Raw genomic sequence first — 41595 nt, forward strand, 5'->3', positions numbered from 1 at the left:
GCAGCCACACCCGCTCCTGATGCTCGCCAGCATCCGAGTGCAGCTCCACCCGGATGGCGGTCGCGACGAGCCGGGACGCCATGAGGCGCTCCACGAAGGCCTCGGCGCTCGTGCGCACCGCGAACGCGACCTGATCGACGCGCTCCAGGGCGGGCTCGAAGTCCAGCACGACATCGAGTTCGGGCGGGGGAGTGCGCGGGGTCACCGGCAGGCTGTCGCTGCCGCCGGCGAGCGCGTGCAGGCGTGCGCCGTGCTCCCCGAACCGGGTGCGCACGTCCGTGGCGGCGAGCCCGGCGAATCCGCCGAGATCGTGGATGCCCAACCGACGCAACAGCGTGACGATGCCGGTCGACGCCGTGTCGTCGTCGAGCAGCCCGATCGGCAGCGGGGCCAGGAACGCGGCCGACTCGCCGGGGGGCACGATCCGCACCCGGGCGGTGCCCGTCATCCTCGCGGCACGGTCGGCGGTGAAGATGCCGTCGGCGATGCCCGCCCGCGCCGCCACCGCCCCGAGCTCGTCCGCGCGGGCCGCGAGTGCGATGCCCGCGGCCTGCTCGCCGCCGTAGTACCGAGCGGGTCCGCGAGCGCGCACGGTGAACACACCGGGACGCAGCACCTGCACCCCGGGGGTGAGCTGCTCGATGCCCGCGATCACGGGTTCGAAGGCACGCGAATCGAGCGCCTGATCGTAGTCGAGCACGTGCAGCGCGGGATGCCGCGCCTGCGCCTCACGCAGCCGCAGGCCGCGCTGCACCCCCTCCGCGCGCGCGGCGGCGGAGGAGGCGAACACGAGGTTCTTCTCGATGAGTGCGACCGCGGCATCCGGCCCGAGATCCGCTTGCCGCATCGCCGCGACGACCGGCCAGTCGGGGCACCACACCACGATCACGCGCGGTGGCGCGACGGGGATCACCCTGCCGCCTCCCGCAGCGGGCGCACCTCTTCCCGGCTGCGGCGGACGATCTCGGACGCGTCGGGCAGCCACAGCCGGGCGCTGCGGGGACGCCCGGCGGCACGATGCGTCACGGTGATCGTCGCCTCGCGCGCTGCCAGGTGTCCGTGGCCCTGGCCGATGCCATGCCAGCGACTCGCCGAGAGCGAGAGCATGGCCTCGGTCTGCGGCCACGGACCGAGCACGAGCAGCGTCGCACCGCGCTGACGCAACCTGGCGGCCAGTCGTGCCACGCTGGAATCGCTCGCCCGCTTCGGTGGCCGCGTGACGACCACGCCCATGATGTCGGCGATGGCCGCCGTCACCGTGAGCCAGTGCTCGCCGGGGTGCGGCACGAGCACGAGTCGTTCGAGGTCGACGCCGAAGTGCGCCGCGGCCTCAACGCCGAACTCCGGCACGCCGACGATGCCGCACCAGGTGCCGGCCGCCGACGGCGCCGCGAGCAGGGTCATGAGCAGCATCGCCGACTGCTCGACCGAATAGGCGGCTCCCTGCTGCAGTCCGCCTCCCGGCAGCAGCTCCGCGATCGCCGGATGCGTCGGCAGCAGTCGTGTCGGGGCCGCGGTCGCCTGCATGGAACGGATGCGCGCACGCAGCGTCTCGATCTCCTCGACGGGAGAACTCAGCACGGTGGCGGCGGACACCTGTTCATATTCGAACATATGTTCGAGTGTGTCAATCGCCCACGACATCCGTTCGGCGTGTCGTGAACACACGCGTCGATCGAATGCAACCCCTGACGAAGCCCACCACGATCCGCCTACGGTCGAAGCATCACATGAAGGAGACACAGCATATGCCTCCCGACGGCAGTACCGGCGGCGCGCAGCCGCTCCTGCGCAATCGGTATCGCATCGGCGCCGTCCTGGGCCAGGGCGGACTCGCGACCGTCTACGGCGCGACCGACGAGTTCCTGGGTCGTCTGGTGGCGGTGAAACTGTTCCACGCGAGCGCGTCGGCCGAGGAGGATCTCCGACGGCAGGAGGACGAGGTCAACACCCTCGCGATGCTCAATCACCCCGACCTCGTGACCCTCCTCGATGTGGGAGTGCATCGCGCCGACGATCAGAGCCGCATCTTCTCCGTGATGGAGTTGGTCCACGGCACCGACCTGCGGCGCCGGTTGGCCGAGGGGCCGATGTCACCGCGCCAGATCGCGCAACTGGGGTACCACGTGGCATCCGGCCTGGAGCATGTGCACGGTCTGGGGATCGTGCATCGCGACGTGAAACCGGCCAACATCCTGCTGCAGCACCTGCAGGACAGCACGCGCGTGAGCGCGAAGCTCGGCGATTTCGGCCTGGCCTCCCGCGGGATCGGACCGGCGACCAGCGCGGGGCAGACGATCACCGGGACGGTGGCCTACGTCAGCCCCGAGCAGGCGCGCGGCGATGTGGTCACGACCGCGAGCGACGTCTACTCCCTGGGCCTGGTGCTGCTCGAGTGCTTCACCCGCCGACTCGCCTTCCCGGGCGATCCGCAGGAGTCCCTGGCCGCACGGCTCGTGTACGCACCGGTGATGGACGAGCGCGTGCCCGAGGAGTGGGTTCCGCTCCTGCGGGCGATGACGGCACTCGACCCCGCAGACCGTCCACCGATCGGCGAGATCACGAAGGCGCTGCGTGATGCCTTCGCGTCGGAGACCGGACGGCATCGCGCCGTCACCATGGAGGACCTCGCGCGGTTCGCGGCGATGCTCTCGCAACAGCAGTTGGTCGAGCAGCCGCCCGGTCCGTAGAATGGGGGACACAGGCTTGTGAACGAAGACGTTCCGGAGGGGAAGCCGGTTTGTTGCACTACATCCGCCATGCGGTCGCTGTGGCAGTGGCGCAGGTCTGGCTCAACACGTCGTCCCAGTCTTGGCGGGCGCTGCCCAGGCCCGACGGCTCGGCGTCGGTGGCGGTTGCGGGTCCACGAACGCTTCGGATCCTGCTGATCGGTTCCGGCATCGCCGTGGGCTACGGGGTGATGACGCACGACCTCGGTCTGGCCGGCCATCTCGCCCGCGGCGTCTCGCAGCTGACCGAGCGCGGCGTGCGGATCGATGTCGCCGCCAGTCCGCACCTGAATCATCGCCGGGCGGTCACCATCGTGCGCGGCGCCGACCTCACCCGGTACGACGCGATCGTGCTCACCATGGGCGGACTCGAAGCCTTCACCTTCCTGCCGGTGCGAGCGTGGCGACGCCGGTTGCGCTCCGTGCTCGACGAGATCGAGGCGCTCGCGCCGCCGACCCTGAGCGTGTTCCCGATCGGCATCCTGTCCGCGCCGGCGATCGCCCCGATCCCGAGGGCGTTGCGCACCTCGATGCAGCGTCATGTCTCGCGGCTCGATCGCGCGACGAGCGAACTGTGCGATCGGCGCAGCCGCGCGGTGTTCGTGAGCTTCGATCCGCAACCCCTCGGCCCGGTCGCCGCGCTGTTGTCGCGCGCGACCTACGCGGACTGGAGCTCGTTGATCGCCCCGGCGATCGCGTCCGCGAACCGGGCGGCCGCCGCATCCGAGGTGCGCAGGAACAACGAGGGCTCGGTCAGCTCGAGCTCGATCAGCACGGGGGAGCCTTCCGGACCCCGGATGAGATCGACGCGCGCGTAGAGCAGGCCGGGCGGCGCCGCCGCCACTGCCAGCGCTCCGACCTCGAGCTCGGCCTCCGAGGGCACGCGTGCGGAGATCTGCTCCTCGACGTACAGGCCCTCCACGCCGCGATCGGGACCGGTGAGCATCGGACCCTTGCGCGCGGCGTGGCTGAACCGCAGACCCTGCGGGCCGGCGAAGTAGAGCAGCGCGGTCTCACCCGCGTCTTCGACCGCCTCGAGATAGGGCTGCACCATCACGGTGCGGCCGTCGGCGAGCAGCCGCTCGACGTGGGCCCTGGCCAGGGTCGCCTCTTCGGGCGTGTAGAGCCCGGTGTCCTTGCTGCCGGCACTGATCGCCGGCTTGATCACGAACGCCCCTGCGGGCATCACGAAGGCGTCCCCGGGTTCGAGCCATTGGGTCGTGACGACCGGCACGCCCGCGGCCGCCAACTCGCGCAGGTAACCCTTGTGCGTGTTCCATTCGACGACGGATGCCGCGTTCAGCAGACGAGGCACCGAGCCCGCCCAGGCCACGAACTCGTCGCGGCGGGCGACGTAGTCCCAGGGGTCGCGCAGCACGACGATGTCGAAGCCCGCCCAGTCGACCGTCGGATCATCCCAGACCGCAGGCTCGGCCTCGATACCGCGGGCCGCCAACGGGGCGATGACGAGGCGGTCGTCGGGGTCGAGGTCGGGCAGTTCTGCGCACGTGACGAGGGCGATGCGGGGCTGTGGCACCCCGCGATCGTAGCAAGCTCAACGCCGCGAGCTGTTGGCCGTGCGGCCGCGCACGATGCCGATGAACAGCTCGACCTCCTCGGTCGTGCGCGCGCTCGGCCAGACCAGCGCGACGCGAGTCGAGGGGGCGTCGGCGACCGGTCGTGCGATGAGGTCGCGACGGCTGTGGGCGCGCGCCACCGACTGCGGCACGATCGCGAGGCCCACGTTCGCCGCCGCGAGCGCGATGACCTCGTCCCACTCGCCCTCGAGGATCGTCTCACCCGCGAGGTCCGCGAGCTCGAGCGACTCGAAGGCGGCCACGGGGTGGTCCTTCGGCGCGACCACCACGGCCTGCTCCTCGTAGAGCGGAATGGCGCTGAAGGCGTCGTCCTCGACGGGTAGGCGCAGGAACGCGGCATCCAGCTCACCGCTCGCGAGGGCCGCGAGCGCGTCCTGCTGCGGGAGCGGCCGCAGCTCGAGGGGATGCCACCGCCGACGCTCGCCCCACACCCGCGCCCACTTGCCGGGCGTGACGCCGGGCACGAAACCGACGACGAAGGGGGAGGGCGCACTCACGCGTTCAGGCTACCCTTGCGGTGTGCAGGACCAGTCGATGAAGCCCGCGACCGCGGCCAAGAAGCTCGGTATCTACCTTCCAGCCACGCCCGAGGAGTTCCAATCGGGAACGGTGTCGCGCGCCGAGTTCGCGCGACTTCAGGCGGACCCACCCGAATGGCTGGTCGCGCTGCGACGCGACGGGCCGCATCCGCGCCTGGTCGTGGCCCAGAAGCTCGGGGTCTCGACCTCGGGGCTCGCCCGGGCGGGGGCACCCGACGTGATGACGTCGGCGGAGATCAAGGCCCTGCTCGAGGAGAAGCCGCCGTGGCTGGTGGCCGAACGTGCCACGCACGCGGCGGTGCAGGAGGAGAACGCTCGTGTGAAGGCCGAGCGCGCGGCCAAGCGCAACAGCGCAAGGGTGGCAGCGGGGCATGACCTCGTACGAGTTCGCGCGTCCCCACCAGGCGTTCAGCGCCGGATTCTTCAAGGATGCGGGGTTCGACTTCGAGGTGCGCGGGCTGCTGGGCCGGGCACCCGCCGGCGCGAGCGAGCCCGGTGAAGTGCTCGCGACGATCGCCGGCATCAAAGACGGCGATGCCACCGCCTGGCACGCGGCCTGGCTCGCACTGGGCCGACGGTTGCGGTCACTCGGCGATGCGCTGCGCGAGGCGGAGCATTTCGACAGCGCCGCCGGCGCCTACCTGCGTGCGGCGTCGTACCTCGCCATCGCCGTCAACTCGGGCGACGACGATCGGGTGAGCGGTCTGTTCGGCGAGTACAGCGACGCGTGGGAGGGGTTCATCGACACGACCGTGTACCTCGCCGAGCGGGTCGAGATCCCCTACGAGGGCACCGTGTTGCCCGGGTACCTGGTGAAGCCGGCCGACGACGACGAGCTGCGTCCGACGATCGTGCTGGTCAACGGCAGCGACGGCTCCCACGCCTCGATCTGGGGCGAGGCCGCGTTCGGGGCGCTGGGCCGCGGCTACAACGTGCTGCTCTTCGACGGACCGGGGCAGCAGTCGATGCTCTTCGAACGCGGCGTCGGCTTCCGTCCGGACTGGGAGACGGTGCTCACCCCCGTCGTCGACTTCCTGCTGGCGCGTTCGGACATCGACGGGTCGCGCCTCGCCGTCTACGGCATCAGCCAGGGCGGGTTCTGGGTCTCGCGCGCCCTGGCGTTCGAGCCGCGTTTCGCGGCGGCGATCGTCGACCCCGGGGTCACGGATGTCTCGGCCTCATGGCTGCCGAACCTTCCGGCACCGCTCGCCAAGCTCTTCGCCGAGGGCAAGCGGGAGGCCTTCGATCGCGACATGGCGCTGGGGATGCGGTTCAGTCCGGCCATCGCCCGCGGCTGGGCGTTCCGATCCCGGCCGTATCGGCAGTCGAGCCCGTTCGACACGCTCACCGCGGTGCGCGGCTATGTGCTCGGCGATCTCGCGGCCAAGATCACGACGCCGCTGTTCATCACCTCGCCGGAGCACGAGCAGTTCTGGCCGGGACAGTCCCAAGAACTGGCCGACGCGGTGAGCGGCGAGCACGTCGTGCAGCCGTTCACCGCGTCGGAGGGTGCGAACTTCCACTGCCAGCCGTTGGCCCGCACACTCACGCAGCAGCGGATGTACGACTGGCTGGACGCGCAGTTCGCCGGTTGACCTGCTAGTCGGCCGCGGTCACGAGGGTGCGACCGAGGCGACGCACGTGGATCGCGGTGACGATGAGCATGATGCCGAAGACGATCGCGTAGATGCCGACGGCCCAGATGAGGCCGAGCAGGGTCACGCCCGGAGTCACCAGCACCGCGATCGCGAGGATCACCGCGAAGACGAGGCTCACGACACCGGCGACGATCATCCAGGTCTTGGCGCTGCCGGCCTCCGACTTCGTGGCGGCCTGGATGCTCGCGATGCCCGTCATGATGTTCCAGAACACGATCGTCCAGAGCACGACGAGGCCGCCGAGCGCACCCACGAGACCGGGCAGGATCAGCGCGGCGAGACCCACGAGCACCGACAGGATGCCCTGGGCGAGCACCCAGCCCCAGCCCTTCGTGGTCTTGCGGGTCTGGATCGCCGCGATCGTGAGCATGATGCCGTCGACGAGCGTGTAGGCGCCGAAGACGATCGCGATCGCGGTGAGCGCGACCGCGGGGGAGATGAGCGCGACGATGCCGAAGGCGATGGCGAGGATGCCGCGAATGAGCACCCACCACCAGACGCCCTTGACGAGGCCGGCGAGTGGGTCGAGCGAAGCAGTCGTATCGGTCATGGCCCCCACGCTAGCGCCAATTCCGGCGCGCGCCGATGATCGATTCGCGGTGTCATCGACGAATTCCGGCGGTACGGTGCGCCCGCGCGCGACGGCCCCGGAGCAAAAGCGGCGTACGATCGAGAGAACATGTCTTCCCAGAACCACACCATCGTGCCGGCGTGAGCACGGCCGAGTGCATCCACGGCTTCGAGCCCGGTCTCTGCGACACCTGCTACCCCAAGGTGCAGGTCGAGCGTCCCAAGGCGGTTCGTCCGCCGCGCACCGCCGCCCCGAAGCGCACGGCTCCCGTCGCGGCCGCGAAGCCGGTGATCACGACCGCGAATCAGCGCGCCTATCACCTCACGCACGTCGACAACCTCGAGCGCATCCTCGCCGAAGGAGCGCTCGTCGCCGACGCGCGGCCGCCGGTCGACCTCAGCAGCGAACTGGCGCGGGAGCTTCGCGCCACCGCCGAGGCGGCGCCCTCGAAGCCGGTCAGCGGCTACGTGCCCTTCTTCCTGGAACCCCTGTCGACGCTGTGGCTCGAGCTGCGCGAGGGCGGCGCCGATCCGCGCTGGTCCGCTGCGGCGCTGGCGGCGGCATCCACCGATTTCGTGTTCCTCGTGACGACCGTCTCGGCGCTCGGCCCTGAAGTGGTCATCGCCGACGGGGATGCCGCCAGCACCTACACCCGGTTCGCCGGCGGTGACGACGTGGTGCGCATGCTCGAGCGTCTGTACGACACCGACGTGCGCCCGGACGCCGAGGTGCTGGCACCCGGGCGGGTGCCGTGGCAGGCCATCCAACTGATCGGCGTCGCCAACGAGAAGGTTCGCGATCGGGTGCGGGCGCTCACGACCACCAAGGTCGCGGTCTACCCGCCGTGGTTCGTGGCCTGAGACCTCAGCGGGTCAGCAACCCGGCACGCTCGGGGTGGGCGTCGAACCACTCCGCCACGTACCAGCACATCGGCACGACGCGCAGGTCGGTGTACCGCTCGACGTCGTCGATGGCGAAGGCGACGACCTCACCGGCATAGCCGTGTCCGCGCATCGCCGGCTGCGTGTAGGTGTGGTTGAACGAGATGGAGTGCCCGTTGATGCGGTAGTCGGCCACCGCGACCAGGTTGCCGTCGATCACCAGCGTGTAGCGGTTGGCGTCCGGCTCGTGGGCGAGAACCTTCGCCATCAGGGCAGCGGGCCCGTGCCCTCCGTCGGCACAGGCTGGCCGGCGAACCGTTCGAAAGCGGCGAGATCGCGCTCGCCCTCCGCCTGCTCGTCCGCCTGCTGATCGGCGTCGGGGGTCGGATCGGTTTCGGGCGTCACGAGGTCCGGATCCGGCGTGGAGTCGCGATTGGTGTCCATGGTGCAAGCCTATGCGGACTCGGCGTCGGCGAGGCTCTCGCCCGTCGGATCCTCGGCGTTGCGGTCGGCGAACTCCTCGCCGCCGACGGGCATGCCATGCCAGGAGAGCAGGCGCCAGCCCTCGGCCATCGAGCCTTCGAGTTCGACCACGCCGGTGTTGTCGAGCTCGCGCCGTCCGGCGAACTGCGGGGGCACGTTGATCGCACGGCCGGCGACCCAGACCCGGATGGCGGCACCGTGACTGACGACGACCGCCGTGCCGTGGCCGGCGGACTCGACCTCGGCGATGTCGGCGTCGAATCGGCCGAAGAACTCGGTGCCGTCGGATCCGCCCGGCATGCGCGGGCTGAGATCCCCGGCGCCCCACGCGAAGGCCGTCTTCACGTAGGTGACGACCGCGTCGTGATCCGAACGCAACTCCAGATCGCCCGCCTCGATCTCATGGATGCCCGCCAACTGCACCGGCGAGATCCCGCGCTCGAGCGCCAACGGCGCCGCCGTGAGCGCCGTGCGCTGCAGCGTGGACACGTAGATGCCGTGCACCTCGCGCCCGGCGAGCGCCACGGGCACCTCCGCGGCCTGTTGCAGGCCGAGCTCGGTCAGGCCGGGACCGGGACGCGCGGTGTCGAGCAGCCCGAGCACGTTGGACGGCGTCTGGCCATGGCGGATCAGCAGGAGGTGCACGGCACCAGCCTAGGCAGGCCCGCTGACCGTCGGGTGAACTACTTGGGCAGGTTCGCTTCGATCGCGGCGATGATCGCCGGGTCGTCGGGCTGGGTCTGCGGCCGGAAGCGGCGCACCGTGCCGTCGGGGGTCACCAGGAACTTCTCGAAGTTCCACTGCACCTTGCCGGCCTTGCCGTTGTCGTCTTCGGCCTGGGTGAGCTCCTGGTAGAGCGGATGCGCCTTCTTGCCGTTGAGCCTGACCTTCTCGAACATCGGGAAGCTCACGCCCCACGTCGTCGAGCAGTACTCCTTGATCGCGTCCTCGGTCGAGAGCTCCTGCAGGAACTGGTTGCTCGGGAACCCCAGCACCGTGAATCCACGGTCGCCGTAGGTGCGCTGCAGCTTCTCGAGCGTCTCGTACTGCGGCGCGAGGCCGCAGCGGGAGGCGACATTGACGATGAGCAGCACCTTGTCGCGGTATTCGGCGAGCGAGGTCGTCGCGCCGTCGATAGTGGTGAGCGGAATGTCGGTGAGCGCGGTCATGCGCCGAATCTATCCAAGTATTCTGTGCGAGTGCCCGAGAGTCCGCTGTCCGCGAGCCCGTACGAGGTGCTCGGGGTCGCGGCATCCGCGACCGAGGAGGAGCTGAAGCGCGCGTTCCGCAGGGCGCTGCGCGAGACGCATCCCGATACCGGCGGCGATCACGCCCGGTTCGTCGCGGTGCAGCTGGCCTGGGAGCGGGTGGGCACCGCCGAGCGGCGAGCGGCGTATGACGCCGGGCGGGGCATCCGGGATGACCACCCGACGTACACCGCGCGGGCCGCGCGACCCCGGCAGGACACCCGCCCGAGGGCGCGTTCCTACGGGCACCCCGGTGGATGGCGCCGGGAGCGCTATCTCGAGCAGGTGCGGGAATGGGTGGGGCGTGGCGCGAGTCTGGACGACCCGTACGACCCGGCACTCGTGCGCAGCGCGCCTCGCGAGATCCGCCACACGCTCGCCGATGCGCTGGCCGAGGAGTCCACGGCCCGCACCCTGAGCGGCTTGGGCATCGGGTTCACCGTGTGGCACGACGTCGCGACGGGGGACCCGGAGCGCAAGCTCGACCACGTGGTGCTCGGCCCCACGGGGCTGTACGCGATGCTCTCCGAGGACTTCGGCGGCGCGGTGCGAGTGCGACGCGGCGAGCTGATCGGCGAGGCGCTGGCGGGGGAGCGGCCGATGCACGATCTCGCGACGCGGGCGAAGGCGGCGTCGCGCCAGTTGCGGGTGCGATTCACGGCCCTGGTCATCGTGCTGCCGGATGACGCGCTCAGCGATCCGCTGGAGAGCCTCGGCCAGGTGCGCGGTGCCGCCGCGATCGCGGTGCGGCAGGAGCATCTGGCCGCGCTGCTGCGCAGCGGCCCGGCGGGGGCGGCCCCGATCGGCGGCAACGAATTGTTCGACGTGCGCACGAAGCTCGCGGCGGGCATCCGGTTCGTCTGATGGGCCTAGGCTTGGAGTTCTTCGTCGGGAGAGGGTTCGCAGTTCAGTGATCCGAGTCATCAGCTACAACCTGCGCAAGCATCGCGCCGTCGGCGAACTCGCGGCCCTGGCCGCGACGCCCGGACTTGATGCCCTGTGCCTGCAGGAGTGCATCGTGTCCGAGCTCCCCGCCGAGATCGGCGACCTGCACCTGGCCGACGCCACCAAGCGCAACCGGCTGGGCCTGGCGGTCTACTATCGCCGGGAGCGCTACGAGCAGATCGCGAGCCAATCCTTCGAACTCAAGAAGTCCCTGCACGACCTGATCTTCTCGCCGACGCCCGAGCGGCTGGTCGGGTCTCGGCTGGTCGATCGCGAGTCCGGGCATGAGATCGTGCTCGCCTCCTTCCACGCGGCCCCACTCACGGCGCTCAACTCGTTGCGGCGCAACCAGATCAAGGCATCCCACCAGTTGCTGCGGGCGCTCGGCAACGGCGCGCCCATCCTCATGGTCGGCGACTACAACTACCCGATCTTCAAGGACTCGCTCAGCGACAAGGTGAAGAAGTCCGGATACGATCTCACGCTCAGCGACCGGCGCACCTACACCGCCTACAAGTTCTTCCACGGGCACTTCGACTTCGTGACCTCGCAGGGCATCACGATCGAGGGGGTCGAGACGCTGCCGCGCGGGTCGAGCGACCACATCCCGATCCTCGTCACGGCACGGTACGGGGTCGCGGGGGAGCAGGCCGCCTAAGTGGCGACGGGCCGGGCGCTTCTGTCCCCGTGGCGGGTGGTCGTCGGCTTCGGCGTCGTGAGCCTCGCCGTCGACCTCGTCGCCGATGGGGCGAAGTCGCTCGCTGGCCCGCTGCTGGGCGAGCTCGGTGCCTCGGCGCTCGTCGTCGGGCTCGTCACGGGCGGCGCGGAGGCCCTCGGCTTCGGGTTGCGCCTGGTCTCCGGGCCCGCCGTGGATCGCACCAAACGGTACTGGGGGTTCGCGATCGTCGGGTACGTGCTCACCGCGGTGAGCGTGCCGCTGATGGCGCTGACCCCGTTCCTCGGCTCGATGGGACTCGCGGCAGCGGCGACGCTCATCATCGTCGAGCGCACGGGCAAGGCCATCCGCAGTCCCGCCAAGACCGTGCTGTTGGCCTATCCGGCCGCCGCGGTCGGGCGTGGTCGCGGCTTCGCGGTGCACAAGCTGTTCGACCAGGTCGGCGCCTTCAGCGGTCCGCTGATCGTCGCCGCGATCATCGCGATCACGGGGGCGTTATGGCCCGCGTTCGCGGCGCTCGCCCTCCCGGCCCTCATCGCGATGGTCGCGCTGCTCTGGCTGCGCGCGCGGGTGCCCGACCCGAGCGTCTACGAGCCCGCGGCGGCGGCTCCGCCGGACGGGGCGAACGGGCGGCAGCAGCGCGGGGGCATCCCGTTGACGTTCCTGCTGTTCTCCTTCTCGACGGCGCTCACGACGTTCGGGCTCGTGGGCTTCGGCCTGATCTCCTTCCACCTCACCGAGGACGGCCTCGTGCCGCTGGCCGCTGTGCCGCTCGTGTACGCGCTCGGCATGGTCGTCGCCGCGGTCGCGGCCCTCGCCAGCGGCCGGGCCTACGACCGCGCCGGGGCCGCCGTGCTGCTCGTCGTTCCGGTGCTCGCGGCCGCGGTTCCCGCGCTCTCCTTTGCGCCCTCACTCGCGGCCGTGTTCGTCGGGGTCGGCCTCTGGGGCGCGGCGACCGGCATCCAGGACTCCACCGTCAAGGCGCTCGTGGCCGACCTCGTGCCGGCGCCGCGGCGCGGCACCGCGTACGGGGTGTTCGCCGTGTTCCAGGGGGCGGGCACCTTCGCGGGCGCGGCCCTCGCGGGCGCCCTGTACCCGGATGCCGCGCTGCTGAGCCTCGCGACGGTGCCCGCGCAGGTGGTCGCCTTCGTGCTCCTGGCCGTCGTCGTGCTGCGACAGCGCGCGGCCGCGGCGGAGACGGGCGACTCCGCGCCATAGTTCGCCCGGTAAGAACAGAAGACCCGATAGCTAGCCGCTATCGGGTCTTCCGATCGAGCAGTGCTACTTGGACTGAGCAGCCTTCTCGATGAGGTCGGTGATCTTCTCAGGAACCTCGAGCATCGAGAGGTGATCGGCCGTGGCCTTCACCACGACGCCGTTCGCTCGGTTGGCCATCTCGAGCTGCTGGGCCGGGGGGATCACCTTGTCGTTGGTGCCGATGAAGAAGTAGCTCTTGATCGTCTTCCAGGCCGGTGCGCCGGACGGGGTCCCGAGTGCGAGGGTCGAGAGCGGGTTCTGGCCGGTCGCCAGGACCTGAGCCTGCTTGGTCGGGAGATCCGCCGCGAAGATCTTCTGAAAGACCTCCGGCTTGACGTAGGCGGCATCGTACGTCGCCTGCTTGGTGTCGTCCTGATACTGGACGAAGTTGAACACCGTCGTGGGGTCTGCCGCCAGCAGGGAACCGGGCTTGGCTCCGGTGAGCTGGATGACGGTCTCACCTTCGTCGGGGGCATAGGCGTCGATGTACACGAGCGCCGTCACGCTCGGGGTCTGGGTCGCGGCGTTGGTGATGACCGTGCCGCCGTAGGAGTGACCGACGAGCACGACCGGGCCGGTCGTCGCCTGGTTGACGAAGGCGGCGACACTCGCCGCATCGATGTCGATCCCACGAAGGGGATTGGGTGCGTTGAGGACGGTGTACCCATCCTTCAACAGCGCTGCGGTGACCGGGGCGAAGCTGGATGCGTCGGCCCACGCGCCGTGGACGAGCACGATCGTGGGCTTGGCCGGAGCCGTCTTCGCGGCCGGCTCAGTGGTGGCGGCAGCCGATGCAGCGAAACCCAGGGCGAGCACGGCAGCAACCGCGCCGGCCGCGGCCAGCTTGTGGGGGAGACTACGGATGGACATGGTGTGTTCCTTTCGTGGCGCCACAGCGCCGATTCGGGGGATGGTGATGGTGAATGGTGAGGGGAGGGGCGCGCTTCGTCAGCGGGCGAGGAACTCCAGCAGCGCGGCATTGAACTGATCGGCGTGGGAGACGGTGATGCCGTGTGGTCCGCCCTCGATGACGACGAGTTCGCTGCCGGGGATCGAGGCAGCCGATCGGCGCCCACTGATCGCGAACGGAACGACCTGATCGGCGTCGCCGTGGATCACCAGGGTCGGCATCGTGAAACTCGTCAGATCCCCCCGGAAGTCCGTGCGACCGAAGGCAGCGACTCCTGCCAGGGTGCCCCGAGGGGATGCGGCGTTGGCCAGATCGCGACCGTACATCCGCTGCGCCTCGCTGACCGTGAGCCCCTCCGCTGTCGAATAGAACAGGGAGAGGAAGTGGTCAACGAAGTCGGCGCGATCGGTTGCGATCCCGCCTTCGAAGTGCCCGATGGTCGCGTCGTCGAGGCCGCCCTCGGGGTTGCCGTCTGTCACGTAGAGGAACGGGGTGACCGCGCTGGCGAGCACCGCCTTGATGACCCTGCCCGCCCCGTAGGTCCCGATGTAGCGGGCGACCGCCCCGCCGCCCGCCGAGAAGCCCACGAGGGTTACTCCGGTGAGGTCAAGGTGATTGAGGAGGGCCTCAAGATCCGCTGCGATCGTGTCGAAGTCGTGTCCACCCCAGGTCGGGGTCGATCGGCCGAAACCGCGGCGGTCGTAGGTGATGGCCATGTAGCCAGCGTCGACGAGCGCCCCGACCTGCCTCTCCCACGAGCGGCCATCCAGCGGCCAGCCGTGGATCAAAAGCACCGGGGCTCCGCTTCCCTGTACCTCGTAGTAGAGATCGACCGGTGAGCCGCTCTCGGTGCCAACAGTGACTGTGGGCATGTCCTGTACTCGATTCCGCCCCTGTGGTGATGGGCTGACTGCGGCGAGGGACATCCGCCGCGACCCATTCGAATGAACCTGCGGTCCACACGATCTGGGTTGAGATTATCCGGATTCGGATGATATTGCAACAGGTATAGTTGGCGCATGAACGAATCCAGCGGCGCCGCGACGTCGGACTACGCTTCGGATCCGAGTCAAGACCTCTCTTGGCTCGTTCACCGGGCTGCAGAGTCTCTGGCCGATTCCTTCAACGCGATCACCCGCGAGGCAGGGCTGACAGACCTGCGGGACTGGCTGGTGCTCGCATTGATCAGCGATGGGGCGGGACGTACGCAGGGTGAGATCGCTGCCGAACTGAGCATCGACAAGACCACCTTGGTAGCCGTGCTCGACCGACTTCAAGCGAGCGGCCTGATCACACGCAGCGTCTCCCCGCACGACCGCCGGGCCCGGATCCCCAGCATCACCGCCAAAGGGCTCGAGGCCAAGACGATGGTCGCGGTGGCGAAGGAGGCTGCGATCGACCAGCGCCTCGCTGCGATCCCAAGCAACGAACGGGCATGGTTCCACTCGATGCTCTGGCGCATCGTGCGAGATGACTCGACGCCCGAAGGCGACCGCCAGTCGCGTTCGTAGCGGGGACTCCCAGGCGGTTCGGGCGCGCATCGCGTTCATGCGCGCCAACGGCTGACAGGGCGTCAGCCAAGCCATCCTCGCCGACCCACAGTGCAGAAACGAAGGGGGACTTGACGCCCCCACTGAGCCGCCGGTCTATCGCTGCGCGCTCGTCCGGACTGCTCGGCGGGGGCCCCGAGCGGTTCGCGCGGCATCTTCGTCCAGAAACGACTGAAGGCGCCCCTGTCGGGACGCCTTCAGTCGTTTCGTGCGCGAAGGGGGACTTGACGCCCAAACGGTGCCGCCGCCACGTCGCTTCGCGACGCGCCGGACTGCGCCGTTCGGGGCCCCGGGCGTTCTCGCCGACCCTCCGTCCAGAAACGAGTAAAGGCGCCCCTGACGGGACGCCTTTACTCGTTTCGTGCGCGAAGGGGGACTTGAACCCCCACGCCCTATACGGGCACTAGCACCTCAAGCTAGCGCGTCTGCCATTTCCGCCATCCGCGCGCACGGCAGTCCATTCGCAGAACCACCGAGGTATGAGAATAGCACTCCCAGCCGCGCGTCTCGACACGCTCGACCACCGGTAGCGTGGAGGCATGGCCAGCGGCGAGCAACTCGAGAGCACAGCGGCGATCGCGCGGAACCTCATCCGCTTCGACACCACCAATTGGGGCGAGGGCCGCGCGAACAGCGAGACCGAGGCGGCCGAGTACCTGGGCGGCCTGCTGAGCGAACTCGGGCTGACCCCGGAGTACGTGGATGCCGCCCCCGGCCGCACGAGCGTGATCGCCCGAGTCGCCGGCGCCGATCCCGACCTCCCGGCGCTCGTCGTACACGGTCACACCGATGTCGTGCCCGCGGACCCCGCCAACTGGAGCGTCGACCCCTTCGAAGGCGTCGTCAAAGACGGCATGCTCTGGGGCCGCGGCGCCGTCGACATGAAGAACATGGACGCCATGATCGTCGGCGCCCTGCAGGACATCCTCGGCAGCGGCAGACGCCCGGCCCGGGATCTCGTGGTGGCCTTCTTCTCGGACGAGGAGAACGGCGGCGTCTTCGGTTCACACCACATCGTGGACCACCGGCCCGACCTGTTCGCCGGTGCGACCGAGGCGATCAGCGAGGTCGGCGGCTACTCGGTGACGCTCGGCGGTACGCGCGCCTACCTGCTGCAGTCGGGTGAGAAGGCGCTCGTCTGGATCAAGCTCGTCGCGCGCGGCACCGCCGCACACGGCTCGCGCATCATCCGCGACAATGCGGTCACCAAGCTCGCCGCGGCGGTCGCCACGCTGGGGCAGCAGGAGTGGCCGGTGCGGCTGACCGATACGACCGAATTGCTGCTGGCCGAGCTCGCCCGCCTGATGGGCGTCGACCCGCGGCAGGTGGGTCCGGACGAGCTCGTGCTGTCGACGGGAACGGCGGCGGGGTTCATCCATGCTTCCCTGCACACCACCTCGAACCCGACGGTGCTGCAGGCCGGGTACAAGCACAACGTGATCCCGGATACGGCCGAGGCCCTCATCGACATCCGCACCTTTCCCGGCGAGGAGCAGGCGGTGCTGGCCCGGGTGCAAGAGCTCGTCGGACCCGAGATCGAGATCGTCACCCTGCACTCCGACATCGGGCTCGAGAACGCGTTCGAGGGCCCGCTCGTGGAGGCCATGGTCTCCACGCTGCAGGCGCACGATCCGGGCGCGCCGGTGCTGCCGTACCTGCTCTCCGGCGGCACCGACAACAAGGCGCTCGCGAAGCTCGGGATCGCCGGCTACGGTTTCGCCCCGCTGCGACTGCCGGCCGACCTCGACTTTCCGGGGATGTTCCACGGTGTCGACGAGCGCGTGCCGCTCGACGCACTAGTGTTCGGTAGGCGGGTGCTGACCGACCTGCTGCTCAACTACTAGGAGTCGACGCCGTGGGTTTCATCGAGGCCATCATCCTGGGCCTCCTGCAGGGCCTCACCGAGTTCCTCCCGATCTCCTCCAGCGCGCACCTGCGCATCGCGGGGGAGTTCCTGCCGTCCGCGCAGGATCCGGGAGCGACGTTCACGGCGATCACGCAGATCGGCACCGAGCTCGCGGTGATCATCTATTTCCGCAAGGACATCGCCCGCATCCTCAGCAAGTGGTTCCAGCAGTTCCGCCGCCCCAAGGGCGCCCATTCGGTGCGGGTCGACCGGCACGATCCCGACGTGCGCCTCGGTTGGCTCGTGATCATCGGCACCATCCCGATCGTGATCGTCGGCTACCTGTTCCAGGACTCCATCCGCTCGGTGTTCCGTTCGCTGTGGCTCGTGGCGATCGTGCTGATCGTGTTCGGCATCATCCTGGGGGTCGCCGATCTGCTCGGCAAGAAGGTGCGCTCGCTCGACCAGCTCACCTACCGTGACGGCCTCATCATCGGATTCGCCGAGATGCTGGCGCTCGTCCCCGGCGTCTCGCGTTCCGGAGCGACCATGACCGCCGGACGCATCCTGGGCTACGAGCGCCCGGCGGCCGCCAGATACGGATTCCTGCTGGCCGTGCCCGCCGTGTTCGGCAGCGGCCTGTACGAGCTCTACACCGCGCTCACCTGTGATCCGGTGACGGATGCCGCGGAGGGCTGCGGCGTCGGCTACGGGCTCGCAGAGACCGCGGTCGCCACCGTCGTGGCATTCGGCGTCGGCTTCGCCGTCATCGCGTTCCTGATGCGGTACATCGAGAAGCGCTCGTTCCTGCCGTTCGTGATCTATCGCATTCTGCTCGGCGCGGTGCTGCTCGTGCTGCTCTCGCTCGGCATCATCAACGCCTAGGCAGCAACGCCCAGTCATCGACAACGCCCGCGGGACGAGCCGCGCTTGGCGTCTCGCCGCGCAGCCCGGCACTCCCGGTACGTTCCCGAGACGCCCGGCTCCGTACCCGACACGCCTGGTTCGTCACCACACGCTCGCGGTTCGTCACCAGACGCTCGCGGTTCGTCACCACACGCTCGCGAGCTCCGCCCAGACGCTCCAGGTTCTGTGGCCGGCACACTCCCGTTCTGAAGGAAGTCCTTCACAATGGGAGTCTCCGCGCGGTCTCGCTGGCGCTCTCGGCGGCGTCCTTCACAATGGCAATCTCCGAACGGCTGCAATCTCTGAACGGCTGCAATCTCGGAACGACGGCAGCGCCATCGACTCCTCAACAGCATCCCGTCGGCCGGATCGTGCACGAGAACCACGATCGCCGACCATGACGCACTGGGTGCTCCTGCACCATCGACGCATGAAGCTCTACACCGACGTTCGCTCGCTCGGCGGACTCGCCTCGCTCGGTGAGTTGCTCGATCGCGGGCACTGGCGTGAACGGATCGAGATCGCGGTCATGCACCGCAAGCTCATCCGGGTGCGAAAGGGCTGGTACGCGCTGGGCGATGAGCCGGAGGCCGTGATTCGCGCCTGGCGGGTGGGTGGTCGGCTCGCGCGCCGCAGCGCCGTGGCGTTTCACACCGACATCGGTACCAGCACCGCGGGTGCGCGACCCGGGCGACGGCGACCGAAGGGCTGCTCCGCTCGAGCGCGCCCTCGAACAGGTGCAACGGTGCCGCGCGCCCTGACCTCTCAGTCGGCCTTGGGGCGCCAGGGCTCGTCGCCGGCCGCGCCGCCCTCGGGCTTGTCGCCCCCGCGGCGCAGGTAGCGCTCGAACTCCTGGGCGATCGCCTCCCCGCTGGCCTCGGGGGAGTCGACGGTGTCGCGCGCCTGCTCCAGCTGCTCGATGTAGCTGGCCATGTCGTCGTCGTCCCCGGCGAGCGCGTCGATGCCGCTCTCCCACGCCGCCGACTCGGTCACGAGATCGCCGCGCGGAATGACCACGTCGATGATCTCCTCGAGCTTGTCGATGATCGCCAGAGTCGCCTTCGGGCTCGGCGCGTTGTGCACGTAGTGCGGCACGGATGCCCAGATCGACACCGTGCGGATGCCGGCCTTCTCCGCGGCATCGCCGAGCACCGAGAGGATGCCGACCGGCCCCTCGTACGAGCTCCGCTCCATGCCGAACTGCTGCCGAACCTCACGGTTCTCGCTGCTGGTGAAGACCGAGATGGGGCGCGAGTGCGGCACGTCGGCGAGCAGGGCCCCGAGGAAGACGATCGCCTCGATCTCATTGGCTTGCACGACCTCGAGGATCTCGCTCACGAAGGTCTTCCAGCCGCGCGACGGCTCGGTGCCCAGCAGCAGATACACGTTCGACCCGGGTTCCCCGCTGTTCGGCCGGGTTGGACCGTAGATCGTCACCCCGGGCCAGACGAGCCGGCGGTTGCCCTCCTCGTCGACGGCGACGGATGGGCGATTGAACTGGTAGTCGAAGTAGTCCTCGGGATCGACCTCGGCGATCGGATAGACGTCGAGTTGCTCCTTGAGCGTGCGCACGGCACCGCTGGCCGCCTCGCCCGCGTCATTCCAGCCCTCGAACGCGACAACGAGGAGCCGTCCATCCGCGAACCGATTCTCTGGCACTGCACTCCTGACCGTCCCGACTCGCGCCGGAACCTCATCCAAGGATAGAACTACGATGGACGGTTGTGACCCATCCCCACCCGCACGGCCAGCGGCCTGCTCCGCAGCGCATCTCGACTGGCGGGCCCAACCTCCCCGCCGCCGTTCTCTGGGACATGGACGGCACGCTCGTGAACACGGAGCCGTACTGGGTCACCGCCGAGACCGATCTGATCCACGAGCACGGCGGCGACTGGACGCACGAGGAGGCGATGGAGCTCGTCGGCTCCGGACTGTGGCACTCGGCGCGCGTCATCCAGGCCAAGGGCGTCACCCTGAGCGAGGACGAGATCATCGACCATCTCACCGACCGGGTGATGGAGCAGCTCGTCGAGTTCGGCATCCCGTGGCGACCGGGCGCGCGCGAACTGCTCACCGAGCTTCGCGACTCCGGCGTGCCGACCGCGCTCGTGACGATGTCCATCAATCGCATGGCACACCATGTTGCCGACCGTCTCGGGTTCCTCGGGTTCGACGTCGTCGTCGCCGGTGACGAGGTGACCCACGCCAAGCCGCATCCCGAGCCCTATCTGCGCGGAGCCGAACTGCTGGGCGTCGACATCTCCGAGTCACTGGCGATCGAGGACTCGCCGACCGGCATCGCCTCCGCCGCCGCCGCGGGCGCTCTCGTGGTCGGTGTGCCGTTCATGCTGCCGCTCGAGGATGCCGGGGCCCACGTGGTGTGGCCGACCCTCGAGGGGCGCACCCTCGCCGACCTCGGCGGCCTGTTCGAGACCGCGAGGCTGCGATGACGTCGCGCCGCCGATCGGGACCGTTCCGCGCCGGCGACCGCGTGCAACTGACCGGGCCGAAGGGCCGTCTCAACACCATCACCCTCGAGGTCGGCGGCGAGTTCCACACGCACCGCGGCGTGCTCGGCCACGATGAGATCATCGGTCGGCCGGATGCCTCGGTCGTCGTCTCGAGCAACGGCATCGAGTACCTCGCCATGCGACCGCTGCTCACGGACTTCGTGATGTCGATGCCGCGCGGTGCCGCCATCATCTACCCGAAGGATGCCGCGCAGATCCTCGGCCAGGCCGACATCTTTCCCGGCGCCACCGTCGTCGAGGCCGGGGTCGGCTCCGGGGCGCTCTCGCTCTGGCTACTGCGGGCCCTCGGCGCCGACGGCCGCCTGATCAGCTTCGAGCGCCGCGCGGAGTTCGCCGACGTCGCCCGTGCCAACGTCACGGCGTTCCTCGGCGAGGTGCCGCCGAACTGGTCGGTGATCGTGGGCGACCTGCAGGAGGCGCTGCCGGCATCCGTCGAACCGGGCTCCGTCGACCGAGTCGTGCTCGACATGCTCGCCCCCTGGGAGTGTCTCGATGTCGTGGCCGGTGCGCTCGCGCCCGGGGGCGTGCTGCTGTGCTACATCGCGACGGTCACCCAGCTGTCGCGCGTGGCCGAGGCGATTCGCGCAACGGGGCAGTTCACCGAACCCGAGCCGACCGAGACGCTCATCCGCGGCTGGCACGTGGAGGGACTGGCCGTGCGACCCGATCACCGCATGGTGGGGCACACCGGGTTCCTCATGACCGCTCGCCGGCTCGCGCCGGGGACCGTGCTGCCCCCGTTGAAGCGTCGGGCCTCGAAGTCCGACTACAGCGACGAGGACGTCGAACTGTGGACGCCGGGCGCGCTCGGTGAGCGCACCTCCAGCGACAAGCGGCTGCGGCGCACGGTGCGCGACGCCCGAGCCGCTGCGGATGCCGCCTCCGACGACCGGTAGAGTGATCCGGTAATTCACCGGCTCCCTCAGGAAGAGTGTTCGTGCGCAAGCTCGCCAGCATCGCCGTGACCGCAGGACTGCTGGTCACCCTTTCCGCCTGCTCCGCCGCCCCGGGCGTGTTCGCCGGGTGCGCCTCGACCGGCAACGCCGCCCTGGTCAGTGCGGATGCCGCATTCGGCAAAGACCCGCAGGCCGCCTTCCCGACCCCGCTCGTGGCGACCGACCCGGAGCTCGCGGTGCTCGAGCCCGGCGACGGCGACCGCATCGACGACGGCGCCGCGGTCGATCTTCTGATCAGCATCTACGACGGCGAGACGGGCGATGCCCTGCAGTCGCAGAGCGGCCCGCTCACCGCCGTGAGCGTGCGCACCTTCGTGGATGGCCGGTTCCCGTTCGCCGCCGCGCTCCAGTGCGCCAATGTCGGCGCCCGCGTGGTGACCACCGGCACGCAGACAGAGCTCTTCGGTCCCGATGGCCTGGGACTGCCGGACGACCCCACGATCGTGGTCGTCACCGACGTCGAGGCGAGCTATCTCGGTCGCGCCAACGGCGTCGACCAGCTGCCTCAGGCGGGCTTCCCGTCGATCGTGCTGGCTCCGGACGGTCGCCCCGGCTTCACCTTCTCGTCGAAGACGCCGCCGACCGAGCTCATGATCGCGACGCTCAAGGCCGGCAATGGAGCCGTGGTCGAGGAGGGCGATTCGGTCGTCGTCAACTACGCGGGCATCCTGTGGGGTGAGAAGACCACCTTCGACTCCTCCTGGGACGGCGGCGCTCCGGCCACCCTCGTGGCCGCCGACTTCACCACCACGGACGATCAGTCCGGCGTGGTTCCGGGCTTCGCGAAGGCGCTCATCGGCCAGAAGGTCGGTTCCCAGGTGCTCGTGGTCATTCCGCCGGAGTTCGGTTACCCTGCAGGAAGCGCTCCCGCGAGCATCGGGGAAGACGCCACCTTGGTGTTCGTGATCGATGTGCTGGGCATCCAGTAACACGTCGAGAGCAGCACACTTCATTCCACGACACGGCCGGGTGTCCTGACCTGAAACGTTAGGATTTTTCTCGTGCCAGCAGCAGGTTCGGCTCCCAGGATCCCCGTCGAGGAGAGGCTCTTCAGCCTCGTGCTCGCGCTGCTGGCGACGGATGCCGGACTCACCAAGGCCGAGATCCTCTCGACGGTGCAGGGCTATCGGCAGCGCTACTCGCGCGCCGGCGACAACGCCAATCTGGAACGGCAGTTCGAGCGCGACAAAGACGACATCCGCGAGCTCGGCGTGCCGCTGGAGACCATCGAGAGCCCCGGGCAGGCCGGGAACAATCAGAACCTGCGCTACCGCATCCCGCGCGGCAGCTACGAGCTGCCGAGCGACATCCGCTTCTCGCCGGAGGAGACCACGCTGCTGAACCTGGCCGCGATGGTCTGGCGGGAGGGCTCGCTGTCGGGGGAGTCGCGACGGGCCGTGCTGAAACTGCGGTCGCTCGGCGTGGCTACCACCGAGCCGGTGCTCGGCTACGCCCCGAAGGTGCGCGTGCGAGAACCCGCGTTCGAGCCGCTCAACGCCGCGCTCGAGAAGCGGCTGCTGGTGCGCTTCTCGTACCTGAAGCCGGGGGACTCCGAGGCCCGGGTGCGCACGGTCGCGCCGCTCGCCCTCGTGCAGCACCAGGGGCGCTGGCACCTCTACGCGCAGGAGCCCGCCTCGCAGTCGACCAAGACGTTCCTGCTGCGTCGCATCGTGAGTCCGGTGACGACCACGGCGGAGACGTTCCCCGCTCCGGAGGGCGATCCCGTCACGGAGGCGCTCGAAGGACTCGAGTCGGTGTGGAACCGGCACACCGCGATCGTGGAGGCGACCCCGGGCACGGATGCCGCATCCCGCCTGTCCAAGCGGCGCGGCACCGCCGTCGAGCCGTCCGGGGCCCTGCGCCTGCACTACTCGGACGCGAACATCTTCGCGGACGAGCTCGCGGGCTTCGGACCCGAGGTGCTCGTGCTCTCGCCACCGGAACTGCGGGATGCCGTGCGCACGCGGCTGGAACGAACGGCGGCCGATCATGGCTGAGCGTCGCATCCCGAAGCCGCCCGCGCTGCGCGCGCAGGACAAGCTCGCCTTCCTGCTCTCGCTCGTGCCCTACCTGATGGACCACGACCGCGTGAAGGTGGCCGACGCCGCGGCCCACTTCGGCGTGCCGGAGGAGCAGATCCGCGAGGCGGTGCGCCTGATCGGCGTCTCCGGCATCCCCGGCGAGACCGCCATGTACCAGCACGGCGACCTGTTCGACATCGCCTGGGACTCCTTCGAGGACGAGGACGAGATCGTGCTCACCAACCTCGTCGCCATCGACGACTCGCCCCGGTTCTCGGCGCGGGAGGCCGCGGCGCTCATCGCCGGCCTGCAGTACCTGTCGGCGCTGCCCGAGAACGCCGACCGAGCGGCGATCGCGAGCCTGATGTCCAAGCTGTCGCGCGGTGCCTCGTCGGAGCCCGTGCCGTTCGCCGTCGAGGCGAGCGAGACGGATGAGACGCTCGCGCTGCTGCGCACCTCGGTCGAGCAGGGCGTGCAGATCGAGTTCGACTACGTCAATTCCACGGGCAACGCCGAGCGCCGCCGGGTCGACCCGCTGCGAGTGGAGTCGATAGATGCCGACTGGTACGTGCGTGGATGGTGCCACCTGCGCGAGGCGGTGCGCACGTTCCGGCTCGACCGCATCTCGAATCCGGTGGTCACCACCGAGCCCATCACCCGCGGCCCCCGGGATGTGCGCCTGCCGGACGTGCTCTTCGAAGACACCCCGGACGACCTGCTCGTCACCATCGATGTCGCGACCGCCGCAGCGCCGCTATTGGCCGACTACGTGCCCGACGGCGCGACGACCCGGGAGAGCGAGGGCCGGATCCGCACCACCATCCGGGTCTCGCATTACCACGGCCTCAAACGCCTGATCGCGAGCATGCCCGGCGTCGCCACGGTGGTCGCACCGCCGGAGGCGCGGGCCGTGATCGCCGACTGGGCGAGCGCCGGTGCCGCGAGGTACTCGCCGTGAGCGAGCCCGTCGCGATCCAGTGGTGGGGCTGGGTACTGATCTGGGTGAGCCTCGTGCTGGCCCTGCTCGTGGTGCTCGCGGCCGGCGCCTGGCGACTCTTCCGCAAGGGCATGGGGGTGCTCGACGCCGTCGCCGAGCTCGCGGAGACCACCGCGGTGCTCGAGCTGGACGACTCGCCGCTGCCGAGACAGCAACGGGCGATGCTGGCCGATCTGCGCGACATCCATCGCCGCGAGGATGCCCGCCGCGCCCACCGCGCGGAGCGTCGCCGCCTGCGGCACGAACGCCGGATGGCGCGCGCACGCCGCATCACCCGGCTGGATGCGAGCCGGGTCCGCTGGCCGGACGCCTGGTACCGCAGGAACACGTAGACTGAATCGACCCCGAGAAGAAGGAGTGCGCCATGTTCGGTAACGCATTCGGATGGCCGCATCTGCTCATCATCCTCGCGGTCGTGCTCTTGCTGTTCGGAGCGCCGAAGCTCCCCGGTCTCGCCCGCAGCATCGGTCAGTCCATGCGCATCTTCCGCAGTGAAGTGAAGACCATGAAAGACGAGAACGGCAACGATGTTCCCGCCGCCGACGGCGACGGTGACGATTCGGCGGCGTCCGGCAGCACCACGAGCCCGACGAAGCCCAAGCCGAAGTCCTAGGCGCCATGGCCACCCAGAGCGGGCGGTGGCGCGCCAAAGACAGTGAGCGGCGCATGTCGCTCGCTGAGCACCTCATCGAGCTGCGCAAACGGCTCGTGATCTCCGCCATCGCGATCGTCGCCGCCGCGGTGATCACCTTCATTGATTGGGGATGGGTCGCGAGCCTGTTCGGGCTGACGCTGCCGCTGGGCAGCCTCACCGACTTCGTCAAGAACGGCATGCAGGTGCCGATCGACCGCATCGCCGAACAGCACGCGGCATTGATCAGCTACACGACCGTCTCACAGGCCTTCGACCTGCACCTGCAGATCGGCCTGACGATCGCGATCCTGATCGCGAGCCCGATCTGGCTGTACCAGATCTTCGCCTTTCTGGTGCCGGGACTCACAAGCCGCGAGAAGCGCTACACCTTCGGGTTCTTCTTCACCGCGGTGCCGCTCTTCCTCGCCGGCGGCGTGGTCGGCTGGATTCTGTTCCCGCACATGGTCGAACTGCTCGCGTCGTTCACCCCGCCGCAGGCTGCGACCTTCCTCGACGCGCGCTACTACTACGACTTCATCATCAAGCTCGTGCTGGCCGTCGGCGTCGGATTCGTGCTGCCGGTCTTCCTCGTGCTGCTGAACTTCGTCGGCGTGCTCACCGGCAAGGCGATCCTGAAGGGCTGGCGCGTAGCCGTGCTCGTGATCACGCTGTTCTGCGCCATCGCGACGCCCTCCGTGGACGTGGTCTCGATGTTCCTCCTGGCGATCCCGATGGTCGCGCTCTACTTCGCCGCGGTCGGGGTCGCGCTGATCCACGACCGGCTGGTCGCCCGGCGCCAGGCCGCGATCGACACCGACGCGGTCGTGCCGCTCCGCGAACTGTGAGCGACCAGCTGAGCCCCGCGGAGCGGTTCGCGGCGTCGAAGCGTCGAAGCGGGCATCCCGTGCTCGAGGCGTTCCGGGCGGCGCAGCGCTTCGATCTCGACCCGTTCCAGATCGCCGCGTGCGAGGTGGTCGAGGACGGCAAGAGCGTGCTCGTCGCCGCACCCACGGGTGCCGGCAAGACGGTCGTCGCCGAGTTCGCGATCTACCGAGCCATGCAGCAGCACTCGGACAAGGTGTTCTACACCGCGCCGATGAAGGCGCTCAGCAACCAGAAGTTCAACGAACTCGTCGCCGAGTACGGCGCCGATCAGGTGGGCCTGCTCACCGGCGACACGAACATCAATTCGCACGCGCGCGTGGTGGTGATGACCACCGAGGTGCTGCGCAACATGCTCTACGCCGACTCCGACCTGCTGAAGAACCTGTCGTGCGTGGTGATGGACGAGGTGCACTTCCTGGCCGACCGGTTCCGCGGGGCCGTGTGGGAGGAGGTCATCATCCACCTCCCGCCGCACGTGACGATGGTCTCGCTCAGCGCGACGGTCTCCAATGCGGAGGAGTTCGGCGACTGGCTGCAGGCGGTGCGGGGCGACACCGAGGTGATCGTCTCGGAGGAGCGTCCCGTGCCGCTCGACCAGCACATCCTGATGCGCACCAAGCTCATCGACCTCTTCGACTCCTCGGGGCTCGCCGCCACCCACAGGGTGAATCCCGAGCTGGTGCAGATGGCGCGCTACGGCGGGCGCACGCTCAGCTCGCGACAGATGAAGGACGTGGGCCGCTACCACTCGCGCGGTGGCCGTCCCGAGAATCAGCGGATGCTGCGTGGCGACGTCGTGAAGCTCCTGGACTCCAAGAACCTGCTGCCGGCGATCTTCTTCGTGTTCTCCCGCGCCGGTTGCGACCAGGCGGTGCAGCAGGTGCTGCGTTCGGGTGTGAAGCTCACCACGCAGCCGGAACGGGACGAGATCCGGGCCATCGTGGAGGAGCGCTGCCGCACGCTGCTCGACGAGGACCTCGCCGTGCTGGGGTACTGGGACTGGCTCTCCGGGCTCGAGCGGGGCGTGGCATCCCACCACGCGGGCCTACTGCCCGCGTTCAAGGAGGTCGTCGAGGAGCTCTTCCAGAAAAAGCTGGTCAAGGTCGTGTTCGCGACCGAGACGCTCGCGCTCGGGATCAACATGCCGGCACGCACCGTGGTGCTCGAGAAGCTCGAGAAGTTCAACGGCGAGGCGCGGGTGCCGATCACGCCGGGGGAGTACACGCAGCTCACCGGCCGCGCCGGACGCCGGGGGATCGACGTGGAGGGGCACTCCGTGATCCAGTGGGTCGACGGGCTCGATCCGCAGGCGGTGGCATCCCTGGCCTCCCGCCGCACCTATCCGCTGAACTCGAGCTTCAAGCCGACGTACAACATGGCGGTCAACCTCATCGCGCAGTTCGGTCGGGAACGCACGCGCGAGATCCTCGAGTCGAGCTTCGCGCAGTTCCAGGCCGACCGGGCCGTGGTCGACCTCGCGCGCAAGGTTCGATCGCAGGAAGACTCGCTCGCCGGCTACCGAAAGTCGATGACGTGCCACCTCGGCGACTTCGTGGAGTACTCGACGATCCGTCGCGAGCTCACGGACCTCGAGCGCAAGGGCCTCTCGAACACGGCGAGCCGCGCCGAGCGCGACAAGCGGCAGCGGCAGCTGCAAGAGCTGCGCAGACGGATGAAGCAGCATCCCTGTCACGCCTGCCCCGAGCGCGAGCAGCACGCCCGCTGGGCCGAGCGCTACTGGAAGCTCAAGCGCGAGACCAACCAACTCTCGCAGCAGATCCGCAGCAGAACCGGTGCCGTCGCCAAGATCTTCGACCGGGTCACCGACGTGCTCGTCGAGCTGGGCTACGTCACGACGGGCGCGACCGACCTCGAGCTCACGGCGCCGGGCCGGATGCTGCGCCGCATCTACGGCGAGCGAGACCTGCTCGTCGCCGAGTCGCTGCGCCGCGGCTTCTGGGACGAGCTGGACGCGGCATCCCTCGCCGCCATGGCCACCACCCTGGTGTACGAGCCCCGCCGCGAGGAGGGGCAGCTCGGCGACCGTCACCTGCCACGCGGACGGTTCCGCGAGGCCTTCGACCGCACCGGCTCGCTCTGGTCGGACCTCGACGATCTCGAGCGCCGCAACAAACTCCCCGGGAGTCAGCCCCTGTCCACCGGCCTGGCGCTCGCGATGTATCGCTGGGCCAGTGGCACGTCGCTCGATGCGGTGCTGCGCGAGGCGGACATGGCGGCGGGAGACTTCGTGCGCTGGAGCAAGCAGACCATCGACCTGCTGGACCAGCTCTCCGTGGTCGCGGACGGCGAGGTCGGTCGAACCGCCCGTCGAGCGCTCGATCAGATTCGGCGCGGCATCGTCGCGTACAGTTCTGTCGCGTGAGCGCGCATGCACCGGTGATCGAGCCGGCCCCGGAGGTGGTCGAGCCCGCTTCGATGGCCGCACCCACCTCGGTGATCGAGCCCCTCGAGACCCGCCCGATCCTGCCACTGGGGGCCGCGCTCATCGTGGCGCTCGCCTCCGGTCCCGTGCTCGATGCCGGCTTCCCTGACAAGGGCATCTGGCCGCTGACCTTCGTGGGGATCGGCCTGGTGCTGATCACCCTCATCGGCCGCACCGTCGCATCCGCGGCGCTCGTGGGTTTCACGGCCGGCGCGAGCTTCTATTTCACTCACATTTTCTGGGCATCGCTCTTCCTCGGCCCCGTGCCCATGTCGGCGCTCTCGGTGCTCGAGTCGCTGTTCTTCGCGGCCGGGGCGGTGGCGATCGCACTGGCCTACCGCTGGCTCCCGCGCGCGTTTCCCACCCCGCTCGGGCGCCTCGGGCTGCTGCCGGTGGCGATCGCCGGCCTCTGGACGGCGCGGGAGGCCTGGGCGAGCGTGTGGCCGTACGGCGGCTTCGCGTGGGGCCGGGTCGCGCTGTCGCAATCCGAGTCGCCGCTCGCACCGCTGTTCGCGTGGCTCGGCATCTCGGGCGTCAGCTTCGTGATGGTGCTCCTGGTCGCGGCGACGATCGAGGCGATCCGTTTCGTCGGCGTCTCGGGGCTCACCCGCGCGCTCGCACCGGCCGCCCTCGCCTTCGTGCTGCTCGCCGCGCCGGCCTTCCCGGTGGCCACCGACGGCACATTGCGCGTCGCCGCGGTGCAGGGCAACGCGAAAGCCGGCTATTTCGATCAGCGCGAGCCCGGCGACCTGCTCCAGGCCCAAGTGGATGCCACGGCCCCGCTCTTCGGCCAGAAGGACATCGACGTGGTGCTCTGGCCCGAGGGCGCCACCGACCGCAGTCCGCTCAGCGACCCCTACACCGCGAGTGTCTTCGACCTGATCACCGAGGAGTTCGATGCGCCGCTCGTGGGCTGGGCGGTCACTGAGCGTGATGGCAGGTTCTACAACACGGAGATCCTCTGGGAGCCGGGCAAGGGCGCGACCGACCTCTACGACAAGCGCCATCCGGTGCCGTTCGGCGAGTACGTGCCCGACCGGGCGTTCTGGGAGCCGTTCGCGCCCGACCTGATCGGACTCATCCAGCGCGAGTACACGCCGGGGAGTACCGACACGGTGTTCGAGATCGGCGACGTGCTCGTCGGCATCAACATCTGCTTCGACATCGTCGACGACCAGGTGCTGCGGGAGTCCGTGCAGGAGGGCGCCCAACTGATCTTCGCCTCGACCAACAACGCGGACTTCGGCATGACCGACGAGAGCGCCCAGCAGCTCGCCGTCGCCCGCATCCGCGCCATCGAGCTCGGCCGCAGCGTCGTGAACATCTCCACCGTGGGCATCAGCGCGGTCATCGCCCCGGACGGCTCGATCCAGAGTCGGCTCCCGTGGTTCGAGCCGGGCAGCATGGTGGAGGATGTCGCGTTGAGCGACACGGTCACGCCCGCGATCCTCATCGGGCGGCAGCTCGAGTGGTTCGTCGCCGGCCTCGGTCTCGGCGCGCTGCTCGCGGGCGGGGCGTATGCCCTCGGACGGCGGCGGCGTGGCTGAGACGCTGATCATCGTGCCGACCTACAACGAGGCGGGGGGCATCCGGGAGATTCTCGAGCGCATCCGCACGGCCGTGCCCGATGCCGACGTCCTCGTCGTCGACGATGCCAGCCCCGATGGCACGGGCGCGCTGGTCGACCGGGTCGCCGCGACCGACGATCGCGTGCGTGCGCTGCACAGGGCCGGGAAGGACGGCCTCGGCAAGGCCTACCTCGCCGGCTTCGCGATCGCCCTCGATGAGGGCTACCGCTACGTGGTGGAGATCGACGCGGACGGATCGCACGATCCCGTCGAACTGCCCGGGATGATCGCGGCGGCTCGCGCGGGCGCGGACCTCGTGATCGGCTCGCGCTGGGTCTCCGGCGGGGCCGTGCGCAACTGGCCAGCGCATCGCAGGGCGATCTCGCGTGCCGGCAACGCCTACGCGCGCACCGTGCTGCGCTCGCACATCCACGACATCACGGCCGGCTACCGCGTCTTCCGGGCGGATGCGCTGCGAGGGCTCGGACTCGAGACGGTCGCCTCGCAGGGATATTGCTTTCAGGTGGAACTCGCCTGGCGCCTCGAGCGGTCCGGAGGCGTCGTCATCGAGCACCCCATCACGTTCGTCGAACGCGCCACCGGCCGTTCGAAGATGCACACCGGCATCGTGGCGGAGGCGCTGATCAGGGTCACGGCCTGGGGGATCGCCGCGACCCTGAAGCGCTAAGCGCCGATCTTGTCCTGGCCGCGACGGGCGCGCAGGAAGTCGAGACGCTCCTGGAGCAGCTCCTCCAGTTCGGCACGTGTGCGGCGCTCGAGCAGCATGTCCCAGTGGCTGCGGGGGACCTTGACGTCCGCTTCGTCCAACACCACGGGCTTGCCGTCGTCGTCGAGCAGGATGCCCTCTTGCCCCGTCTTGGGGGACTCCCACTGCTGGGGCACTTCGGCATCCGCCGCGAAGGTCACCTCGAACTCGGTGCCGTCCGCCGTGCGGTAGACGCTCTTCTTTCGGGGGGAGAATTCGACGCCGACTTCGCTCTGTAGGCTCTGCGTGCCGAGTCTCATGCCCCGCAAACTCCGGTCTGCCATTGTGTGGCCTCCTCAATCGCGATCGCTACCAGGTATAAACCCACAAGCTGGGCATAACCTTCCAGGCGAGCGAGGGGATCCGGCACTCCCAGGTGACTGTCAGGTTCGGGAGGCGACGACCTCGAGTGCCAGGTCGACGCGATCGGTCACGATGCCGTCGACGCCGAGGTCGAGCAGGTGCCCCATACGCTGCGGATCATTCACTGTCCAGACATGGATCTCGACGCCCGCGGCATGCAGCCGATCGATGAAGCCGCGGGTCGTGACCCGCATGCCGAGCGCCTTCTCCGGCACCTGCACCGCGACGAGCCCGCGCAGCGATCCGCGCACCGCGGGGGAGACGCCCAGCTTGCCCGCCACGAGCGCGGTCGCAAAACGGCGGGCGGATGCCGAACTCACGACCCCGGGCAGCTGCCGCAGTGCCGCGGCACGCCGTCCCTCGTCGAAGGAGGACACGAGCACACGGTTGCTGGCCCCTGCGGCGAGGATCGCGCGCACGGTGGGTTCCACGGCATCCTTCGCCTTGATGTCGATGTTGAATCGGGTCTCGGGAAAGGCGTCGAGCGCCTCGGCGAGGGTGGGAAACGACTGCCCGTGCCCCAGGTCGACGCGCCGCAGTTCCGGCGCGGTCAGCTGAGACACCCGCACCGGCCGGCCGGCGACACGTTTGAGGTCGGAATCGTGCGCGATGATCGCGACCCCGTCGTGGCTGGCGTGGACGTCGGTCTCCACGTACTCGGCACCGGCCGAGACCGCGTAGGCGAACGAGAGCAGCGTGTTCTCCGGCGCCTCGAGCGCGAGCCCGCGATGGGCGAACAGGCGCGGCAGCGCGGGGGAGAGGTAGTGCTGCTCGTCGCTACTTGGCCGGCGTGCCCTTGCCACCGAAGAATCCCTGACTGACGCCCTTCAGCGCCTCCGTGAGCTCCGAGGGGATGATCCACATCTTGTTGGAGTCGCCCTCGGCGAGCTTGGGCAGCGTCTGCAGGTACTGGTACGCCAGCAGGTCTGCGGAAGGCCCGCCGGCGTGGATGGCGCCGAACACGGTCGTGATCGCCTCGGCCTCGCCCTGCGCCCGGAGTACCTGGGCCTTCGCGGCACCCTCTGCCTCGAGGATCGCCGCCTGACGAGCACCCTCGGCGGTGAGGATCGCGGACTGCTTCGTCCCCTCGGCCGTCAGGATCAGCGCACGACGGTCGCGCTCGGCGCGCATCTGCTTCTCCATCGAGTCCTGGATGGAGACGGGCGGGTCGATCGCCTTGAGCTCGACCCGTCCCACGCGGATGCCCCACTTGCCGGTCGACTCGTCGAGCACGGCCCGCAGTTGGTTGTTGATGTTGTCGCGGGAGGTGAGCGCCTCTTCCAGGTTGAGCCCGCCGACGACGTTGCGCAACGTGGTGGTGGTCAGCTGCTCGACGGCGCCGAGGTAGTTTGCGATCTCGTAGGTGGCGGCACGGGCATCCGTCACCTGGAAGAAGACCACCGTGTCGATCGAGACGACGAGGTTGTCCTCGGTGATCACCGGCTGCGGCGGGAACGAGACGACCTGCTCGCGCATGTCGATGAGGGGCCGCAAGCGGTCGATGAACGGCACCAGGATGTTCAGCCCAGGACTCAACGTCTTGTGATATCGACCGAGCCGCTCCACGATGCCCGCGCTGGCCTGCGGGATGATGCGGATCGCACGGAACAGCACGACCAGCACGAAGATCGCCAGGACGGCGAGCAGGATGACGACGAAGATCTGTCCGATGAACGCTCCGGGATCAAGCATCTGATGTCCTCTCGGTTGTGGTCGGGCCGCTCGCCGCGGGTGCGACCTCGGCGATGGAACCATGGATGCGGGTGACGACCACCCGCTCGGTCTCGCGCACGACGGCGTCGGCGGCGGCCGGCGCCAGTCGCGCCGTCCAGGTCTCGCCGTTGTCGAGCTTCACCGTGCCGGAGCCTTCGACGAAGTCGCGCATCACGCGACCGCCGAGCCCGTACAGCGCGTCGACGTTGCTGGGCGTGGGATCCCCGCCCTTGCGCAGGGTCTTCAGCAGCAGCGGACGGATGGTGAACAGCAGCAGCGCGGACAGGATCGCGGCGAGCCCGATCTGCACCCACCACGGCCAGCCCAGCAGGTTGGCGCCAAGGCCGCCGATCAGGCTGCCCGCGGCGATCATGAGGAATGTGAACTCGAGGGTGAGCAGTTCGATCACCACGAACAGCACCACGAGGGCCAGCCAGAGAATCCAGAGATAGTCGGTCAGGTCCGGGAACATCGCACCTCTCCTGCTGCGGTGTCAGTCGTCACCGTCGGCATCTCGACGCTACCATCCGACGGTGGCCGGTAGGGTCGGATGCGTGAACAGTCTCAACCCTCTCGCTCCCGGCTCCCTGGCCGGCAAGCGCGCCCTCGTGACCGGATCCTCGCGCGGCATCGGCGCCGACACCGCGAGCTACTTCGCGGCCGCCGGCGCACGGGTCGCCATCAACTACCGCAATAAGGAGGCACGAGCGTTGAAGCTCGTCTCACAGATCGCGGATGCCGGGGGAGAGGCCATCGCGATCGGCGCCGACCTCACCGAACCCCAGTCCGTCGCTGGGCTGGTCGAGGCGGTGAAGGAGGAGTTCGGCGGTCTCGACTTCCTCGTGCTCAACGCCTCCGGCGGCATGGAGTCCGGCATGGCCGAGGACTACGCGATGCAGCTGAACCGGGATGCGCAGGTCGCGTTCCTGAACGCCGCCCGCCCGCTGCTCTCGGCCGGCTCGCGCGTCGTGTTCGTCACGAGCCACCAGGCGCACTTCATCCGCACCGTGCCGACCATGCCCGAGTATCTGCCGGTCGCGCTCTCGAAGCGCGCGGGGGAGGACGCGCTGCGCGAGATGATCCCGTCACTCGAGGCCGACGGCATCGAGTTCGTCGTGGTCACCGGCGACATGATCGAGGGCACGATCACCGCGACGCTGCTGCAGCGCGCGAACCCGGATGCGATCGAGTCGCGTCGGCAGGCGGCGGGTCGGCTCTACAACGTCGGCGAGTTCGCGGCCGAGGTCGCCCTCGCCGCGGTGGAACCGATCCCGGCCGACCACACACGCTACGTCGGCGACGTCTCCGGCTTCCAGCAGGCCTGAGGATCGCGCGGTGAGCTTCCGCGCCACCAGCCGCGTGCTGCTCTTCGACGAGACCGGCCGGGTGCTGCTCTTTCTGCAGTACGGCAAGTCGCACGACGTGCCGCCGCGATGGATGACCCCAGGGGGCGGCGTGGACCCGGGGGAGGATCACGACCAGGCCGCCATCCGCGAGCTGTTCGAGGAGACGGGGCTCGTGCTCGACGCCATCGAGCCGCCGTTTCTGACGGAGGATTTCGCGCCGGACCAGCGTTGGCATCCCTACGACACCGGTCGCTGGTCCTGGTACATCGTGCGCACGACGCGGTTCGAACCCGACCGCGCCGCGTGGACCGACGAAGAGCAGGCGGATGTCGTGCGCTGGCGCTGGCTGTCGGCCGACGAGCTCGAGGCCGAGGGTTTCGACTACGAGCCGGCGAACCTGCCGGAGCTGATCGCCGAGTGGAGCAGACATGAGTGAACTTCCCGTATTCGAGCTCGATGACCTCGAGGCGGCGGCGCCGTTCGCCGTGGCATCCTTCGACGTCGACGATGCCGCACGACTGGGCACCATCGCGCTCGAGGTGATCCGCGAGCACGGCTGGAGCCTGGCGATCGACATCGTGCTGGGGGAGACCCTCGTCTTTCGCGCCATGACCGGCGAGACCGGTGAGGGCAACGTGCGATGGCTGGCCGGCAAGGCCGCGGTGGCCCGGCACTACGGCGTGCCGTCGCTGCTGGCCAAGCGCCGCCTGGAGGCCGCCGGACGCACGGTCACCGACGACGGGCTGGATGCCGACAGCCATCCCGCCTACGGGGGTGCGATCCCGATCCTCGTGGGCGGCGACGTGATCGGCACGGTCACGGCGTCGGGGGAGCCGGATGTCATCGACCACGCCGCGGCCGCAGAGGCGGTTCGGCGGTTCCTCGCGACGACGTGAGCGCTCGAGACGGCGCTCCCACGCCGAAGTCGACGATCAGCGGCGAGGACTGGTACGGCCACGAGTTCATCGGGGTGCGTCTTCGCGAGGCCGATCTCTCGAAGGCGCAGTGTGCACGTTCGACCTTCGGTGGCTGCGATCTCTCCGGCGCCGTCCTGCAGGGCGCCGACTTCACCGACGCCGATCTACGTGGGAGCGCCCTCGGCGACATCGACCCGCAGACCGTGACGCTCCAGGGCGCCAGCGTGACGAGCGCTCAGGCCGTCGAGATCGCCCGTGGACTCGGACTCATCGTGGATGAAGGCTGACGAGCCGCTTCTCCGGCGGTGCCGCTGCATCCGATAATGCCTGTTTTGTCGCCCAGGCGAGGCAAACCTCCGCACCAGCGGAGTGCATCCCTCCGGGGTGGCCGCGCCTGGCTGTCTGGGGCGCGGATAGATGCGCGCTCGAACCGCGTTCCGTGGGCTGCAAACCCTACGAGCGCCAAGCTCAGATCGACGCTGGAGCCACTCTGCCCGAGAGAACTCCGAGAGGGTCGAAGCTGGTGCGGCGAGTCGCGGGATGCGCCCACCCTTGCGGGTGCTGAGCGGCGCATCCCGCGCCGCCTCACCAGCGTACCGGGTCACCACCGGGGATGCCCTCGATTCGAGGCAGTGTCGCGCCTACGCTCACGGCCCCTCAAGGGCGCTTCGCGTCGCTGCGCGATCGCGCTCCGCGCGCCCCTTGACCGGCCTCCGCTTCGCCGCTTCGATCCCGGATCGAGGGCATCCCCTCCGAGCAGGGTTCCACGCGCGCGCGAGGCGCACGGCCCCGTGCCCCTCCGGAGATATGTAACTAAGGATCAAGAGAGGAGGCCCCGGCTCGGATCGGAGCGGGGGCCTCGTGCAAACGGCTTGCCCATAGTCGCACGAAACGCCGTTCGCGGCCACCAGGGGCGCGCTCAGGCCCGCGCGCAGCACCGGGCAGGCCCGGCGCCGCACGCAGCCCTGTACGTGCCGCAGGAGGGGGCGGGCGGTCGATACGGGCTACGGGCACAGCGCAGCTGTGCGAGAGTGGCGCGTGGCGGCCGAGCGACCCCACGCGAGATCTCCGCTCGAGGTGACCGACGCCGCCGGCACTATTGGCCGGCGGGCCGCGCAGCGGCTCCGACTTCAGGTCTCCCAGCCCCGCCTCACGAGCTGATCGCTCGCCGCACACCACCGCGGACCCTCGTCTATCGCCTGCGCGGCGAGCTCGCGGTGTAGACCGTCGAGCACGCGCGCCGATAATGCACATTATGTCAACTAGAAATCACTCTATGTGCAGGAATCGCACATAGAGTGAAAATGGATAACACCTGCGGCACTCTCCCATTCAGCCTCTGATCAGGGATTTTTCGATTTGCCGTTCCCACGCGGGCATGGATTCTGACGAGCCGATCACGTCGAATCCGGCGCGAGCCACCGGCCATCTGATCAGGCATTTCGTGGAAGGTAGTTGCAGGTTTCGCACACTGTGTGCGATTCTTGCTACCACGCTCGAGGGTCGGAGGCGTGGTGGAACGCGACGACAACGTCATCCTGTTCGCCCCGTTCGGCGGTGCTGCTCCCGACCCTGAGCTGTTTCTCGCCGGGGTGCTCGACGGCTGGGAGAGGCAGCAGCGGTCGAAGGACTTCTCGGCCGGCACGATCCGCACCAGGAGGGCTCTGGTGCTGAATCTGGTCGATTTCAGCGGTCGCTACCCGTGGGAGTGGACCTTCGCCGACGTCGATGACTTCTTCGCCCACGCTCGTGGTGTCCGCAACCTCTCGCATTCGACGGTGCGGTCGTATCAGACGTCGATCAAGCTGTTCTGCGACTACGCGTGCGATCCGCGCTACGACTGGAACGAGCAGAGCGGTCGGCTGTTCGGGCAGCTGTTCTCTCAGGTCGTCACGGAGTTCAACCGGGTCACTCATTCGCAGCCGTCCGAGGCTCGGCCCGCGAAGCGCCCGTTCACGCCCCGCGAGCTGCAGGAGCTGTTCGATCTGGCGGATCTCGAGGTAACCCGGATCCTGGACTCCGGCCGCCGCTCCCCCGTCGCCGCATGGCGCGACGCGGTCGCGTTCAAGACCGCCTACGGCTGGGGACTGCGATCCAACGAGTTGCGACATCTGCAGCTCGTCGATCTGTCCAGCAATCATCGGGCCCCGTACTTCGGCGAGTACGGGGTGCTGCGAGTGCGGTGGGGCAAGCCCCATCGCGGCTCGGCGAAGAAGGTCCGCTCCGTCCTCACGGTGTGGGAATGGAGCGCCCAGGTGCTGCGCGACTGGGTCGAGAACGGGCTCCCGATCTTCGGACAACCGATCAACGACCTGTTCCCGACCAGCGGCGGAGCCGTGGTCGGCGAATCCCACCTCCTCGACCGGCTACGCGGCTACATCGACGAGCTCGGGTTCCCCCCGGGCCTGGACCTGCACTCGTTCCGCCGCGCCTATGCGACCAACCTCATCACCGGCGAGGGCTTCGACGTGTCGTTCGTGCAGATGCAGCTCGGCCACGAGCACGCCTCGACCACCTCGATCTACTCGATCCCCTCCCCCGACTATCAGACCCGTGCCCTGCAGCAGGCGCACGAGCGCACCCTCGCCGCCGCGAAACAGCTACCGAGAAGGAGAGAACCGTGACTCGTCGAGAGATCGAATACACCTGGCGGGCACGGGAGGTCATGGCCCGCCGCCACGTCTTCCTCGCCAAGGACCTCGCTCCCCTGCTCCACGAGCGCGGGATCACCCTGACCGCGAATGCGATCTGGCGGATCGTGAAGGACGACCCCGAGCGCATCTCGCTCAAGCTGCTCGTAGCCCTCGCGGACGCGCTGGACGTGGGCATTGACGAGCTGGTCACCTTCACCGCGCACGACGCGAAGACGATCCGCACCCGCCGTGCCGCCGGCGACGGCCTGCCCGACATCCGCGACTACCGTCCCGTCCGGGCCCGGATCGTCGACGACGATGACCAGTAGCGGAGGCCGGCCGGCAGTCGGCGGCAACGGCTCAGCCCGTCCGGCGACCATCCGCAGCCTCACCGAGCCCCGGCGTCGCGGCCGTCCCAGGTCGGTCGGGAGCCATCGTTGCGACCGATGCTGCAACGATGTTCCCAAGATCCGGGTCCGCTGGCCGGACGGCTCTATCTGCGGGGCGTGCTTCACCGCCGCGACCCACAGCTACGGCATCTGTGCCGCCTGCGGGGTCCACCGGATGGTGCCCGGCCGCTCCCGCCTCGGGGAGGCGATCTGCCGCGACTGCGCCGGGATCAGCACGGAGCTGTCGTGCGCCCGCTGCGGCAGCGAAGCCGAACGGGTCCGCGGCGGCCTGTGCGCCCGGTGCGTCTTGCGAGACGAGCTCGAACACCTCCTGCAGCCAGCTGAGGACCGTCGTCTGCAGGCTCTCATTGCGGCGCTCGTCGATGCTGAGCGCCCGGAAAGCCTCATCACCTACACCCGTGGCGCGAAGGCGCGAGACCTACTCACCCGGATCGGCAGCCGTGAACTCGATCTCACCCACACCGCGTTCGACGCCCTCCCCCGCTCGACCGCCGCGGAGCACCTGCGTGCGCTGCTGACCCACCACGGCGTGCTCCCGGACCGCGGCAGCGACCCCGTCGCCGTCTTCAAGACCTGGCTCGCCGGCCGGCTCTCCACTCTTCCCGACGACGGCACCCGCTCGAGTATCGAGCAGTTCGCAACCTGGCGGCATCTGCGCCGCATCCGGGAGCGCGAGCACGACGACTCGCGCAATCTCACCACCGTCACGCATGCCGCAAAGCAGGAGATCACCGAAGCCGGAAAGTTCCTGACCTGGCTGCGCGACGCTCACGACGTCGGACCGAACGGCATCCAGCAGGCCCACGTCGACGAGTACCTCAGCGCCGGCACTACCACGCGTCGCCACATCCGCAACTACCTGCACTGGCTTGATCCGAGTCCGACCCGGCGTTTCCGGAAGATCGACGCTCCGTACCGGATCGCGAACTCCACGCCGATCGTCACCCAGGAGCAGCGACTGCAGATGGTGCGCAACTGCCTCGAGTTCGACCAGGTGGTCCTCTCCACCCGGATCGCGGGACTAATCCTGCTGCTGTGGGCGCAGCCCCTGAACCGGATCGTCATGCTCCGGCGTCGCGACATATCGCCCCGCATCGACGGGCTCTACCTGACCTTCGGGACGGTGCCCAGCATCGTGCCACCCGAGCTCGCCGACACCTTCGGCGACTACTTCGCCCATCCCTCCAACCAGCAGACCGGGAACACCGGAACAGACTGGCTGTTCCCCGGCACCCGCGCGGGCCGGCACCTGCACGAGAACACGCTCAGCGAGCGGCTCAAGATTCTCGGCATCGACGCCCAACGCGTCCGCAACGCGACCCTGCAGGATCTGACGCAGCAAGTAGACGCCCGGTCTTTGATCGACCTGCTCGGCTACAGCGGGACCGTCATCACCCTGCATGCGGCGCGAGCAGGCACACCCATGTCCGACTACGTCGACCTCCGGCAGCCAAGATGAGCGCGCAAGCAACCGTAGCGGCGTGACTTCGGGCTAGGACGAGGGCTCCTTCCCGGCGTGCTCAGCAAGGATTCGAGCATGACGCCGGACCACTTCGCTTTCGAGTGCTCGACGCGCCGCGGACTCGCCGATCTGACCGGACGCAGACTCACCGAAACCGGGAACGACTTCGGTCAGCTCTCGATAGTCAGCGGCAGAGAGCACTACTGCGACGACCCGCCCGCGGGAAGTGATGCCGACCACTGAGTTGGTGGCCTCGACGTCCGCGACAATCGCAGAGAATTGGCGCTTGGCCTGCGCGACCGTGAACGTCTCCACAGTCATCACTCTAGATGTGCTGGAGATGCCGAGAGCTTAGCCCGCAGGATCATCCAGAGCGTCAGCATGCGAGCCGAGGGCCTTTCGCAAAGCATCCTCACTGCCGTACTCCTGCAGCAAGAACGCGCGACCAGCGGCTGCGGCCGCATCGCCGGTGAGCACAACGGTCGGCTTTCCCAGCGGAACGTGCGAATCCGTCAGCAGGGCAGCCAACTCCTCGTAGTCAACTTCCTGCGCCACTATTGCCCTCTCCCCTCTTTTGGCACCCTGAGCCTACGGCTGAAAAGTTGACGGTTCGGTGAGATGAAACCAGCAAATATCTCGATGAGCCAGAAACGGTTCCCCAACGGACTTCCGCCGAGATGCACGGCGCCGGCGGAGCCCCTGCGCTTCCCGAAACAGTCGCTAAGTCGTAGCGTCGATGTAATGACCGGAAACTCCCGACAGCCAGCCGCGGATGTCGCTGCACGGCGACGCATCGTGGAAGAGGCGGTCCACAGCAGTGAGATGGAGGGCTTGGCGGTCAGTTCCGAGACACTTCAAGATGCCGAGGAATACATCAATGGAGAGATCGACGCTCACGAGCTGGTGACGCGCACTCGCGCCCGGCACGGCCTCGACTAGTCCGAGCTTCGAGTCGGACAGCAACGCCCACGGGCTCCTCACCGCAGCCCTCGGACGCGGACTCGTCGCGCTCCGCGAATCGACCGGTCCACCCTCCAAGCGCCAGGCCGCGGAGACCTTCGAACTCCGGCTGCTATCAACCGCATACACTCGATGCCTCACAGTCAGGAGCGCAATGGCCATCGACTCATCGGGCTGGCTAGACGAGACGAAGGCGAAGCTGCGACGCGGCAACAAGGTGCTCTTCGATCTGAAGAGCCCGCTGTTCTCGGATCTGGCGAACGTCATCAGTCACGAGGGCCACAAGGTGATGGTGCTCTGGGCGCTGGAGTGCGCGTCGACAGCCGTCGAGACCCTGCGGGAGCGATACCCGGACGAGCTGCGCCCGCAGGTCGCGCTGGACAAGGCGCGGGCTTGGGCTGCTGGTGAGGTGAAGATGCGGGTCGCTCAGCGGGCGATCCTGGACTGCCACGCCGTTGCCAAGGAACTGGATTCGTCGGTCGACGTCGCGCTCTGCCATGCCATTGGTCAAGCATGCGGCGTCGTCCACGCGAACGGTCATGCCCTCGGGTTCCCCGTCTACGAGCTGACCGCGATCGTGCTGACCGAGGGCGTGGAGAACTGCCAGGAACCGGTCCAGCGCCGCGTCGCCGAGTACCTCGAACGCATCGACTACTGGCGCAAGCATCTCGTGGACTACAGCGGCACCTGGGCCGACTTCATGGAACGGTCGGGCCGATCGTGAGCGAGCGACCGATCCATGACGCCCTAGCCAGCCAGCCCTGAGACCGTTCATCCGCCGTGTCGGAACACCATCCATTGACCCTCTTACCTGCTCGGTTTGTCGGGAGATCGCAGCTTGGTGATGACTCCTGCGATGGAGACGATGGCCCAGACGCCTTCCAGGAGGAGGAATCCCCATTGCTTTTCTTGGAGTGCCAGGACTGCGAGCGTCGCGGAGCCAACCAGGTTCAGTACGAGGTAGGTCCAGGAATCATGCTGCAATCGACGCGTTTGGGCGGCGACGAATGCGCCGAGGATCAGCAGGGATCCAGCGATCTGGACGATTTGTTCGAGCATGACAATGCGCCTTTTTCGGAGCGTCGTCTTGTCGTTCCGGGTGACGTCCCGCTGAGTGGTGGAGTTTCTGGACACCGTGCGAGATCTAGCTGAGTTGATTATGCCGCGGTCAGTTCCGGGATCGCCACCTCCTCG

General features: G+C 68.8%; 48 protein-coding genes, 1 tRNA gene and 1 pseudogene (1 of these 50 only partly in view). 30 read left to right on the plus strand and 20 right to left on the minus strand.

What is annotated here, in order from left to right:
- Positions 1–913 carry the 5' portion of a DNA polymerase Y family protein gene (locus tag PYV02_RS12590; RefSeq protein WP_420833634.1) on the minus strand. Its footprint begins 629 nt before the window's first position, so 913 of the gene's 1542 nt are visible here — the first part of the coding sequence; it begins with the start codon at positions 911–913; the stop codon falls past the left edge of the window.
- Positions 910–1614, minus strand: coding sequence for a hypothetical protein (locus tag PYV02_RS12595; RefSeq protein WP_275759392.1), 705 nt, complete (start codon positions 1612–1614; stop codon positions 910–912). The genes PYV02_RS12590 and PYV02_RS12595 overlap by 4 nt, the downstream gene beginning before the upstream one ends.
- Before the next feature lie 134 nt (positions 1615–1748).
- Between PYV02_RS12595 and PYV02_RS12600 the strand changes: the two genes are divergently transcribed.
- Positions 1749–2690, plus strand: coding sequence for a serine/threonine-protein kinase (locus tag PYV02_RS12600; protein WP_275759393.1), 942 nt, complete (start codon positions 1749–1751; stop codon positions 2688–2690).
- Between the two features lie 697 nt (positions 2691–3387).
- Here the strand turns inward: PYV02_RS12600 and PYV02_RS12605 are convergent.
- Both PYV02_RS12605 and PYV02_RS12610 read right to left on the minus strand, forming a co-directional pair.
- Positions 3388–4266, minus strand: a complete 879-nt coding sequence (locus PYV02_RS12605) for an ATP-grasp domain-containing protein (protein ID WP_275759394.1) — start codon at positions 4264–4266, stop codon at positions 3388–3390.
- Positions 4267–4284: 18 nt separating this feature from the next.
- The gene (locus PYV02_RS12610) at positions 4285–4824 is read right to left on the minus strand and encodes a LysR family transcriptional regulator substrate-binding protein (protein WP_275759395.1); all 540 of its coding nucleotides are present in this window, start codon (positions 4822–4824) and stop codon (positions 4285–4287) included.
- A 37-nt stretch (positions 4825–4861) separates the two neighbouring features.
- Here PYV02_RS12610 and PYV02_RS12615 point away from each other — a divergent pair.
- Together PYV02_RS12615 and PYV02_RS12620 are read left to right on the plus strand one after the other, a co-directional pair.
- Positions 4862–5209: pseudogene (locus PYV02_RS12615) on the plus strand (DUF5997 family protein); the annotation flags it as partial.
- A 28-nt stretch (positions 5210–5237) separates the two neighbouring features.
- On the plus strand, positions 5238–6461 hold the full coding sequence (locus tag PYV02_RS12620; RefSeq protein WP_275759396.1) for an alpha/beta hydrolase family protein: 1224 nt from the start codon (positions 5238–5240) through the stop codon (positions 6459–6461).
- A 4-nt stretch (positions 6462–6465) separates the two neighbouring features.
- On the opposite strand, the gene PYV02_RS12625 is transcribed toward PYV02_RS12620, so the two are convergent.
- A complete protein-coding gene (locus PYV02_RS12625; protein ID WP_275759397.1) occupies positions 6466–7074 on the minus strand; it encodes an HdeD family acid-resistance protein in 609 nt (202 codons plus the stop codon).
- Between the two features lie 161 nt (positions 7075–7235).
- Here PYV02_RS12625 and PYV02_RS12630 point away from each other — a divergent pair, with 161 nt between their 5' ends.
- Complete coding sequence (locus tag PYV02_RS12630) at positions 7236–7955, plus strand: DarT ssDNA thymidine ADP-ribosyltransferase family protein (RefSeq protein ID WP_275759398.1); 720 nt, start codon at positions 7236–7238, stop codon at positions 7953–7955.
- A gap of 4 nt (positions 7956–7959) precedes the next feature.
- Here the strand turns inward: PYV02_RS12630 and PYV02_RS12635 are convergent, their stop codons facing one another.
- Genes PYV02_RS12635 through PYV02_RS12650 form a run of 4 tightly spaced genes read right to left on the minus strand, consistent with a single transcriptional unit; the run spans position 7960 to position 9628 of the window.
- Entirely contained in the window at positions 7960–8244 is a 285-nt protein-coding gene (locus PYV02_RS12635; RefSeq protein ID WP_275759399.1) for a GNAT family N-acetyltransferase, read from the minus strand.
- Positions 8244–8420, minus strand: a complete 177-nt coding sequence (locus PYV02_RS12640; RefSeq protein ID WP_275759400.1) for a hypothetical protein — start codon at positions 8418–8420, stop codon at positions 8244–8246. Before PYV02_RS12640 ends, PYV02_RS12635 begins: the two co-directional genes overlap by 1 nt.
- Before the next feature lie 9 nt (positions 8421–8429).
- Positions 8430–9104, minus strand: coding sequence for a histidine phosphatase family protein (locus PYV02_RS12645; protein ID WP_275759401.1), 675 nt, complete (start codon positions 9102–9104; stop codon positions 8430–8432).
- Between the two features lie 38 nt (positions 9105–9142).
- Positions 9143–9628: a glutathione peroxidase gene (locus tag PYV02_RS12650; RefSeq protein WP_275759402.1), complete on the minus strand. Its 486-nt coding sequence runs from the start codon at positions 9626–9628 to the stop codon at positions 9143–9145.
- Positions 9629–9658: 30 nt separating this feature from the next.
- On the opposite strand from PYV02_RS12650, the gene PYV02_RS12655 reads away from it, so the two are divergent.
- Genes PYV02_RS12655 through PYV02_RS12665 form a run of 3 tightly spaced genes read left to right on the plus strand, consistent with a single transcriptional unit; the run spans position 9659 to position 12545 of the window.
- Entirely contained in the window at positions 9659–10570 is a 912-nt protein-coding gene (locus PYV02_RS12655; RefSeq protein WP_275759403.1) for a J domain-containing protein, read from the plus strand.
- Positions 10571–10619: 49 nt separating this feature from the next.
- A complete protein-coding gene (locus tag PYV02_RS12660; protein ID WP_275759446.1) occupies positions 10620–11309 on the plus strand; it encodes an endonuclease/exonuclease/phosphatase family protein in 690 nt (229 codons plus the stop codon).
- Positions 11310–12545, plus strand: coding sequence for an MFS transporter (locus PYV02_RS12665; RefSeq protein WP_275759404.1), 1236 nt, complete (start codon positions 11310–11312; stop codon positions 12543–12545).
- A gap of 63 nt (positions 12546–12608) precedes the next feature.
- Here the strand turns inward: PYV02_RS12665 and PYV02_RS12670 are convergent, their stop codons facing one another.
- Both PYV02_RS12670 and PYV02_RS12675 read right to left on the minus strand, forming a co-directional pair.
- Positions 12609–13454, minus strand: coding sequence for an alpha/beta fold hydrolase (locus tag PYV02_RS12670; RefSeq protein WP_275759405.1), 846 nt, complete (start codon positions 13452–13454; stop codon positions 12609–12611).
- Between the two features lie 78 nt (positions 13455–13532).
- Positions 13533–14366: an alpha/beta fold hydrolase gene (locus PYV02_RS12675; protein WP_275759406.1), complete on the minus strand. Its 834-nt coding sequence runs from the start codon at positions 14364–14366 to the stop codon at positions 13533–13535.
- A 147-nt stretch (positions 14367–14513) separates the two neighbouring features.
- On the opposite strand from PYV02_RS12675, the gene PYV02_RS12680 reads away from it, so the two are divergent.
- Positions 14514–15005 carry a MarR family winged helix-turn-helix transcriptional regulator gene (locus PYV02_RS12680; protein ID WP_275759407.1) on the plus strand — a complete coding sequence of 164 codons (492 nt, stop codon included), beginning with the start codon at positions 14514–14516 and terminating at the stop codon, positions 15003–15005.
- 401 nt (positions 15006–15406) lie between these two features.
- Here PYV02_RS12680 and PYV02_RS12685 read toward each other — a convergent pair.
- Positions 15407–15491 (minus strand) — tRNA-Leu (locus tag PYV02_RS12685).
- A 92-nt stretch (positions 15492–15583) separates the two neighbouring features.
- Here PYV02_RS12685 and PYV02_RS12690 point away from each other — a divergent pair.
- Together PYV02_RS12690 and PYV02_RS12695 are read left to right on the plus strand one after the other, a co-directional pair.
- A complete protein-coding gene (locus tag PYV02_RS12690; protein ID WP_275759408.1) occupies positions 15584–16888 on the plus strand; it encodes a M20/M25/M40 family metallo-hydrolase in 1305 nt (434 codons plus the stop codon).
- An 11-nt stretch (positions 16889–16899) separates the two neighbouring features.
- Complete coding sequence (locus PYV02_RS12695; RefSeq protein ID WP_275759409.1) at positions 16900–17775, plus strand: undecaprenyl-diphosphate phosphatase; 876 nt, start codon at positions 16900–16902, stop codon at positions 17773–17775.
- 786 nt (positions 17776–18561) lie between these two features.
- Here PYV02_RS12695 and PYV02_RS12700 read toward each other — a convergent pair.
- Complete coding sequence (locus PYV02_RS12700; RefSeq protein ID WP_275759410.1) at positions 18562–19455, minus strand: PAC2 family protein; 894 nt, start codon at positions 19453–19455, stop codon at positions 18562–18564.
- Positions 19456–19565: 110 nt separating this feature from the next.
- On the opposite strand from PYV02_RS12700, the gene PYV02_RS12705 reads away from it, so the two are divergent.
- From PYV02_RS12705 to PYV02_RS12755, 11 genes are all read left to right on the plus strand, one after another.
- Positions 19566–20246: an HAD family hydrolase gene (locus tag PYV02_RS12705; RefSeq protein WP_275759447.1), complete on the plus strand. Its 681-nt coding sequence runs from the start codon at positions 19566–19568 to the stop codon at positions 20244–20246.
- Positions 20243–21223 carry a tRNA (adenine-N1)-methyltransferase gene (locus tag PYV02_RS12710; protein ID WP_275759411.1) on the plus strand — a complete coding sequence of 327 codons (981 nt, stop codon included), beginning with the start codon at positions 20243–20245 and terminating at the stop codon, positions 21221–21223. The genes PYV02_RS12705 and PYV02_RS12710 overlap by 4 nt, the downstream gene beginning before the upstream one ends.
- A 41-nt stretch (positions 21224–21264) precedes the next feature.
- Positions 21265–22212: an FKBP-type peptidyl-prolyl cis-trans isomerase gene (locus tag PYV02_RS12715; protein WP_275759412.1), complete on the plus strand. Its 948-nt coding sequence runs from the start codon at positions 21265–21267 to the stop codon at positions 22210–22212.
- Positions 22213–22284: 72 nt separating this feature from the next.
- Positions 22285–23280, plus strand: a complete 996-nt coding sequence (locus tag PYV02_RS12720; RefSeq protein ID WP_275759413.1) for a helix-turn-helix transcriptional regulator — start codon at positions 22285–22287, stop codon at positions 23278–23280.
- Positions 23273–24262 carry a helix-turn-helix transcriptional regulator gene (locus PYV02_RS12725; RefSeq protein ID WP_275759414.1) on the plus strand — a complete coding sequence of 330 codons (990 nt, stop codon included), beginning with the start codon at positions 23273–23275 and terminating at the stop codon, positions 24260–24262. The genes PYV02_RS12720 and PYV02_RS12725 overlap by 8 nt, the downstream gene beginning before the upstream one ends.
- The gene (locus tag PYV02_RS12730) at positions 24259–24633 is read left to right on the plus strand and encodes a hypothetical protein (protein ID WP_275759415.1); all 375 of its coding nucleotides are present in this window, start codon (positions 24259–24261) and stop codon (positions 24631–24633) included. Before PYV02_RS12725 ends, PYV02_RS12730 begins: the two co-directional genes overlap by 4 nt.
- 32 nt (positions 24634–24665) lie before the next feature.
- Positions 24666–24914, plus strand: a complete 249-nt coding sequence (gene tatA, locus PYV02_RS12735; protein WP_275759416.1) for a Sec-independent protein translocase subunit TatA — start codon at positions 24666–24668, stop codon at positions 24912–24914.
- Positions 24915–24919: 5 nt separating this feature from the next.
- Positions 24920–25780, plus strand: coding sequence for a twin-arginine translocase subunit TatC (gene tatC, locus PYV02_RS12740; protein WP_338056622.1), 861 nt, complete (start codon positions 24920–24922; stop codon positions 25778–25780).
- Positions 25777–28203: a DEAD/DEAH box helicase gene (locus tag PYV02_RS12745; protein ID WP_275759417.1), complete on the plus strand. Its 2427-nt coding sequence runs from the start codon at positions 25777–25779 to the stop codon at positions 28201–28203. Before tatC ends, PYV02_RS12745 begins: the two co-directional genes overlap by 4 nt.
- Positions 28200–29810: an apolipoprotein N-acyltransferase gene (gene lnt / locus PYV02_RS12750; RefSeq protein ID WP_338056623.1), complete on the plus strand. Its 1611-nt coding sequence runs from the start codon at positions 28200–28202 to the stop codon at positions 29808–29810. The genes PYV02_RS12745 and lnt overlap by 4 nt, the downstream gene beginning before the upstream one ends.
- Entirely contained in the window at positions 29803–30519 is a 717-nt protein-coding gene (locus tag PYV02_RS12755) for a polyprenol monophosphomannose synthase (RefSeq protein ID WP_275759418.1), read from the plus strand. Before lnt ends, PYV02_RS12755 begins: the two co-directional genes overlap by 8 nt.
- Here the strand turns inward: PYV02_RS12755 and PYV02_RS12760 are convergent.
- The 4 genes from PYV02_RS12760 to PYV02_RS12775 all read right to left on the minus strand — a co-directional run bounded on the left by PYV02_RS12760 (position 30516) and on the right by PYV02_RS12775 (position 33145).
- Entirely contained in the window at positions 30516–30881 is a 366-nt protein-coding gene (locus tag PYV02_RS12760; RefSeq protein ID WP_275759419.1) for an RNA polymerase-binding protein RbpA, read from the minus strand. The two genes, PYV02_RS12755 and PYV02_RS12760, sit on opposite strands and share 4 nt — an antisense overlap.
- Before the next feature lie 99 nt (positions 30882–30980).
- A complete protein-coding gene (locus PYV02_RS12765) occupies positions 30981–31763 on the minus strand; it encodes a glycerophosphodiester phosphodiesterase family protein (protein ID WP_275759420.1) in 783 nt (260 codons plus the stop codon).
- Positions 31738–32652: an SPFH domain-containing protein gene (locus PYV02_RS12770; RefSeq protein ID WP_275759421.1), complete on the minus strand. Its 915-nt coding sequence runs from the start codon at positions 32650–32652 to the stop codon at positions 31738–31740. Before PYV02_RS12770 ends, PYV02_RS12765 begins: the two co-directional genes overlap by 26 nt.
- Entirely contained in the window at positions 32645–33145 is a 501-nt protein-coding gene (locus PYV02_RS12775; RefSeq protein ID WP_275759422.1) for an NfeD family protein, read from the minus strand. The genes PYV02_RS12770 and PYV02_RS12775 overlap by 8 nt, the downstream gene beginning before the upstream one ends.
- Positions 33146–33227: 82 nt before the next feature.
- On the opposite strand from PYV02_RS12775, the gene PYV02_RS12780 reads away from it, so the two are divergent.
- The 7 genes from PYV02_RS12780 (at position 33228) to PYV02_RS12810 (ending at position 39438) form a co-directional block, all read left to right on the plus strand.
- Positions 33228–33998, plus strand: coding sequence for an SDR family oxidoreductase (locus PYV02_RS12780; RefSeq protein ID WP_275759423.1), 771 nt, complete (start codon positions 33228–33230; stop codon positions 33996–33998).
- A 10-nt stretch (positions 33999–34008) separates the two neighbouring features.
- A complete protein-coding gene (locus PYV02_RS12785; RefSeq protein ID WP_275759424.1) occupies positions 34009–34455 on the plus strand; it encodes an NUDIX hydrolase in 447 nt (148 codons plus the stop codon).
- Complete coding sequence (locus tag PYV02_RS12790) at positions 34448–34915, plus strand: heme-binding protein (RefSeq protein ID WP_275759425.1); 468 nt, start codon at positions 34448–34450, stop codon at positions 34913–34915. The genes PYV02_RS12785 and PYV02_RS12790 overlap by 8 nt, the downstream gene beginning before the upstream one ends.
- Entirely contained in the window at positions 34912–35223 is a 312-nt protein-coding gene (locus PYV02_RS12795) for a pentapeptide repeat-containing protein (protein WP_275759426.1), read from the plus strand. The genes PYV02_RS12790 and PYV02_RS12795 overlap by 4 nt, the downstream gene beginning before the upstream one ends.
- A 1224-nt stretch (positions 35224–36447) precedes the next feature.
- Positions 36448–37560 (plus strand): tyrosine-type recombinase/integrase, encoded by a 1113-nt coding sequence (locus tag PYV02_RS12800; RefSeq protein ID WP_275759427.1) that lies wholly within the window; start codon positions 36448–36450, stop codon positions 37558–37560.
- Entirely contained in the window at positions 37557–37898 is a 342-nt protein-coding gene (locus PYV02_RS12805; RefSeq protein ID WP_275759428.1) for a helix-turn-helix domain-containing protein, read from the plus strand. The genes PYV02_RS12800 and PYV02_RS12805 overlap by 4 nt, the downstream gene beginning before the upstream one ends.
- Positions 37819–39438 carry a hypothetical protein gene (locus tag PYV02_RS12810; RefSeq protein ID WP_275759429.1) on the plus strand — a complete coding sequence of 540 codons (1620 nt, stop codon included), beginning with the start codon at positions 37819–37821 and terminating at the stop codon, positions 39436–39438. The genes PYV02_RS12805 and PYV02_RS12810 overlap by 80 nt, the downstream gene beginning before the upstream one ends.
- A gap of 33 nt (positions 39439–39471) precedes the next feature.
- Here PYV02_RS12810 and PYV02_RS12815 read toward each other — a convergent pair whose 3' ends face one another.
- Both PYV02_RS12815 and PYV02_RS12820 read right to left on the minus strand, forming a co-directional pair.
- Positions 39472–39756, minus strand: a complete 285-nt coding sequence (locus PYV02_RS12815; protein ID WP_275759430.1) for a type II toxin-antitoxin system Phd/YefM family antitoxin — start codon at positions 39754–39756, stop codon at positions 39472–39474.
- 36 nt (positions 39757–39792) lie between these two features.
- Positions 39793–39996, minus strand: a complete 204-nt coding sequence (locus tag PYV02_RS12820) for a hypothetical protein (RefSeq protein ID WP_275759431.1) — start codon at positions 39994–39996, stop codon at positions 39793–39795.
- Positions 39997–40182: 186 nt separating this feature from the next.
- On the opposite strand from PYV02_RS12820, the gene PYV02_RS12825 reads away from it, so the two are divergent.
- Positions 40183–40380 (plus strand): antitoxin VbhA family protein, encoded by a 198-nt coding sequence (locus PYV02_RS12825; RefSeq protein ID WP_275759432.1) that lies wholly within the window; start codon positions 40183–40185, stop codon positions 40378–40380.
- Between the two features lie 175 nt (positions 40381–40555).
- Entirely contained in the window at positions 40556–41125 is a 570-nt protein-coding gene (locus tag PYV02_RS12830) for a putative immunity protein (protein WP_275759433.1), read from the plus strand.
- An 83-nt stretch (positions 41126–41208) separates the two neighbouring features.
- On the opposite strand, the gene PYV02_RS12835 is transcribed toward PYV02_RS12830, so the two are convergent.
- Positions 41209–41595 (minus strand): CBU_0592 family membrane protein (locus PYV02_RS12835; protein WP_275759434.1); only part of this gene is annotated, 387 nt, incomplete at its 5' end.

This window comes from Antiquaquibacter metalliresistens (assembly GCF_029211225.1).
GTDB classification, from domain to species: domain Bacteria; phylum Actinomycetota; class Actinomycetes; order Actinomycetales; family Microbacteriaceae; genus Rhodoglobus; species Rhodoglobus metalliresistens.

What these genes read in the sequence shown, in the direction of transcription:
- PYV02_RS12595 (WP_275759392.1), bottom strand. Translation starts at nt 1,614, where the DNA reads ATGTTCGAATATGAACAGGTGTCCGCCGCCACCGTGCTGAGTTCTCCC.
- PYV02_RS12600 (WP_275759393.1), top strand. Translation starts at nt 1,749, where the DNA reads ATGCCTCCCGACGGCAGTACCGGCGGCGCGCAGCCGCTCCTGCGCAAT.
- PYV02_RS12620 (WP_275759396.1), top strand. Translation starts at nt 5,238, where the DNA reads ATGACCTCGTACGAGTTCGCGCGTCCCCACCAGGCGTTCAGCGCCGGA.
- PYV02_RS12625 (WP_275759397.1), bottom strand. Translation starts at nt 7,074, where the DNA reads ATGACCGATACGACTGCTTCGCTCGACCCACTCGCCGGCCTCGTCAAG.
- PYV02_RS12635 (WP_275759399.1), bottom strand. Translation starts at nt 8,244, where the DNA reads ATGGCGAAGGTTCTCGCCCACGAGCCGGACGCCAACCGCTACACGCTG.
- PYV02_RS12640 (WP_275759400.1), bottom strand. Translation starts at nt 8,420, where the DNA reads ATGGACACCAATCGCGACTCCACGCCGGATCCGGACCTCGTGACGCCC.
- PYV02_RS12650 (WP_275759402.1), bottom strand. Translation starts at nt 9,628, where the DNA reads ATGACCGCGCTCACCGACATTCCGCTCACCACTATCGACGGCGCGACG.
- PYV02_RS12670 (WP_275759405.1), bottom strand. Translation starts at nt 13,454, where the DNA reads ATGTCCATCCGTAGTCTCCCCCACAAGCTGGCCGCGGCCGGCGCGGTT.
- PYV02_RS12675 (WP_275759406.1), bottom strand. Translation starts at nt 14,366, where the DNA reads ATGCCCACAGTCACTGTTGGCACCGAGAGCGGCTCACCGGTCGATCTC.
- PYV02_RS12680 (WP_275759407.1), top strand. Translation starts at nt 14,514, where the DNA reads ATGAACGAATCCAGCGGCGCCGCGACGTCGGACTACGCTTCGGATCCG.
- PYV02_RS12690 (WP_275759408.1), top strand. Translation starts at nt 15,584, where the DNA reads ATGGCCAGCGGCGAGCAACTCGAGAGCACAGCGGCGATCGCGCGGAAC.
- PYV02_RS12710 (WP_275759411.1), top strand. Translation starts at nt 20,243, where the DNA reads ATGACGTCGCGCCGCCGATCGGGACCGTTCCGCGCCGGCGACCGCGTG.
- PYV02_RS12725 (WP_275759414.1), top strand. Translation starts at nt 23,273, where the DNA reads ATGGCTGAGCGTCGCATCCCGAAGCCGCCCGCGCTGCGCGCGCAGGAC.
- tatA (WP_275759416.1), top strand. Translation starts at nt 24,666, where the DNA reads ATGTTCGGTAACGCATTCGGATGGCCGCATCTGCTCATCATCCTCGCG.
- tatC (WP_338056622.1), top strand. Translation starts at nt 24,920, where the DNA reads ATGGCCACCCAGAGCGGGCGGTGGCGCGCCAAAGACAGTGAGCGGCGC.
- PYV02_RS12760 (WP_275759419.1), bottom strand. Translation starts at nt 30,881, where the DNA reads ATGGCAGACCGGAGTTTGCGGGGCATGAGACTCGGCACGCAGAGCCTA.
- PYV02_RS12770 (WP_275759421.1), bottom strand. Translation starts at nt 32,652, where the DNA reads ATGCTTGATCCCGGAGCGTTCATCGGACAGATCTTCGTCGTCATCCTG.
- PYV02_RS12775 (WP_275759422.1), bottom strand. Translation starts at nt 33,145, where the DNA reads ATGTTCCCGGACCTGACCGACTATCTCTGGATTCTCTGGCTGGCCCTC.
- PYV02_RS12790 (WP_275759425.1), top strand. Translation starts at nt 34,448, where the DNA reads ATGAGTGAACTTCCCGTATTCGAGCTCGATGACCTCGAGGCGGCGGCG.
- PYV02_RS12825 (WP_275759432.1), top strand. Translation starts at nt 40,183, where the DNA reads ATGACCGGAAACTCCCGACAGCCAGCCGCGGATGTCGCTGCACGGCGA.
- PYV02_RS12830 (WP_275759433.1), top strand. Translation starts at nt 40,556, where the DNA reads ATGGCCATCGACTCATCGGGCTGGCTAGACGAGACGAAGGCGAAGCTG.